The sequence below is a fragment of the Chromobacterium sp. FG89 genome (assembly GCF_057808735.1).
The window spans coordinates 1-55,153 of sequence record NZ_JBMDIQ010000026.1 but is presented as its reverse complement, the minus strand read 5'-3'; the positions used below and the strand labels follow the sequence as shown (position 1 = coordinate 55,153).

General features: G+C 64.7%; 58 protein-coding genes (1 of these 58 cut by a window edge). 22 read left to right on the top strand and 36 right to left on the bottom strand.

The annotated features are described in order from the left end of the window. The 20 genes from ACODRW_RS20660 to ACODRW_RS20565 all read right to left on the bottom strand — a co-directional run. Positions 1 to 125, bottom strand: the start of a protein-coding gene (locus ACODRW_RS20660; protein ID WP_488906583.1) for a molybdopterin molybdotransferase MoeA. It extends 1,069 nt beyond the left edge of the window; 125 of the gene's 1,194 nt are visible here — the first part of the coding sequence; its start codon is at positions 123 to 125; its stop codon lies off the left edge, out of view. Next, complete coding sequence (gene mobB / locus ACODRW_RS20655) at positions 112 to 618, bottom strand: molybdopterin-guanine dinucleotide biosynthesis protein B (RefSeq protein WP_488906582.1); 507 nt, start codon at positions 616 to 618, stop codon at positions 112 to 114. The genes ACODRW_RS20660 and mobB overlap by 14 nt, the downstream gene beginning before the upstream one ends. Before the next feature lie 226 nt (positions 619 to 844). Beyond that, positions 845 to 1,057, bottom strand: a complete 213-nt coding sequence (locus ACODRW_RS20650) for a hypothetical protein (protein ID WP_048411263.1) — start codon at positions 1,055 to 1,057, stop codon at positions 845 to 847. A gap of 55 nt (positions 1,058 to 1,112) precedes the next feature. Then, a complete protein-coding gene (locus tag ACODRW_RS20645) occupies positions 1,113 to 1,604 on the bottom strand; it encodes a DNA-deoxyinosine glycosylase (RefSeq protein WP_486636925.1) in 492 nt (163 codons plus the stop codon). Further along, positions 1,601 to 2,203, bottom strand: a complete 603-nt coding sequence (gene rnhB / locus ACODRW_RS20640; protein ID WP_107799107.1) for a ribonuclease HII — start codon at positions 2,201 to 2,203, stop codon at positions 1,601 to 1,603. The genes ACODRW_RS20645 and rnhB overlap by 4 nt, the downstream gene beginning before the upstream one ends. Next, entirely contained in the window at positions 2,200 to 3,372 is a 1,173-nt protein-coding gene (lpxB, locus tag ACODRW_RS20635; protein WP_488906581.1) for a lipid-A-disaccharide synthase, read from the bottom strand. The genes rnhB and lpxB overlap by 4 nt, the downstream gene beginning before the upstream one ends. Positions 3,373 to 3,377: 5 nt before the next feature. Further along, positions 3,378 to 4,154 carry an acyl-ACP--UDP-N-acetylglucosamine O-acyltransferase gene (lpxA, locus tag ACODRW_RS20630; RefSeq protein WP_253315391.1) on the bottom strand — a complete coding sequence of 259 codons (777 nt, stop codon included), beginning with the start codon at positions 4,152 to 4,154 and terminating at the stop codon, positions 3,378 to 3,380. A gap of 2 nt (positions 4,155 to 4,156) precedes the next feature. After that, a complete protein-coding gene (fabZ, locus tag ACODRW_RS20625; protein ID WP_019100286.1) occupies positions 4,157 to 4,609 on the bottom strand; it encodes a 3-hydroxyacyl-ACP dehydratase FabZ in 453 nt (150 codons plus the stop codon). Next, positions 4,602 to 5,666, bottom strand: coding sequence for a UDP-3-O-(3-hydroxymyristoyl)glucosamine N-acyltransferase (gene lpxD, locus ACODRW_RS20620; protein ID WP_488877733.1), 1,065 nt, complete (start codon positions 5,664 to 5,666; stop codon positions 4,602 to 4,604). The genes fabZ and lpxD overlap by 8 nt, the downstream gene beginning before the upstream one ends. A gap of 106 nt (positions 5,667 to 5,772) precedes the next feature. Then, entirely contained in the window at positions 5,773 to 6,258 is a 486-nt protein-coding gene (locus tag ACODRW_RS20615) for an OmpH/Skp family outer membrane protein (protein WP_107799110.1), read from the bottom strand. Between the two features lie 18 nt (positions 6,259 to 6,276). After that, positions 6,277 to 8,565, bottom strand: coding sequence for an outer membrane protein assembly factor BamA (gene bamA / locus ACODRW_RS20610; RefSeq protein ID WP_107799111.1), 2,289 nt, complete (start codon positions 8,563 to 8,565; stop codon positions 6,277 to 6,279). 9 nt (positions 8,566 to 8,574) lie between these two features. Beyond that, on the bottom strand, positions 8,575 to 9,918 hold the full coding sequence (gene rseP, locus ACODRW_RS20605) for an RIP metalloprotease RseP (RefSeq protein ID WP_107799112.1): 1,344 nt from the start codon (positions 9,916 to 9,918) through the stop codon (positions 8,575 to 8,577). Then, complete coding sequence (gene ispC / locus ACODRW_RS20600; protein ID WP_488906580.1) at positions 9,912 to 11,096, bottom strand: 1-deoxy-D-xylulose-5-phosphate reductoisomerase; 1,185 nt, start codon at positions 11,094 to 11,096, stop codon at positions 9,912 to 9,914. Before ispC ends, rseP begins: the two co-directional genes overlap by 7 nt. A 15-nt stretch (positions 11,097 to 11,111) precedes the next feature. Continuing rightward, positions 11,112 to 11,918, bottom strand: a complete 807-nt coding sequence (locus tag ACODRW_RS20595) for a phosphatidate cytidylyltransferase (RefSeq protein WP_107799114.1) — start codon at positions 11,916 to 11,918, stop codon at positions 11,112 to 11,114. Positions 11,919 to 11,921: 3 nt separating this feature from the next. Next, positions 11,922 to 12,611 (bottom strand): polyprenyl diphosphate synthase, encoded by a 690-nt coding sequence (gene uppS, locus ACODRW_RS20590; RefSeq protein ID WP_233246784.1) that lies wholly within the window; start codon positions 12,609 to 12,611, stop codon positions 11,922 to 11,924. 79 nt (positions 12,612 to 12,690) lie between these two features. Then, entirely contained in the window at positions 12,691 to 13,248 is a 558-nt protein-coding gene (gene frr / locus ACODRW_RS20585; RefSeq protein ID WP_107799116.1) for a ribosome recycling factor, read from the bottom strand. A gap of 76 nt (positions 13,249 to 13,324) precedes the next feature. Further along, positions 13,325 to 14,044: a UMP kinase gene (gene pyrH / locus ACODRW_RS20580; protein ID WP_048412252.1), complete on the bottom strand. Its 720-nt coding sequence runs from the start codon at positions 14,042 to 14,044 to the stop codon at positions 13,325 to 13,327. 92 nt (positions 14,045 to 14,136) lie between these two features. Next, the gene (gene tsf, locus ACODRW_RS20575) at positions 14,137 to 15,003 is read right to left on the bottom strand and encodes a translation elongation factor Ts (RefSeq protein WP_107799117.1); all 867 of its coding nucleotides are present in this window, start codon (positions 15,001 to 15,003) and stop codon (positions 14,137 to 14,139) included. 69 nt (positions 15,004 to 15,072) lie between these two features. Further along, positions 15,073 to 15,801, bottom strand: coding sequence for a 30S ribosomal protein S2 (rpsB, locus tag ACODRW_RS20570; RefSeq protein ID WP_107799118.1), 729 nt, complete (start codon positions 15,799 to 15,801; stop codon positions 15,073 to 15,075). A gap of 145 nt (positions 15,802 to 15,946) precedes the next feature. After that, positions 15,947 to 16,138: a hypothetical protein gene (locus ACODRW_RS20565; protein WP_107799119.1), complete on the bottom strand. Its 192-nt coding sequence runs from the start codon at positions 16,136 to 16,138 to the stop codon at positions 15,947 to 15,949. A gap of 115 nt (positions 16,139 to 16,253) precedes the next feature. Between ACODRW_RS20565 and ACODRW_RS20560 the strand changes: the two genes are divergently transcribed. Continuing rightward, complete coding sequence (locus tag ACODRW_RS20560; protein ID WP_488906579.1) at positions 16,254 to 17,291, top strand: NAD(P)H-dependent flavin oxidoreductase; 1,038 nt, start codon at positions 16,254 to 16,256, stop codon at positions 17,289 to 17,291. Positions 17,292 to 17,408: 117 nt separating this feature from the next. Here ACODRW_RS20560 and typA read toward each other — a convergent pair whose 3' ends face one another. Continuing rightward, on the bottom strand, positions 17,409 to 19,229 hold the full coding sequence (gene typA / locus ACODRW_RS20555) for a translational GTPase TypA (RefSeq protein ID WP_107799121.1): 1,821 nt from the start codon (positions 19,227 to 19,229) through the stop codon (positions 17,409 to 17,411). A 139-nt stretch (positions 19,230 to 19,368) separates the two neighbouring features. On the opposite strand from typA, the gene ACODRW_RS20550 reads away from it, so the two are divergent. After that, the gene (locus ACODRW_RS20550) at positions 19,369 to 20,244 is read left to right on the top strand and encodes a hypothetical protein (RefSeq protein ID WP_488906578.1); all 876 of its coding nucleotides are present in this window, start codon (positions 19,369 to 19,371) and stop codon (positions 20,242 to 20,244) included. Between the two features lie 119 nt (positions 20,245 to 20,363). Continuing rightward, positions 20,364 to 21,671: an enoyl ACP reductase FabMG family protein gene (locus tag ACODRW_RS20545; RefSeq protein ID WP_488906577.1), complete on the top strand. Its 1,308-nt coding sequence runs from the start codon at positions 20,364 to 20,366 to the stop codon at positions 21,669 to 21,671. Between the two features lie 64 nt (positions 21,672 to 21,735). Here the strand turns inward: ACODRW_RS20545 and ACODRW_RS20540 are convergent, their stop codons facing one another. After that, positions 21,736 to 22,722 (bottom strand): NAD(P)H-quinone oxidoreductase, encoded by a 987-nt coding sequence (locus tag ACODRW_RS20540; RefSeq protein WP_488906576.1) that lies wholly within the window; start codon positions 22,720 to 22,722, stop codon positions 21,736 to 21,738. Between the two features lie 169 nt (positions 22,723 to 22,891). On the opposite strand from ACODRW_RS20540, the gene ACODRW_RS20535 reads away from it, so the two are divergent. The 6 genes from ACODRW_RS20535 (at position 22,892) to efp (ending at position 29,959) form a co-directional block, all read left to right on the top strand. After that, positions 22,892 to 23,557: a 7-cyano-7-deazaguanine/7-aminomethyl-7-deazaguanine transporter gene (locus ACODRW_RS20535; protein WP_107799126.1), complete on the top strand. Its 666-nt coding sequence runs from the start codon at positions 22,892 to 22,894 to the stop codon at positions 23,555 to 23,557. 108 nt (positions 23,558 to 23,665) lie between these two features. Continuing rightward, positions 23,666 to 26,101, top strand: coding sequence for a heavy metal translocating P-type ATPase (locus tag ACODRW_RS20530; RefSeq protein WP_488906575.1), 2,436 nt, complete (start codon positions 23,666 to 23,668; stop codon positions 26,099 to 26,101). Next, a complete protein-coding gene (gene ccoS / locus ACODRW_RS20525; protein ID WP_019103031.1) occupies positions 26,101 to 26,280 on the top strand; it encodes a cbb3-type cytochrome oxidase assembly protein CcoS in 180 nt (59 codons plus the stop codon). The genes ACODRW_RS20530 and ccoS overlap by 1 nt, the downstream gene beginning before the upstream one ends. Positions 26,281 to 26,557: 277 nt before the next feature. Then, on the top strand, positions 26,558 to 27,859 hold the full coding sequence (locus ACODRW_RS20520; RefSeq protein WP_107801759.1) for a NupC/NupG family nucleoside CNT transporter: 1,302 nt from the start codon (positions 26,558 to 26,560) through the stop codon (positions 27,857 to 27,859). Between the two features lie 328 nt (positions 27,860 to 28,187). Further along, the gene (earP, locus tag ACODRW_RS20515) at positions 28,188 to 29,333 is read left to right on the top strand and encodes an elongation factor P maturation arginine rhamnosyltransferase EarP (RefSeq protein WP_488906574.1); all 1,146 of its coding nucleotides are present in this window, start codon (positions 28,188 to 28,190) and stop codon (positions 29,331 to 29,333) included. Positions 29,334 to 29,395: 62 nt separating this feature from the next. Next, positions 29,396 to 29,959: an elongation factor P gene (gene efp / locus ACODRW_RS20510; RefSeq protein WP_048411239.1), complete on the top strand. Its 564-nt coding sequence runs from the start codon at positions 29,396 to 29,398 to the stop codon at positions 29,957 to 29,959. An 89-nt stretch (positions 29,960 to 30,048) separates the two neighbouring features. Here efp and ACODRW_RS20505 read toward each other — a convergent pair whose 3' ends face one another. Further along, complete coding sequence (locus tag ACODRW_RS20505; RefSeq protein ID WP_107799129.1) at positions 30,049 to 30,597, bottom strand: cupin domain-containing protein; 549 nt, start codon at positions 30,595 to 30,597, stop codon at positions 30,049 to 30,051. A gap of 297 nt (positions 30,598 to 30,894) precedes the next feature. Here ACODRW_RS20505 and ACODRW_RS20500 point away from each other — a divergent pair, with 297 nt between their 5' ends. The 13 genes from ACODRW_RS20500 to ACODRW_RS20440 all read left to right on the top strand — a co-directional run bounded on the left by ACODRW_RS20500 (position 30,895) and on the right by ACODRW_RS20440 (position 43,899). Further along, a complete protein-coding gene (locus tag ACODRW_RS20500) occupies positions 30,895 to 31,779 on the top strand; it encodes a hypothetical protein (protein WP_199225854.1) in 885 nt (294 codons plus the stop codon). Between the two features lie 46 nt (positions 31,780 to 31,825). Continuing rightward, the gene (locus ACODRW_RS20495; RefSeq protein ID WP_107799130.1) at positions 31,826 to 32,581 is read left to right on the top strand and encodes an SDR family oxidoreductase; all 756 of its coding nucleotides are present in this window, start codon (positions 31,826 to 31,828) and stop codon (positions 32,579 to 32,581) included. A gap of 12 nt (positions 32,582 to 32,593) precedes the next feature. Continuing rightward, positions 32,594 to 33,496 carry an alpha/beta fold hydrolase gene (locus ACODRW_RS20490; protein WP_253315402.1) on the top strand — a complete coding sequence of 301 codons (903 nt, stop codon included), beginning with the start codon at positions 32,594 to 32,596 and terminating at the stop codon, positions 33,494 to 33,496. Next, entirely contained in the window at positions 33,489 to 34,307 is an 819-nt protein-coding gene (locus ACODRW_RS20485; protein WP_488906573.1) for an IclR family transcriptional regulator, read from the top strand. The genes ACODRW_RS20490 and ACODRW_RS20485 overlap by 8 nt, the downstream gene beginning before the upstream one ends. Before the next feature lie 12 nt (positions 34,308 to 34,319). After that, the gene (locus ACODRW_RS20480) at positions 34,320 to 35,120 is read left to right on the top strand and encodes an SDR family oxidoreductase (RefSeq protein WP_107799133.1); all 801 of its coding nucleotides are present in this window, start codon (positions 34,320 to 34,322) and stop codon (positions 35,118 to 35,120) included. Then, on the top strand, positions 35,110 to 36,774 hold the full coding sequence (locus tag ACODRW_RS20475; protein WP_235089248.1) for a thiamine pyrophosphate-binding protein: 1,665 nt from the start codon (positions 35,110 to 35,112) through the stop codon (positions 36,772 to 36,774). Before ACODRW_RS20480 ends, ACODRW_RS20475 begins: the two co-directional genes overlap by 11 nt. Positions 36,775 to 36,778: 4 nt before the next feature. Next, positions 36,779 to 37,609, top strand: coding sequence for an aspartate dehydrogenase (locus tag ACODRW_RS20470; protein ID WP_488906572.1), 831 nt, complete (start codon positions 36,779 to 36,781; stop codon positions 37,607 to 37,609). Between the two features lie 8 nt (positions 37,610 to 37,617). Beyond that, positions 37,618 to 39,096, top strand: a complete 1,479-nt coding sequence (locus ACODRW_RS20465; RefSeq protein ID WP_488906571.1) for an aldehyde dehydrogenase — start codon at positions 37,618 to 37,620, stop codon at positions 39,094 to 39,096. 104 nt (positions 39,097 to 39,200) lie between these two features. Next, positions 39,201 to 40,175, top strand: coding sequence for a VOC family protein (locus tag ACODRW_RS20460; protein ID WP_227103898.1), 975 nt, complete (start codon positions 39,201 to 39,203; stop codon positions 40,173 to 40,175). A gap of 27 nt (positions 40,176 to 40,202) precedes the next feature. Next, a complete protein-coding gene (locus tag ACODRW_RS20455) occupies positions 40,203 to 40,433 on the top strand; it encodes a recombinase-like helix-turn-helix domain-containing protein (RefSeq protein WP_107799138.1) in 231 nt (76 codons plus the stop codon). A gap of 19 nt (positions 40,434 to 40,452) precedes the next feature. After that, entirely contained in the window at positions 40,453 to 41,475 is a 1,023-nt protein-coding gene (locus tag ACODRW_RS20450; RefSeq protein WP_227103900.1) for an aromatic ring-hydroxylating oxygenase subunit alpha, read from the top strand. 51 nt (positions 41,476 to 41,526) lie between these two features. After that, positions 41,527 to 42,486, top strand: a complete 960-nt coding sequence (locus tag ACODRW_RS20445) for a PDR/VanB family oxidoreductase (RefSeq protein ID WP_488877747.1) — start codon at positions 41,527 to 41,529, stop codon at positions 42,484 to 42,486. Between the two features lie 138 nt (positions 42,487 to 42,624). Then, the gene (locus ACODRW_RS20440; protein WP_488906570.1) at positions 42,625 to 43,899 is read left to right on the top strand and encodes an MFS transporter; all 1,275 of its coding nucleotides are present in this window, start codon (positions 42,625 to 42,627) and stop codon (positions 43,897 to 43,899) included. A gap of 208 nt (positions 43,900 to 44,107) precedes the next feature. Here the strand turns inward: ACODRW_RS20440 and ACODRW_RS20435 are convergent, their stop codons facing one another. From ACODRW_RS20435 to ACODRW_RS20375, 13 genes are all read right to left on the bottom strand, one after another. Further along, on the bottom strand, positions 44,108 to 44,587 hold the full coding sequence (locus tag ACODRW_RS20435) for a hypothetical protein (RefSeq protein ID WP_488906569.1): 480 nt from the start codon (positions 44,585 to 44,587) through the stop codon (positions 44,108 to 44,110). Between the two features lie 151 nt (positions 44,588 to 44,738). Further along, a complete protein-coding gene (locus ACODRW_RS20430) occupies positions 44,739 to 45,632 on the bottom strand; it encodes an alpha/beta fold hydrolase (protein ID WP_488906568.1) in 894 nt (297 codons plus the stop codon). 192 nt (positions 45,633 to 45,824) lie between these two features. Further along, positions 45,825 to 46,406 (bottom strand): uracil-DNA glycosylase family protein, encoded by a 582-nt coding sequence (locus tag ACODRW_RS20425; protein ID WP_486636909.1) that lies wholly within the window; start codon positions 46,404 to 46,406, stop codon positions 45,825 to 45,827. Positions 46,407 to 46,418: 12 nt separating this feature from the next. Then, complete coding sequence (gene zapE, locus ACODRW_RS20420; protein ID WP_488906567.1) at positions 46,419 to 47,582, bottom strand: cell division protein ZapE; 1,164 nt, start codon at positions 47,580 to 47,582, stop codon at positions 46,419 to 46,421. Positions 47,583 to 47,752: 170 nt separating this feature from the next. Then, positions 47,753 to 48,376 (bottom strand): thiol:disulfide interchange protein DsbA/DsbL, encoded by a 624-nt coding sequence (locus ACODRW_RS20415; RefSeq protein WP_158274268.1) that lies wholly within the window; start codon positions 48,374 to 48,376, stop codon positions 47,753 to 47,755. 51 nt (positions 48,377 to 48,427) lie between these two features. Further along, complete coding sequence (locus ACODRW_RS20410; RefSeq protein ID WP_107799146.1) at positions 48,428 to 48,760, bottom strand: hypothetical protein; 333 nt, start codon at positions 48,758 to 48,760, stop codon at positions 48,428 to 48,430. 291 nt (positions 48,761 to 49,051) lie between these two features. After that, positions 49,052 to 49,363 carry a DUF1484 family protein gene (locus ACODRW_RS20405; protein WP_146176616.1) on the bottom strand — a complete coding sequence of 104 codons (312 nt, stop codon included), beginning with the start codon at positions 49,361 to 49,363 and terminating at the stop codon, positions 49,052 to 49,054. A 266-nt stretch (positions 49,364 to 49,629) separates the two neighbouring features. Continuing rightward, complete coding sequence (locus ACODRW_RS20400; RefSeq protein WP_488906566.1) at positions 49,630 to 50,958, bottom strand: amidase; 1,329 nt, start codon at positions 50,956 to 50,958, stop codon at positions 49,630 to 49,632. A 185-nt stretch (positions 50,959 to 51,143) separates the two neighbouring features. Continuing rightward, positions 51,144 to 51,488, bottom strand: coding sequence for a hypothetical protein (locus tag ACODRW_RS20395; RefSeq protein ID WP_488906565.1), 345 nt, complete (start codon positions 51,486 to 51,488; stop codon positions 51,144 to 51,146). A gap of 374 nt (positions 51,489 to 51,862) precedes the next feature. Next, the gene (locus ACODRW_RS20390; RefSeq protein WP_081575683.1) at positions 51,863 to 52,576 is read right to left on the bottom strand and encodes a 5'-methylthioadenosine/S-adenosylhomocysteine nucleosidase family protein; all 714 of its coding nucleotides are present in this window, start codon (positions 52,574 to 52,576) and stop codon (positions 51,863 to 51,865) included. A 275-nt stretch (positions 52,577 to 52,851) separates the two neighbouring features. Then, positions 52,852 to 53,202 carry a hypothetical protein gene (locus tag ACODRW_RS20385; protein WP_488906564.1) on the bottom strand — a complete coding sequence of 117 codons (351 nt, stop codon included), beginning with the start codon at positions 53,200 to 53,202 and terminating at the stop codon, positions 52,852 to 52,854. Between the two features lie 494 nt (positions 53,203 to 53,696). After that, the gene (locus tag ACODRW_RS20380; RefSeq protein WP_488906563.1) at positions 53,697 to 54,161 is read right to left on the bottom strand and encodes an FxLYD domain-containing protein; all 465 of its coding nucleotides are present in this window, start codon (positions 54,159 to 54,161) and stop codon (positions 53,697 to 53,699) included. 152 nt (positions 54,162 to 54,313) lie between these two features. Further along, a partial coding sequence (locus tag ACODRW_RS20375) for an adhesion domain-containing protein (RefSeq protein ID WP_488906562.1) occupies positions 54,314 to 55,153 on the bottom strand: 840 nt, incomplete at its 5' end.

The following is a 55,153-nucleotide window of genomic DNA, read 5'->3' as shown; positions in this document are numbered from 1 at the left end:
AGCGTGGCCAGCACAGGCTCGGCCAGCACGCGGCCGGCGGCGGCCAGCAATTCGACTTGTTCGGTGGCGCTCAGCGGCTGGGCGCGCTCCAGCAGCCAGTCACGGGCTTGTTCAAAGCTCAGCATGGGGCAGATCCAATCGTGAAATCAGGAAGGCGGCGACGGCGTCGACGTCGTCGCGGTGAAACCAGGGAAGGTCCAGCGTTTGCGGCAGATCGCTGACCACGGCCAGCACCTGTCCATCGTGCGGATGCAGCGCCGGCGCGGCCAGCGCGCTGTTGACCACTTCTATCTTGGGAATGGCTTCGTGCTTGAAGCCTTCGGCCAATACCAGATCGCAAGGACCCAGCATCGCCAGGTGGGCGGCCAGCGGCAGATCGTTGCTGTCCGCCAACTCCTCCACCAGCATGCGGCGGCGGGCCGAGGCCAACAGCACTTGCGCAGCGCCGGCCTGGCGATGCCGCCAGCTGTCCTTGCCCGGCGTGTCCCAGTCCACGTCGTGGTGGGTGTGTTTGACCACGGCGACGCGCAGGCCGCGGGCGGTCAGACGGGGAATCAGTTTTTCCAGCAAGGTGGTCTTGCCGCTGCCGGAATAGCCGGCGAAACCCAATACATGCATAGCGCCGACGCCCCCATAAAGATTCAGGCGGCCATGATAGCATGGCCGCCTGCGGGCTTGACTCCTACCAAAGAGCTAGCCGCCTAGAGCATGTTTACGATCCTGCGAGCTAGAGCGAGACAAGGCGAAAACAGCTGAGAAAGCGGAGCGTACATACAGTACGTGAGCATTTCGAAGTTGTTTTCAACGCCGTATCGCCGAAGCGCAGCAGATCGTAAACGGGCTCTTAGGCCGCGTGAGCGAGCTTACCGGCCTGCTCCGGCGTCTCAAAACGTTTCCAGTCCACGATCATCACCTGGGTCAGGCCGCAGTCCACCGCCAGCTGCGCCTCGATCTCCTCCAGCACCTGATGGCAATGGATCACGCCGTTGATCACCACTTCGGCCCGGCGCATCACGCTGTCGTCCGGCGTGACAAACCATATGCAGTAATGGCCCATATTCGCTCCCCCAGGTGGTTTCATCGCGACGGCCGACGCATTGTCCCGCCGTCAACTACAAATATCGTCCCAGTTGCCGCCAAACTTCAAGTTTTCTGTCAAAGGCCAGGGTATGCGCCGGGCTGGAAGAAGGCAAGGCCAGGATGTCCAGCCCCAGACCGTCCAGCTGTGCGGCCGCGCGCGCGGCGGTGGCGCCGTTGAAGGCGACCGCGCGCAGCCGCGGCAGGCTTTGCGCCAGTTCGCGCAGATCGTTGGCCTGCTGATCGCGGATGTCGGCGTCCAGGCTGCCGCGCCGCCGCGCGCTGGCGATCACGTCCCACAAGGCCACGCCGGCCTGTTGCAGCGCGTTCAGACGTTCGGCGTAGGCCAGCTCGACCAGCGGCCGGCCGGTGATCGCCTGCAGCAGCGGCCAGAATTGATTGCGGGGATGAGCGTAGTACTGGCCGGCCTGCAAGGAGGCGTCGCCGGGCAAGGAGCCCAGCACCAAGACGCGGGCGTCCGGCCGCGCCACCGGCGGGAAACAGGATTTGGCGGCCGCGCCGCTCAAAACAGCTGTCCCTGCTGACGCAGCAACCAGGCCTTGACCGGGCCGAAGCTTTTGCGATGCGCCGGCAAGGCGCCGTGCTGCTCCAGCGCGGCCAGGTGTTCGGCGGTGGGGTAGCCTTTGTGGCGGGCGAAGCCGTATTGCGGATGCAGAGCGTCCAGCGCCACCAGTTCGGCGTCGCGCGCGGTCTTGGCCAGGATGGAGGCGGCGGAGATGGCCGCCACCTTGGCGTCGCCCTTGACGATGGCTTCTCCCGGCACCGGCAGGCCCTTGGGCACGCGGTTGCCGTCGATCAGCGCGCGCGTCGCCTGCGGCTGCAGGCCTTGCACCGCCCGCGTCATCGCCAGCATGGTGGCGTGCAGGATGTTGAGCGTGTCGATTTCCTCGACGCTGGCGCTGGCGATGCACCAGGCCAGCGCGTCGCGCTTGATCAGCGGCGCCAGTTCATCGCGGCGGGCCTCGCTCAGCACTTTGGAATCGGCCAGGCCGGCGATGGGCTTGGCCGGGTCCAGAATCACCGCGGCGGCGAACACCGCGCCGGCCAGCGGACCGCGGCCGGCTTCGTCGACGCCGGCGATCCGCTCCAGATCCAGCCCGCTCATTGCCGCCCCGCCACTTGCAACACCGCGTCCGCGGCCAGCGCGGCGGTGTCCTGGCGCAGCGACTGATGCAGCTCGGTGAAGGTCTGCACCATCTCGCGGCGCGCGTCCTGATCTTCGTACAGCCTTTGCATCTCCGCCGCCAGCTTGGCCGGCGTGGCCTGTTTCTGCAGCAGTTCCGGCACCACGAAGCGGCCGCACAGGATATTGGGCAGGCCGACGTAGGGCAGACGGATCTTGCGTTTGACCAGGCGGTAAGTCAGCGGGGACAGCTTGTAGCTGATCACCATCGGCTTCTTGGTCAACGCCACTTCCAGCGTGGCGGTGCCGCTGGTGACCAGCACCGCGTCGCTGGCGATCATCGCCATCTGCGCGTGGCCGAACAGCTTGCGCAAGGGCAGATCCCAGCCCTTGCAGCGGCTCAACATGCGGTCGAACAGCTCCATGGTGGGGCGGGTGGCCAGCGGCACCAGGAACTGGGCGTCCGGATAGCTTTTCAGCAGCAGCTTGGCGGTTTCGATGTACAGCGGCGCCATGTGCTCCAGTTCGCCGATGCGGCTGCCCGGCATCAGGGTGAACACCGGCGCACGCTGCGGCAGCCCCAGCTGCTCGCGCATCGCGCTCTGGTCCGGCCGCAGCGGAATCTCGCTGGCCAGCGGGTGGCCGACATAGGTGACCGGCACCCCGGCCTGACGGTATAAAGGCGGCTCCATCGGGAACAGGCACAGCATGTGGCTGACGCTGCGGCCTATCTTCTGCACCCGCTCCGGCCGCCAGGCCCAGACCGAGGGGCTGACGTAGTGAACGGTGGGAATGCCGGCGCGCTTGAGCGCGGCCTCCAGGTCCAGATTGAAGTCCGGCGCGTCGATGCCGATGAAAACGTCCGGCTTTTCCGCGATCAGGCGGTCGCGCAGGGTGCGGCGGATGCGCAGCAGTTCCGGCAGGCGCTTGAGCACCTCGGCGTAACCCATCACCGCCAGCCGGCTTTGCGGCGCGTGGCTGACAAAGCCTCTGGCCTCCATCCGCGGGCCGCCGATGCCGGCGAACTCGATGTCGGGATAGCGCGCCAGCAGCGCGTCCATCAGGTGGGCGGCAAGAAGGTCGCCAGAGGCTTCCCCAGCCACCATGGCGACCTTCAGTGCCCGCTTGCTTTTAAACAAAGTGTCGGGCATGGATCTCAGCGAATGATGCCTCTGGCGGACTGGCCAAAGAAGCGGGTGAACGGAGCCAGTTCATCGTGGCCGGCGGCGGCTTCCTCCAGGATGGCGGCCTTGGCGTCCTCAAACGACAGGCCCTGACGGTACAGCGTCTTGTAGGCGCCCCGCACGCGGCGGATCTGCTCGGCGCTGAAGCCGCGGCGCTTCATGCCTTCGGCGTTGATGCCGGAGGGCACCGCGCGGTTGCCGTGCGCCATCACGAAAGGCGGCACGTCCTGGGCCACGGCGCTGGCGAAGGCGGTCATCGCGTGCTCGCCGATGATGGCGAACTGGTGCACGCTGGTGAAGCCGCCCAGAATCACCCAGTCGCCCAGCTGCACGTGGCCGGCCAGCGTGGCGTTGTTGGCCAGGATCACGTTATTGCCCACCTGGCAGTCATGCGCGACGTGCACATAGGCCATCACCCAGTTGTCGTTGCCGACGCGGGTCACGCCCGCGTCCTGGGCGGTGCCGGTGTTGAAGGTGCAGAATTCGCGAATGGTGTTGTTGTCGCCGATTTCCAGACGGGTCGGCTCGCCGGCGTACTTCTTGTCCTGCGGCTGGGCGCCCAGCGAACAGAACTGGAAGATGCGATTGTTCTTGCCGATGGCGGTGTGGCCCTCGATCACCACGTGAGGGCCCACCCAGCTGCCGCTGCCGATGCTGACGTTGGGGCCGATGATGGTGTAAGGGCCGATTTCCACGTCGTCGGCGATCTGAGCCTTGGGGTCGACGATGGCGGTTGGATGGATGGCCATGATCACACCTCGCGCTTGGCGCACATGATTTCGGCTTCGCAAGCCAGTTGGCCGTCCACCAGCGCACGGGCGGAATACTTGCCGATGCCGCGCTTGCTGGTGATCAGTTCCACTTCGAAGGTCAGCTGGTCGCCCGGCACCACTTGGCGCTTGAAGCGGGCGTTGTCGATGCCGACGAAGAAATACAGCTCGTTCTCGGCGCGCTCGCCCTGGCTGCGGATGGCCAGGATGCCGGCGGCCTGGGCCATCGCCTCGATGATCAGCACGCCCGGCATCACCGGGTATTGCTCGAAGTGGCCGACGAAGAACGGCTCGTTGATGGTGACGTTCTTCAGCGCCTTGATGCGCTTGTTTTCCTCGAACTCGGTGACACGGTCCACCAGCAGGAAAGGATAGCGATGCGGCAGATAGCGCATGATCTCGCGGACATCGATGGTGACGGCGTGTTCAGACATTGGGGGATTCCTCCTGATTCTTCATTTCTTTGAGCTCGCGCTCGAGCTGCTTGAGCCGCTTGGCCATATCGTCCAGATGACGGACGTGCACGGCGTTGGCCAGCCACTCTTTCATAGGTTGCAAGGGGTAAGACGAGGCGTAAGTGCCCGGCGTCTTGATCGACTTCGACACCAGGGTGCCGCCGCCGATATGGGTTTTGTCCGTAATCTCGATGTGGCCGACGAACATCGCCGCGCCGCCCACGGTGCAATAAGCGCCGATCTTGGCGCTGCCGGCGATGCCGACGCAGCCGGCGATGGCGGAATGCTCGCCGATCTGCACGTTATGGGCGATCTGCACCAGATTATCCACCTTGGCGCCCTTGCGGATCACGGTGTCCGCCATCGCGCCGCGGTCCACCGTGGTGTTGGCGCCGATTTCCACGTCGTCCTCAATGATGACGCGGCCGGTTTGCGGAATTTTGAACCAGTGATCCTTATCCCAGGCCAGGCCGAAGCCGTCGGCGCCGATCACGCTGCCGGAGTGCACGCCCACGCGGTGGCCCAGCACGCAGCCGTGATAAAGCGTGACGTTGGGATACAAGACCACGTCGTCGCCCAGCACGCAGTCGTCGCCCACCACCACGCCCGGCATCAGCCGGCAGCGCTCGCCGATGACCGCGTTGCGGCCGATGCTGACGTGCTCGCGCACCTCCGCGCTGGCCGCCACCCGCGCGCCCTCGCCCAGCACCGCGCTGGGATGCACGCCGGCGCGGGCCAGCGGCTGCGGGTGGAATAGCGCGGCCAGCCGCGCGAAGTAGAGATAAGGGTCCGCGGCGACGATCCAGGAGCGCTGCTTCCAGACCTCGGTCTGCGCCAGCTCTTCCGCCATCTTGGGCGCGACGATCACCGCGCTGGCGGCGCTGTCGTCCAGCTGCTTGCGATACTTGGGATTGGCCAGAAAGGCGATGTCGCCGGCCGCGGCCGCTTCCAGCGGCGCCAGGCGGCCCACCGTCAGGTCCGAGCCGGCCAGTTCGCCGCCCAGCTGCCCGGTAATGAATGAGAGGGTATAAGCCATCAAAAACGAAAGCCGACCTGGGGTCGGCTTGCTCCCGTAATGTGAGTTGGCGCGCGGCCATGGCCGCGCGCATTCGGAACGGCCCTTGCGCCGCCCCGCCCTGCCTTCAGCGGTCCAGTTCTTTCAGAACCTTGGGCGTCAGGTCGTACTTGGGGTTCACATACACCACGTCTTGCAGGATCAGGTCGTACTGCTCGCGCTCGGCAAGCTGCTTGAGCGCGCGATTGGCCCGCTCCTGCACCGAAGCGAACTCCTCGTTGCGGCGCTGATTGAAGTCTTCGGACAGCTCGCGGCCCTTGGCCCGGTAATCCCGGTCCAAGGCCGCGTATTCACGCTCGTAGCGCTTGCGGTCGTCGGAATTCAAGCTGCTCTTGGCCAGTTGGGACTCCAGCTCCTTGGCGCGCGCCTCCATCTTCTTCAGCTCGTTGCGCCGCTCGGAGAACTCCTTGTCCAGACGTTTCTGGATGGCGATCGCCGGCGCCGCTTCGCGATAGATGCGCTCGGTGTTGACATAGCCCATTTTGAGATCGGCCGCCTGGGCCGACATGGCGGCCATGGATAAGAGCACGGCCGCCCATTGCAATGCTTTCATATAACAACCCCGTCAATTTTAGAACACGGTACCCAGCTGGAATTGGAAGCGCTGGACTTTGTCGTTGTCCTTCTTCTTCAGCGGATTGGCGATACTGAATTTCATCGGTCCGATCGGAGACAGCCAGGTCAACGCCACGCCTGCGGAGTAGCGCATGCCGTCGCCGGCGGAACTGCCGGCCACCGACGGATCCCACAAGGTGCCGGCGTCGAAGAACAGGCTGGTGCGCACCGACTTATTGTCCTTCATTCCCGGGAAGGGGAACAGCACTTCAGCGTTGGCCACCGCCTTGCGGGTACCGCCCAGGTAGTCGCCGTTGGTGTCGCGCGGGCCGATACTGCTGGTGTCGTAACCGCGCACCGAGCCCAGACCGCCCATGTAGAAGTTCTGGAAGAACGGCAGACGCGAAGTCTTGCCGTAGCCGTCGGCATAGCCCAGCTCGCCGTTCAGCATCAGCGTGAAGGTCTTGGTCAGCGGGAAGAACCAGGTCTGCTGATGGGTCAGGCGGTAGTACTGCAGATCGCCGCCCGGCAGGCCGGCGTCCGCGCCCACCTTGATCACCGCGCCGCGCGTCGGCCACAGCGCGCTGTCGCGGGTGTCGCGGCCCCAGCTGATGGTGCCCAGCAGCGTGTTGTTGCTGGCGCCGTACTGGTTGACGAAGTCCTTGTAACGCTGCGGACTGTTGTCGTAGGTGCTGATCTTGGTGTTTTCCGCGCCGATGCTGAAGTTGATGCGGTCGTACTCGGTCACCGGCACCCCGAAGCGCACCGCGCCGCCGATGGTGCTGGTCTTGTACGCGGAAATATTGGTGGCGTCCGGGTTGTAGACGCGGTTGTACAGGTCGTAGCCCAGGCTGACGCCGTCCGGCGTGAAGTACGGATCGGTGAAGGACAGCGACAGGTTCTTGTTCACCTTGCCGGTGGACAGGCCCAGCGACATATACTTGCCGGAGCCGAAGATATTGCTCTGCGACAGGTTGGCGGACAATTGCACGCCCTCGCCCTGCACGAAGCCGATGCCGGCGGACACGCTGCCCGTGGAGCGTTCCTTCAGGCTGATGTTCATATCCACCTGGTCGGCGGCGTCCGGCACGGCCGGGGTTTCGATGTTGACGTCCTCGAAATAACCCAGCAGCTCCACGCGCTCCTTGCTGCGCTTGATCTTGTCGGCGCCGTAAGGCGCGCCTTCCAGCTGGCGCAGTTCGCGGCGGATCACTTCATCGCGGGTCTTGGTGTTGCCGGCGATGTTGACGCGGCGCACATAGGTCTTGCGGCCCGGATCCACGAAGAAGGTGAAGGCCACGGTCTGTTTGTCGTGGTCGATGTCGGGCAGCACGTTGACGTTGGCGAAGGCATAGCCGGCCTGGCCCAGGCGGTCGCTCAGCGACTTCACCGACTCGGTGATTCTTTCATTGTTGAAAGTGTCCCCGGCCTTGGCCTGGATCAGCTTGCGCAGATCGGCTTCCGGCACTTTGAGGTCGCCGGCCAGCTTGATGTCGGAGATGGTGAATTTCTTGCCTTCGTGAATATTCACCGTCAGGAACATATCCTGCTTGTCGGCGCTGATCGACACCTGGGTGGAGTCGATGTTGAATTCCAGATAGCCCTGGTTCTGATAGAAGGCCTTGAGCTTTTCCAGATCGCCGGTCAGTTTCTGCTTGGAGTACTGGTCGTCCTTGGTCACCCAGGACAGCCAGCCGCCGGTGGTCAGGCTGAACTGGTCCACCAGGTCGGACTGCTTGAAGGCGCTGGCGCCGACAATGCGGATTTCCTTGATGCGCGCGGTCACGCCCTCGTTGATGTCCAGCGTCACCGCCACGCGGTTGCGTTCCAGCTTGGTCACCGACGGGGTCACTTCCACCGAGTACTTGCCGCGGCTGTAATACTGGCGCTTGAGTTCCTGCACCGCGCCGTCCAGCAGCGCCTGATCGAAGATCAGCGACTCGGCGAAGCCGTTGTCCTTCAAGGCCTTTTTCAGCTGGTCCTTGCTGAACTCCTTGGCGCCGTTGATGTTGAGCTGGCTGACCACCGGGCGCTCGGCCACGGCCACGATCACCACGCTGTCGCGCGATTCGATGCGCACATCGTTGAAGAAGCCGGTGGCGAACAGGGCCTTGATCGCCTCGTTGGCCTTCTGGTCATTGAAGGTGTCGCCCACCTTGACCGGCAGATAGTTGAATACGGTGCCGGGCTCGGTGCGCTGCAAGCCTTCAACGCGAATGTCTTTGATGACAAAAGGATCAGCAGCCCAGGCCATGGAGGCCGAAGTCAGGCCCAGTACGGCTGCTGCAAGCAATTTCAATTTCATAGATCGGTTTTAACCCCCAAATAGGCGGCTGAAATCATTCAGCAAAGCGAACGCCATCAAAGACGCCAGCAAGATGAAGCCAATTTTTTGTCCGAACAATTGCGCCCGCTCACTGACGGGGCGGCCTCTGATCAACTCCGCGACATAATACATTAAGTGCCCGCCATCCAGAACTGGAATCGGCAGCAGATTCAGCACGCCTATGCTGATGCTGATCAGCGCCAGGAACTCCAGATAAGGCGTCAGGCCCTCTCGCGCGGTCTGGCCGGCGACGTTGGCGATGGTCAGCGGGCCGGACAGATTATCCAGCGAGGCCTGGCCCATCAGCATGCGTCCCATGAACTTGACGCTCATCCAGCTGGTGTCCCAGGTCTTGGCCAAGGCGGCCAAACCCGCCTGCGCCGCGGAATAGTGTTCGGTGTACAGCAACTGACGACCCCAGCCGGCGTCCGGCTGCGGCGCGGCGCCGATGCGCCCCACCACTTCGCCGTCCTGCTGGTGCGCCTGCGGCCGCACTTTGATGTTCAGCGTCTCCGCGCCGCGCTGGACTTTCACGTCCAGATCGCGCCCCGGGCTGTTGCGCACCTGCGCCACCCAGCCTTCCCAGCTGTTCAGCGCCTGGCCGTTGAGCGCCAGCAGCTTGTCGCCCGGCTTGAGGCCGGCGCTTTGCGCGGCGCCGCCCTCCTCCAGCGCGCCTATCACCGGCAGGAAACGCCCCGGCGTCAGGCCGGTGTTGCCCTGTTGCATCGCGGTCACCGCCTTGTCGCCGAAGCGGGCGGGGTCGATGCGGCGATCGGCCTTGGCGCCGGCCGCGGTTTCCACTTGCACCACGGTGGCGTCCGGCGACATCGCCGCCTCCACCAGGGCGAGACGGATCTGCTGCCAGTTGGCCACCGGCTGGCCGGCCACGCTCAGGATGCGGTCGCCGGGCGCGAAGCCGGCCGCCGCGGCCGGCGTCTGCGCCACCACGGTGCCGACCAGAGGCTTGACCTGGGTCACGCCCTGGCCCATCACCACCCAGTACAGCAGCACCGCCAGCAAGAGATTGGCCAGCGGACCGGCGGCGACGATGGCGATGCGCTTCAACACATGCTGATTATTGAAGGCCTGCGGGCGCAGTTCTTCCGTCACCGGGCCTTCGCGCTCGTCCAGCATGCGCACATAGCCGCCCAGCGGAATCGGACAGATCACCCACTCGGTGCCCTTGCGCCAGTAAGTCCACAGCGGCTTGCCGAAGCCGATGGAAAACCGCAGCACCTTGACGCCGCACCAGCGGGCCACCCAGTAGTGGCCCAGTTCGTGGAAGGTCACCAGCACGCCGATGGCCACCAGGAAGGCGAGCAGGGTCAGCATGCGGCCACCCGCTGCAGCGCGAAGGCGCGCGCTTCCTCATCCTTGGCCAGCAAGGCCTCGACCGAGCCGCTGCCGGCCAGGCTGACGCCGTCCAGCGCGGCGGACACCACGGCGGGGATGTCGACGAAACGCAGCCGCCCATGCAGGAAGGCGTCCACCGCCACCTCGTTGGCCGCGTTCAGCACCGCCGGCGCGTCGCCGCCCAGGCGCAGCACGTCGAAAGCCAGCTTCAGACAGGGGAAACGCTCCAGGTCCGGCGCTTCGAAAGTGAGGTTGGACAGCGAGAAAAAGTCCAGCGAACCCACGCCCGCCTCGATGCGCTCCGGCCAGGCCAGCGCGCAGGCGATGGGCGTGCGCATGTCCGGCGAACCCAGCTGGGCCATCACCGAACCATCGCGATACTGCACCATGGAATGAATCACGCTTTGGGGATGCACCACCACGTCGATGCGCTCCGGCGGCGCGGAGAACAGCCAGTGCGCCTCGATCACCTCCAGGCCCTTGTTCATCAGCGAGGCGGAATCGACGGAAATCTTGCGCCCCATCACCCAGTTGGGGTGGCGGCAGGCGTCGTCCGGGGTCACGCGCAGCAAGTCTTCGGCCGAAGACTGGCGGAAGGGGCCGCCGGAAGCGGTGAGAATGATTTTGCGGATGCCGGCGGCGTCCAGATTGCCGGCGTAGTCGTGGGGCAGCGATTGAAAGATGGCGCTGTGCTCGCTGTCCACCGGCAGCAGGGTCGCGCCGTGGCGGCGCGCCGCGTCCATGAACAGGCGGCCAGCCACCACCAGGGACTCCTTGTTGGCCAGCAAGATGCGCTTGCCGGCGCGCGCCGCCGCCATGGCGGACGGCAGACCCGCGGCGCCGACGATGGCGGCCATCACCACCTCAGCCTCCGGCAATGCCGCCACCTGGACCAGAGCGGCCGGGCCGTGCAGCACCTCGGCGTTCACCCCCGCCTCGGCCAGCCGGCCGCGCAGAGTGTCGGCGGACGCGGCGTCGCCGGTCACCACGTAGGCAGGCCGGAATTGCAAAGCCTGTTGGAACAGGCGATCCACCTGGCGGTTGCCGGTCAGCGCCACCACCCGGTAACGCTCGGGGTGGCGCGCCACCACGTCCAGCGTATTGACGCCCACGCTGCCGGTGGCGCCGAGAACGACAATCCCTTGCGGTTTCGTCATTTGAGTTTCCTGCGGTTACATGCCGCCCAGAACGCGCAGCGCGTTGCTGACGGCGAGGACGGCGATAAGACTGTCGATGCGGTCGTACACGCCGCCGTGGCCGGGCAGCAAGCGGCTGCTGTCCTTGATGCCCGACGCGCGCTTGAACCAGGATTCCAGCAGATCGCCCATCACGCTGACCGCGGTCAGCGGCAAGGCCAGCAACAGCAGCGCCCACACCGGCAAGCCGGTGTCTATCCAGCCCAGATGGTCCACCAGCGCCACGTACAGCGCCACGCAGATCACGCCGCCGTAGACGCCCTCCCAGCTCTTGCCCGGGCTGATGGACGGCGCCAGCTTGCGCCGGCCGAAAGCCTTGCCGGAAAAGTAGGCGGCGATGTCCGCCACCCACACCAGGCCCATCACCGCCAGCAGGGCGAAGGCGTCCGCCGCGCCAGGCTGCGGCCGCCACTCCAGGAAGGCGAACCAGGCCGGCAGCATCAGCAGCCAACCCAGCAGCCAGGCCAACGGGCCCGGGGGGATGCGCCAGCGCTTGGCCAGCCAGCACGGCACCAGCAGCAGCCAGAAACCCAGCGTCAGAACGTGCTCAAGCGGGCCCAGCCGGTAATGGCCGAACCAGGCGGCCGCGGCCAGGCCGCTGCTCGCCGCCAGATACAGCCATTTGCCGGCGCCGGTCATGCCGGCCATGCGGCTAAACTCCCACATGGCCAAAACGACGATCAGCCAGGAGAAGCCCGCCCAGGCCTCGGCCGGGAACAGAAACAGCGCCGCCAGCATCAGGGGCAGCAAGACCAGAGCCGTCAGAACGCGTGTCAGCAGCATGGCTTAACGCCCGTCCCGACGCAGATGCTCGGGCAGTTGCTCGCTGGTGCGTCCGAAGCGGCGCTCGCGGCATTGGTAAGAATCAATGGCGGTTTCCAGCGCCGCGCGGTCGAAGTCCGGCCACAGCGTCTCGGTGAAGTAGAGCTCGGAATAAGCCAGCTGCCACAGCAGGAAGTTGCTGATGCGCTGTTCGCCGCCGGTGCGGATGAACAAATCCGGCTCCGGCGCCCACGGCATCGACAGGCGCTGGCTCAGCGCCTCCTCCTCGATATGGGTGGCGCCCTCGGCGATCAGGCCGTTGACCGCGTTGAGGATGTCCCAGCGGCCGCCGTAGTCGGCGGCGATGTTCAAGGCCAGACCGTCGTTGCCGGCGGTCTTTTCCTCGGCGCGCAGGATGCGCTCCTGCAAGTCCGCGCTGAAACGCTCGCGCGAACCCAATACCCGCAAGCGGATATTATTGCTGTGCAGCTTGCTGACCTCGTGCTCGAGCGCGCGGATGAACAGGTCCATCAGAAAGGACACTTCCTCCTGCGGACGCCGCCAATTCTCGGTGGAGAAGGCGAACAGGGTCAGGCATTCGACGCCCAGTTCCTTGCAGGCTCCGACGATCTCGCGCACGGTGTCCAGGCCCCGCTTGTGGCCGGCCACCCGCGGCAGAAAACGCTTTTTGGCCCAGCGGCCGTTGCCATCCATGATGATGGCGATATGCCGAGGCACGGAACGCACCTCCGGCACATCCTTGGTAGAGCTTGCAAACAAGGTACGGCGCTCCTTAGACGGCCATCAGGTCGGCTTCCTTGGCGGCCAGGGCCTTGTCGATTTCGACGGTGTACTTGTCGGTCAGCTTCTGGATCTCATCCTGGCCGCGACGCTCGTCGTCCTCGGTAATGGCCTTGTCTTTAAGCAGGTTCTTGAATTCGTTGTTGGCGTCGCGGCGGATATTGCGCACGGCCACGCGCGCGCCCTCGGCCTCACCGCGCACGACTTTGATCAGATCCTTGCGGCGCTCTTCGGTCAGCATCGGCATCGGCACGCGGATGATCTCGCCCATGGAAGCCGGGTTCAGGCCCAGGTCGGAGTCGCGGATCGCTTTTTCGATCTTGGCCAGCATCGGCTTTTCCCAGGGTTGCACGCCGATAGTGCGCGCGTCCACCAGGGTCACGTTGGCCACCTGGCTGATGGGCACGTCGCTGCCATAGTAGTCCACCATGACATGATCAAGAATGCCGGTATGGGCGCGACCGGTGCGCACCTTGCTCAGGTCGGTCTTGAACGCGTCCAGCGACTTCTGCATTTTCTGCTCGGCCGATTTCTTGATGTCGTTAATCATGTCCACTCCAAATCGAAACTTAAAAAGACAAGGCGAAAACGGCCATTGCCGCTTTCGCCTTCAGCAATTTTCAAACTCAGCAGTGTACCAGCGTGCCTTCGTCTTCGCCAAGCACGACCCGGGTCAGCGCGCCGCTCTTGAAGATGCTGAACACCTTGATGTTCAGGTTCTGGTCGCGGCACAGCGCGAAGGCGGTGGCGTCCATCACTTTCAGGTTGCGCGAGATCGCCTCGTCGAAGGTCAGGGTCTGGTAACGTATCGCGTCCGGGTTCTTTTTCGGATCGTCGGTGTACACGCCGTCCACCTTGGTGGCTTTCAGCATGATGTCCACGTTCATTTCCATGCCGCGCAGCGCCGCGGCGGTGTCCGTGGTGAAGAAGGGGTTGCCGGTGCCGGCGGCGAAGATCACCACCTTGCCCTCTTCCAGGTATTGCATCGCCTTGCCGCGCACATAGGGCTCGGCGATCTGCTGCATGGTCAGCGCCGACTGCACGCGCGCGATCAACCCAGCCTTGGTCATCGCGTCCTTCAACGCCAGCGCGTTCATCACCGTGGCCATCATGCCCATGTAGTCCGCGGTGGCGCGATCCATGCCCGCAGCCGCCGGCGCGACGCCGCGGAAGATGTTGCCGCCGCCGATCACCACGCCCACTTCCACGCCAAGCTCCACGACTTCCTTGATCTGACCGACGATCTGCTCGATCGTGGCACGGTTGATGCCATAGCTGTCATCGCCCATCAGGGCCTCGCCTGAAAGTTTCAGCAGGATGCGTTTATAGGCAGGAACTTGGCTCATGGTAACCTCGGTTTGGCTGGATATTCGGTTTTCAGTTTGCAAAACGGCACCCTGCAGGCAGGGTGCCGTCAATACGTCTCGCGACTGGGCGCTTACAGCTTGGCGGCTGCAGCCACTTCAGCGGCGTAGTCTACTACTTTCTTCTCAATGCCTTCGCCCACTACGAACATGGCGAACGCCTTGACCGAGGCTTTCTTCTCGGCCAACAGTTTTTCCACGGTCTGGTCCGGGTTCTTGACGAAGGGTTGGCCCATCAGGGTCACTTCGGCCAGGAACTTGTTGACGCGGCCTTCAACCATCTTCGCGACGATGTCGGCCGGCTTGCCGGATTCGGCGGCCTGAGCGGTGTAGATCTTGCGCTCTTGTTCCAGGATGTCGGCGGAAACCTGATCCTTGGACACGCAGATCGGCTTGGAAGCGGCGATGTGCATGGCCACGTCCTTGCCCACTTGCTCTTCGCCGGCGAAGTCGACAATCACGCCGATCTTGGCGCCGTGCAGGTAGGTGGCGATCGCGCCTTCGGTCTGGTAGCGAACGAAACGACGGATGGTCATGTTCTCGCCCAGCTTGGCGATAGCGGCCTTGCGGATGTCTTCAACGGACTGGCCGTCGATTTCCACGGCGGACAGCGCTTCCACGTCGGCCGGGTTGGCTACGACCACAGCCTTGGCGGCGGCGGCGGCCAGGGCCAGGAAGGTCGGGTCCTTGGCAACGAAGTCGGTTTCACAGTTGACTTCCACCAGGGCGCCAACGCCGCCTTCAACGAAGGAACCGATGATGCCTTCGGCAGCCACGCGGCCGGCCATTTTGGAAGCCTTGTTGCCGGACTTGATGCGCAGAATTTCTTCAGCCTTGGCGGCGTCGCCTTCGGCTTCCACCAGGGCTTTTTTGCATTCCATCATGCCGAGGCCGGTGGCCGCGCGCAGATCCGAAACCATTTTTGCGGTAATGTCCGCCATACTTCGTACTCCTGAATGATTTTGATTACGTGGGTCTAAAAAAAGGGGCTTACGCCCCTTTTCGTCTGCTTACTCGGCTTGAGCCGATTCAGCAGCCACGATCTCGTGCAGAGACTGGGCGCGGCCTTCCAGCACCGCGTCGGCCATGCCGCGAGCGTACAGGCGGATGGCGCGGCTGGAGTCGTCGTTGCCCGGGATCACGTAATCGATGCCGTCCGGGGTGTTGTTGGTGTCAACAACGCCGATAACCGGGATACCCAGCTTCTTGGCTTCGACGATGGTGCCCTTCTGGTAACCAGTGTCGATAACGAAGATGGCGTCCGGCAGGCCCTTCATATCCTTGATGCCGCCCAGCGAACGCTCCAGCTTGTCGACTTCGCGTTGCAGGTCCAGCAGTTCTTTCTTGTTGTAACCGGTATCGCCAGCGGATTCCAGGATGGCGCGCTTCTCTTCAAGACGCTTGATCGACTGCTTCACGGTCTTGTAGTTGGTCAGCATGCCGCCCAGCCAGCGGTGGTCAACAAACGGCATGCCGCAACGGGCAGCTTCTTCACGTACGATCTCACGAGCCTGACGCTTGGTGCCCACGAACATGATGGAACCTTTGTTGGCGGCCAGACGACGCACATAGTCCTGGGCTTCTACGAACAGCGGCAGAGTCTTTTCCAGGTTGATGATGTGAATCTTGTTGCGGCTGCCGAAGATGTACTTGGCCATCTTCGGGTTCCAAAAGCGGGTTTGGTGGCCGAAGTGAACGCCGGCCTCAAGCATTTGACGCATGGTAACGTTGGTGGACATGCAAAAACTCCTTAAAGGGTTAAGCCTCCATCCGCGCAGACAACCTCGAAACGAGGCACCCTTTGGCGCGGATGTGCGTAATAGATGATTTCCCCCCGCCAGGATGGCAAGGGACGCGGGATTCTAACACCGGACGGCGGAGCGCTCAAGCCTCCTCGCGCGCCTCGCGGGCTTTTTCCCGCTGACGGCGCAGCTTGCGCCGCGTCATCCGCGCCACAAAGAAGGTGGGCAGCACGCCCAGAAAGAACACGGTGGACAGCGAAGCCAGCACGCTGTGCTGCGCCACCGCCAGCATCAGCACCACATAGAGCCAGCCCAGCAACACGATCAGCAACATATTTAAACAATCGTTTGAATTTTCCGGCAAAGCCGACAACAATGACAGCGCCGGGTCAAACCCGCTGCGCCCACCAACCCCAGACCGACAGACATTGTAAAGCGAGCCCCGCCCCATGCAAACCGCCATCACCCGCCTGCTCGGCATCCAGCGCCCGCTGATCTGCCCCGGCATGAGCTATATCGCCACCCCGGAACTGGTGGCCGCCGTCGGCAAGGCCGGCGGCCTGGGCATACTCGCCACCGGCCCGCTGACGCCAGAGCTGACGCGACAAGCGATACGCCGCGTGCGCGAGCTGAGCGACGCCCCCTTCGGCGTCGGCTGCACGCTGATGATGCCCGGCGCCAAGGAAAACGCCATGGTCGCGCTGGAAGAACGCGTGCCGGTAATCAATTTTTCCCTGGGCAAGGGGGATTGGCTGATTGAACGCGCCCACGCCTACGGCGGCAAGGTCATCGCCACCGTGGTGACGGAGAAGCACGCGCGCTCGGCGCAGACGTCCGGCGCCGACGCCCTGCTGGTCACCGGCCACGAGGCCGCCGCCCACGGCGGCGCCGTCACCTCGCTGACGCTGATTCCGGCCATCCGCAAGGCCAGCGAGCTGCCCATCATCGCCGCAGGCGGCTTTGCCGACGGCCGGGGCCTGATCGCCGCGCTGGCGCTGGGCGCCGACGCCGTGGCCATGGGCACGCGACTGGCGATGAGCCGGGAGAGCCCGGTGCACCAGCGCACCAAGGAGATGATCCGTCAACGCGGCGTGGCCGACACCTTGTATTCCAAGAATTTCGACGGCCTGTGGTGCCGGGTGATGGACACCCCGGCCGCCCGCCAGGCCACGCGCAAACCGCTAAGCTTGCTCGCCGCCGCCTGGCGCGCCAGCGCCGCCGCGCGCAAGCTGGGCATGCCCATCGCCAAAGTGGTGCTGGGCGGCCTGCTGAGCCAGCCGCAAGCGCTGCGTCAGCTGGCTCAATTCGGCGCCGCCACCGAGTCCATCCGCCTGGCGATAGAGGACGGCGACCTCGACAAGGGCGTGCAGCTGATCGGCCAGGCTCAGGGCCTGATCGACGACGCGCCCAGCGTGGCCGAGCTGTTCGAACGCATCCTGGCCGAGGCGGACGCCTGCCGGCGACGGCTGAACGCCTTAAGCGACTAAGAGCCTGCTCAATGCCCGCCGCGCCTCATGAAGCGCCGCACGGCGAGCACACACTCAAGACATAAAAAAACCGCCGCCCCATCAAGGGTACGGCGGTTTTTGCCAAACCGGCGTCGATCAGGACGCGGCGTTGGCCTTGGCCATCTTGCGACGATCCGATTCGTTCAGGTAACGCTTGCGGATGCGGATGGACTTCGGCGTGATCTCCACCAACTCGTCGTCGTCGATGAATTCAACGGCGGATTCCAGCGTCAGCTTGATCGGCGTGGTCAGACGCACGGCTTCGTCGGTGCCGGAGGCGCGCACGTTGGTCAGCTGCTTGCCCTTGACCGGGTTCACCACCAGGTCGTTGTCGCGGCTGTGAATGCCGATGATCATGCCTTCGTACAGCTTCTCGCCCGGAGCCACAAACATGCGGCCGCGGTCTTCCAGCTTCCACAGCGCGTAAGCCACGGCCTCGCCGTTCTCTTGCGAGATCAGCACGCCGTTGTGACGGCCCGGCATGTCCGGCTTGACCGGAGCGTAGTCGTCGAACACGTGGCTCATCAGGCCGGTGCCGCGAGTCATGGTCATGAAGTCGGACTGGAAGCCGATCAGACCGCGCGCCGGAATATGGTATTCCAGGCGGGTGCGGCCGTTGCCGTCGGATTCCATATTGGTCAGTTCGCCGCGGCGACGACCGATCTCTTCCATCACGCCGCCCTGGTGATCGTCTTCCAGGTCGATGGTCAGGTTCTCGTACGGCTCGCTCTTCTGGCCGTCGATTTCCTTGAACACCACGCGCGGCTTGGCCACGGCCATTTCAAAGCCTTCGCGACGCATGTTTTCCAGCAGAATGGTCAGGTGCAATTCACCACGACCGGATACGCGGAACACGTCGGAGTCGCCGGTGTCTTCCACGCGCAGCGCCACATTGGTCAGCAGTTCCTTGGTCAGACGGTCGCGGATTTGACGCGAGGTCACGAACTTGCCTTCGGTGCCGGCCAGCGGCGAGGAGTTCACCATGAAGTCCATGGTCAGCGTCGGCTCGTCCACGGACAGCATGGGCAGGCCTACCGGCTGCTCCTTGTCGCAGATGGTCACGCCGATGCCGATGTCTTCCAGGCCGGAGATGATGATGATGTCGCCCGCCTCGGCTTCTTCAACCGGCACGCGGTCCAGACCCTGGTAACCCAGCACCTGGTTGATGCGGCCGGTGGCCACTTGATCGTCATGGTTCATCACCACCACTTGCTGACCCGGCTTGATGCGGCCGTTCAGCACGCGGCCCACGCCCAGGCGGCCGGTGTAGGTGGAGTAGTCCAGAGCGGAAATCTGCAGCTGCAGCGGCGCGTCGGCGCTGCCCGGAGGGGTCGGCACGTGCTTGAGCACGGTGTCGAACAGCGGGCGCATATTGTCGGACTCTTCCTCCAGCTCCAGCTTGGCGAAGCCGTTCAGGCCGGAAGCATAGATGATCGGGAAGTCCAGCTGTTCGTCAGTCGCGCCCAGCTTGTCGAACAGGTCGAAAGTCTGATCCACCACCCAGTCCGGACGCGCGCCCGGACGGTCCACCTTGTTGATCACCACGATCGGGCGCAGACCCAGCGCCAGCGCTTTCTTGGTAACGAAACGGGTTTGCGGCATCGGGCCTTCTACGGCGTCCACCAGCAGCAGCACGCCGTCCACCATGCCCAACACGCGCTCAACTTCGCCGCCGAAGTCGGCGTGTCCCGGAGTGTCGACGATATTGATGTGCACGCCTTCGTATTCGATGGCGGTGTTCTTGGCCAGAATGGTAATGCCGCGTTCTTTTTCAAGATCGTTGCTGTCCATTACACGCTCGTCCACTTGCTGGTTCTCGCGGAAGGTGCCGGATTGGCGCAGCAATTGGTCTACAAGCGTGGTCTTGCCATGGTCGACGTGGGCGATGATGGCGATATTGCGAATTTGTCGGGTCATTTTAGGAAGGAGGATGGATACAGAAAAATCGCTGGATAATAGCACAAAAAACTGTCCATACCAAAAATTCCAGCGGGCGACAAGCGCTGGGCTTTTGCGTACACTGCGCGGCAAACCGACTTCGACGAGGAAACGCTCCATGTACGACTGGAACGCCTTATGGCATGAACACGAAGCCTACCGCACCGGCTACGCCGTTCAGCACAACGATGCCAACCAACTGGCCGACGCCCTGTCCGCCCAACTGATCAAGCCGGCCGCCGGCATAGACGACGTGGCCGTTTACGACGAGGGCGACCGCTACCTGCTGGCTGGCCACAAGGACGGCCTGCAACTGCTGGACATCGCCAAACACAGCCTGTTCGACATCACGCTGCGCTTTGTCACCGAGGAAGAAGATCAGGACATCGCCCCGCCCTATATCGAAATCCACGTCGACAACCTGGCCACCGAAGAGCAAGCGGTCTGGCGCGCCGCGGTCAGCCGCGACGAGGAAGGCCGGATCTGGGTGGGCAAGCGCGCGCTGGACGAAGGCGTGGTGCCGGCCATGCCCTTCGACGAACTGTCCTTCACCGACAACGCCCGCTTCCGCGAAGAACTGACCCGGGTCTGGCATGAAGACCTGCCGCAACTGAAGCCGGCGCTGGAAGCCTGGTTCCAGCACGGCGCGCTGAGCGCCCCGGCCGACGAGCCGGCCCATTACGGCGACGCCCCGCGGGTACAGCAGATCTGCGACCGCTACGCCGAGATCGTGCGCCGCGAACAGGCGCTGCTGTCGCGCCAGTTCAGCGATCCGGAACTGCACCTGATCGCCCAGGTACTAAAAGGCGTGCGCTTCGACGACGCGGCCTCCTGCCGCGGCGTGTGGCTGGCGGTGGAGGCGCGCATCATAGAGGAAGAGCTGGACCAGCAATGGAAAGTGGACGGCGAAAAACTCCTGACCAAGATGAAGGCGCTCAGCTACGCGCAGGAAGTGGCCTTGATAGAAGCGCTGTCGCCGCTGGCGTCCGACTGAACACCTCAAACCGGATCGCGGGTAGAATGCCCCCGATCCGAGCAATCACTCCAAACACATCCAAGTGACCGGCCCCGCCATCACGCGCCGCGCCGGTCCGCATCGAGAAAGATAAAGACATGGCTCAAACCAGCGCCCTGAGACAGCTTCCGCAAAGCACCCTGTTCCGCCCCGGCGACGTCTTCGTCCTGTTCGGCGAACTCTTCGGCCGCGGCTACGCCAACGGCCTGATCAATGAAGCGCGCAAGGCCGGCATGGACATCATCGGCATGACCGTGGGCCGCCGCGACGAGAACAACCAGCTGCGCCCGCTGAACGAGGAAGAACTGGCCGCGGCCGAAGCCAACCTCGGCGGCCGCGTGATCAATGTGCCGCTGATGGCCGGCTTCGACCAGGACGGCTCGCCGACGCCGACCGAGCTACTGGCCTCCCTGACGCTGAAAAGCTGGCAGGACGACAAGCTGGACTGGGAACACATCGAGCAATGCCGCCAAATCGGCGTGCAGCGCTTCAAGGACGGCGTCGCCCAGGCGATGGCGCAGCTGGACGGCATGATAGCCGACGGCCGCAATGTGTTCTTCGCCCACACCATGGCCGGCGGCATTCCCAAGGCCAAGGTGTTCCTGGCCATCGCCAACCGCGTCTACAAGGGCCGCGGCGAGCGCTTCCTGTCCACCCAGGCGCTGTTGGACAGCGATCTGGGCAAGCTGATCCTGCAGAACTTCGACGAAGTCACCGCCAACACCTTCCAGCACCTGATCGACGGCAGCGCCGCGCTGCGCGGCCGGCTGGAAGCCGCCGGCGGCCAGGTGCGCTACACCGCCTACGGCTACCACGGCACCGAGATCCTGATCGACGGCGATTACCAGTGGCAGACCTACACCAACTACACCCAGGGCTACGCCAAGATGCGGCTGGAAAACGTCGCCCGCGCCGCCTGGGAGCAAGGCGTCAAGGCCACGGTGTTCAACTGCCCGGAAATCCGCACCAACTCCTCGGACATCTTCGTCGGCGTGGAACTGCCGCTGCTGGCGCTGCTGCGCGCGCTGAAGCGCGAGGACGGCGGCGCCTGGGCCGACGCGCAATGGCAGGCCTGCGCCGCCCTGCTGCAGGACGGCCATACGCTGGAAGAGGTGCTGGGGAAGATAGACGCGCTCAATAGCGGCGAGGTGATGCGCGGCTTCCGCAATTTCGAAGCCTGGCCGATGCCGAACAGCCCGGAACTGGCCGAGGTGATGATAGGCACCTCCGACGCCATCGTGGACCTGCATCAGGACAAGAAGGCCTTGATCACCGACCATCTGAGCAGCCTGGTGATCGACGCCACCGGCCCGCTGATGTTCCACGAAGCCGCCGCGCCCGCCGGCCCGGTGCTGTGGCTGAACCATGACGTCATCGCGCGCCAGTTGAACCGGATGCATGCTTAAAACCACCTCGGCCGATGGCTGACACAAAACGGCGCGCCCATTTGGGCGCGCTTTTTTAAAGGTGTCACCCAGCCAGCACCGGAAACAGCGTCAACACCACTTTGCCCAGATTGCGATTGGCCTCGACATAGGCATGCGCGTCGCCCACCTGGGCCAAGGGGTAGCTGGAATCCAGCGTCAGGCGCAGCCTGCCCTGCTCCAGCGCCGGCAAGATCCGGGTTTCCAAAGCCCGCGCCAAGCGCGCCTTCACCTCCAGCGGCTGCGGCCGCAGCGTGGAGCCGATCAAGGCGATGCGCTTCATCAGCAGCGCGCCCAGATTCAACTCCGCCTTGGCGCCGCCAAGCAGGCTGATATTGACCAATCGCCCATCCGGCTTCAAGGCCGACAGATTGTCGTTCAGATAGGCCCCGCCCACCGGGTCCAGCACCACGTCGACGCCGCCCCAGTCCTTGACCATGGGACCGAAGGCCGGCGTTTGCCGGTAGTTGAACACCCGCGCCGCGCCCAGCTCGCGGCAGAACCCGGTCTTCTCCTCGCTGCCCGCGCTGGCGAAAGCCTCCGCGCCCAACAGGCCGGCCAGCTGGATCGCCGCCGCGCCGACGCCGCTGGCGCCGGCGTGCACCAGCACGGTCTCGCCGGCCTGCAAGCCGGCCTTTTCCACCAGATTGAACCAGGCCGTCATCCAGGCCTCGGGCAGGCTGGCCGCCTCCACCCAGGACAGCCAGTCCGGCTTGGCGATGGCCAAGGCCTCGTCCAGCAGCGCGTATTCGGCGTAAGCTCCGCCGCCGATCAGGCCGAACACCGCATCGCCGGGCTGGAAACGCGAATCCGCGTCCGCCTCCTCCACCACGCCCGCCACTTCCAGGCCCAGAATCGGGCTGGCGCCCGGCGGCGGCGGATACTGCCCGGCGCGTTGCGCCAGGTCCGCGCGGTTGACGCCTGCCGCCATCACTCGCAACAGCAATTGGCCGGCGCCGCGAACCGGCGGCGCGATCTCGTCCAAACGCAAGGTGTCGACTCCGCCCGGAGCCGACTGCACAACTGCCAACATACCCCCTCCTTTCGCTCTCAAGCGACTGATTAGCAATGTCAAATACCTTTGCCAAGGCGGACGCAGGCGCGTATCATCTCCGCCCTTGCCCTGTTCCAGCCTCGCCGGACCGGGTCAACCGAATCTGCATTGGGTTCCCTCACCCCAATCCAATAAAAAGGCCGACATCATGTTTAGCTTTACCCGCCAACAGCGGCTGTCCGCGCTGCTGTGGCTGTCCTTGTTCCACATCGCCATCATCGCGTCCAGCAACTACCTGGTGCAATTGCCCATCACCGTGTTCGGCTTCCACACCACCTGGGGCGCGTTCACCTTTCCCTTTATTTTCCTGGCCACCGATCTGACCGTGCGCGTATTCGGCGCGCCGCTGGCCCGCCGCATCATTTTCGCGGCGATGCTGCCGGCCCTGGCGATCTCCTACCTGATCTCCACCCTGTTCTACCAGGGCGCCTGGCAAGGCGCGTCGGCCCTGGCCAGCTTCAATGTATTCGTCGCCCGCATCGCCGTCGCCAGCTTCGCCGCCTACGCGCTGGGCCAGGTGCTGGACGTGCAGGTGTTCAACCGCCTGCGCCAGCTGAAAACCTGGTGGATCGCCCCCGCCTCGGCCATGTTGTTCGGCAATATCAGCGACACGCTGGCCTTCTTCTTCATCGCCTTCTACAAGAGCAGCGATCCCTTCATGGCCGCCAACTGGGTGGAGATCGCGCTGGTGGACTACAGCTTCAAGCTGCTGATCTGCCTGCTGTTCTTCCTGCCCATGTACGGCGTGATCCTGAACCGCATCCTCAAGCAGCTCAGTTTGCGCGGCGTGGAAGCTCAATTGCACGCGGCTTAAACGACTCCAAGCCCGGACCGGACGCCCCCAGGAAATGGGGGCTGACGCGGCTGATTCCAACACGCTAGCGCAAGCCAAACGCGGCCGGATTGATTACAATCGGCCATCATGAGTGAAAACTGCTTCCACTGCGGCCTGCCGGTGCCGCCCGACGTCCGGTTCCCGGTCAAATACCGCGAAGTCGATCAGCCCACCTGTTGCGCCGGCTGCCAGGCGGTAGCCGTCACCATCATCCAGTCCGGCCTGTCCGATTACTATCAGCACCGCACCGAGGGCGCGCGCCAGGCGGAGCCGGTGCCGCTCGAACTGCTGGAGCAGATCAAACTCTACGATTCCGACGAGCTTCAGCGCAGCTTCGTGCGCTTCGAGGCCGAAAACCTGCGCGAGGCCTCGCTGATGCTGGAAGGCATCACCTGCGCCGCCTGCGTCTGGCTCAACGAGCAGCACATCCGCCAGCTGCCCGGCATCGTCAGCGTCGACATCAATTACAGCAATCACCGCGCCCGCGTGCGCTGGGACAATAGCCGGGTCCAGTTGTCCGCCATCCTGGAGGCGGTCAGCGCCATCGGCTACCGCGCCCACCCCTACGACGCCGAACGCCAGGAAGCGCTGAACCAGAAAGAGCGCAAGCAGGCGATCAACCGCCTGTGGGCGGCCGGCCTGTCCATGATGCAGGTGATGATGTACGCGGTGCCCATCTATCTGGCACCGGACGGCGAGATTTCGCCGGACTTCCTGTGGCTGCTGCACTGGTCCAGCTTCATCCTGACGCTGCCGGTGGTGCTCTACTCCGCCGTGCCCTTCTACCGCGCCACCTGGCGCGACCTCAAGACCCGGCGCGTGGGCATGGACACCCCGGTGACCATAGGCATTCTCACCGCCTTCCTGTCCAGCTTCTGGGCCTTGATCAACAAGGTGGAACACGGCGTCTATTTCGACTCGGTGTCCATGTTCGTGTTCCTGCTGCTGGGCGGCCGTTATCTGGAAGGCATCGCCCGGCGCAAGGCCGGCGAAGCCACCGAAAGCCTGGTCAAGCTGATCCCCGCCTTCGCCCACCGCCTCAGTGGCTGGCCCGCCAGCCGTCAAAGCGAGGAAACCACGGTGACGCAGCTGCGTCCCGGCGACGTGATTCTGATCAAGCCCGGCGAGACCATTCCCGCCGACGGCGTGGTGCTGGACGGCCACAGCGCCAGCAACGAGGCGCTGCTGACCGGCGAGAGCCGGCCGGTGAGCAAGGAGGCCGGCTCCGCGGTGATCGCCGGCAGCGTCAACGCCGCCAGCCCGCTGGTGGTGCGAGTGGACCAGACCGGTCAGGACACCCGGCTGGCCGGCATCGTGCGGCTGCTGGACCAGGCGCTGGCGGAGAAGCCGCGGCTGGCGGTGATCGCCGACCGCTTCGCCAGCTGGTTCGTCGCCCTGCTGCTGCTGGCCGCCGCCGGCACTTATATCGGCTGGCACTATATCGAGCCGGACCGCGCGCTGTGGATCATGGTGGCGGTGCTGGTGATTTCCTGTCCCTGCGCGCTGTCGCTGGCCACCCCGGCGGCCCTGACCGCCGCCTCCGGCCACCTGGCGGCGCTGGGCGTGCTGACCACCCGCGGCCACGCGCTGGAGACCCTGCCCAAGATCAGCGACGTGGTGTTCGACAAGACCGGCACCCTGACCCATGGCGATATGCGGCTGCTGGACAGCTGGACCGCGCCCGGCCGCGACGCGGCCGCGGCGCTGGCCACGGCGGCGGCGCTGGAACAGGGTTCGGAACACCCGGTGGCGCGCGCCTTGCTGGCCGCCGCCGGCGACGGCCCGTACCAGGCGGCGGACGCGCTGCGCAACCATCCCGGCCAGGGCGTGACCGGCCAGCTGGATGGCCGCGCCTGGCGCATAGGCTCGCCGGAATTCATCGCCGCCCAATTGGGCGACTGCCCGCTGCCGGCCGCCGACTGGCACGGCGACAAGACCTTGATCGCGCTGGCGGACGAAACCGAACTGGTGGCGCTGTTCGCCATCGGCGACGCGGTGCGCGCCGACGCGGCGCCGCTATTGCGCCAGCTGAAACAGTGCGGCCTGCGCGTACACCTGCTCAGCGGCGACGGCGCCGGCGCGGTGGCCAGCCTGGCGCGCCAGCTGGACATGGACGCCCACATCGCCCGCGCCGCGCCGGAGGATAAGCTGGCCTATGTCGGCCGGCTGCAAGCCGCCGGCAAGCGCGTGCTGATGGTGGGCGACGGCATCAACGACGCGCCGGTGCTGGCCAAGGCCGACGTGTCCATCGCCATGGGCGGCGGCACCGACGTGGCGCGCGCCAGCGGCGACATGGTGCTGATAGGCGACCGGCTGGGGCTGATCGCCAGCGCTTTCGAGCTGTCGCGCAAGACCTTGTCTGTGATTCGTCAAAACCTGTGGTGGGCCGCCGCTTACAATATCGTGGCGCTGCCCTTGGCCATCGCCGGCCATGTCACGCCGTGGATCGCCAGCCTGGGCATGGCGTCCAGCTCCCTCATCGTAGTCGGCAACGCCCTCCGACTGGTCAAACGGAGACCCTGATGGAAAGCCTGTATCTGCTCATCCCGCTCAGCCTGGTGCTGGCCTTCGTCATCGGCGGCATTTTCTGGTGGGCCACCCGCAACGGCCAGTTCGACGACATGGAAGGCCCGGCCCACCGCATCCTGATGGACGACGACAAGCCCAAGGACGCCAAGGACGAGACGCCGCGGCGCGACTGAAGCCCCGCGCTCGCCCCCCCTCCCGGCGCGCCCCCGCGCCGGGATTTTTTTGCTCCGACTCGGCACGCCCGCATGTCCCGCCGCCGGACCAATCTTCACCCAAATCGAATAAAATCAAGGACAAAGCGTCGCAATCGCTTTCGTTATCCGATTTTTGCTGTAAAATCGCGCCCCTTGAGCAATATTAGCTAATCATCATCTAATAATCGTTGGATCCGCCTTGTCCGGCGCCGCGCGCCGGCTTGTCAACTTCCGCACCATCATCTCAGGGTTGTTCGTGAATACCTTACAAGCTCTCGTCGGCATGTTGTTCCTGCTGGGCACCGCCTATGCGCTGTCCACCAATCGCAAAGCCATCAATTGGCGCATCGTGCTGATCGGTCTGATCATGCAAAGCTCGCTGTTCCTGGTCATCAACTACGTGCCCGCCGCGCGCGCGGTGTTCGAAGCCTTCGGCTCCGGCTTCGCCAAAGTGCTGACCTTCTCCGGCGAAGGCGCCAGCTTCGTGTTCGGCGACCTGGCCAAACCCAGCGGCAGCATGGGCTTTTTGTTTGCCTTCATGGTGTTGCCGGTCATCATCTTTTTCTCCGCCTTCAGCGCCCTGCTCTACCATCTGGGCATCCTGCAACGCGTGGTGGCCGGCATGGCCTGGGTGATGAAGCGCAGCATGAAGCTGTCCGGCCCGGAAAGCCTGACCGTAGCGGGCAACATCTTCCTCGGCCAGACCGAGGCCCCGCTGCTGATCCGCCCCTACATCCAGCACATGAGCCGCTCCGAGCTGGCTTGCGTGATGATCGCCGGCATGTCCACGCTGGCCGGCGGCGTGCTGGCCGCCTACGTCGCCTTCCTCGGCGGCAGCAATCCGGCGGAGCAAGCCAAGTTCGCCACCTATCTGCTGATGGCCTCCTTCATGAACGCGCCGGCCGCCGCGGTGTTCGCCAAGATCATCTACCCGGAAACCGACCGCGACCACGCCTCCAGCGACAAGCTGGACTACAGCCAGGACGACGATCAGGGCAGCTTCATCAACGCCATCGTCAACGGCGCGATGTCCGGCATGAAGATGGCCGCCGCGGTGGCCACCATCATCCTGGCCATCGTCTCCATGATCGCGCTGGCCAACTTCGTGGTGAAGGACGGCATCGGCGCGGCGCTGGGCGTCAACGAGATGATCAAGGCCTCCACCAACGGCGTGTTCGACGGCCTGACGCTGCAATACCTGTTTGGCCAGGCCTTCCGCGTGTTCGCCTTCATGATGGGCGTGAGTTGGCACGAAACCCTGGAAGTGGGCAGCCTGCTGGGCCAGAAAATCGTGGTCAACGAGTTCATTTCTTACCTGGACCTGGCCAAGATGAAGGCCGCCGGCACCCTGTCGCCTCAAGCCATCCTGATCTCCACCTTCGCGCTGTCCAGCTTCTCCAACTTCAGCTCGGTGGGTATCTGCGTCGCCGGCATCGGCGCGCTGGCGCCGTCGCGGCAGAAGGAATTGGCCCAGATCGGCATGCGCGCGCTGGCCGCCGCGGTGATGGCGGGTTTCATGACCGCGACCACCGCCGGCCTGTGGATGTCCATTTTCTAAGCACCTGTTTACGATCTGCTGCGCGTCGGCGATACGGCGTTGAAAACAGCTTCGAAATGCTCATGTACCACGCGTACATTCCGCTTTCTCAGCCGTTTTCGCCTTGTCTCGCCTTAGCTCGCGAGATCGTAAACCAGTTCTAAAAGCAATCACCGCGTTTTGATCTAGTTGTAGCGTGGACAAGCCCAAAGGACTTGCCCACGCTACGAACTCAGGCCTTTGTCCGCGGCGTCTTAATCTTTATGCCACCCCGCGCTCCGGCGCGGGGTTTTTCATGAACCCGCGGCGGCGTGCTAAGCTGCCGCCATTTTCACGCGCGGCACCGCCAATGGAACGCAAACACTGGGATATTTTCTGCTCCGTGGTCGACAACTACGGCGACATCGGCGTCGCCTGGCGGCTGGCGCGCCGGCTGGCCCACGACTTCGGCCTGGAGGTGAGGCTATGGGTGGACGACCTGGCCAGCTTCGCCCGCATTGCGCCCGATCTGGACCCGGCCCTGCCAGCCCAGCGTCTGGCCGACATCGACGTCCGCCACTGGCCGGCGGAGGGCCCGCCCGCGGACACCGTGCCCGCCGAGGTGGTGATCGAGGCCTTCGGCTGCCGGCTGCCGGAGCACTTTGAACAGGCGATGGCCGCCAAGGCGGTCAAGCCGGTGTGGATCAATCTGGAATACCTGTCGGCGGAAGACTGGACCCGCGGCTGCCACCGCCAGCCCTCGCCGCATCCGCGGCTGCCGCTGACCAAGCATTTCTTCTTCCCCGGCTTCGAGGCCGACACCGGCGGCCTGATCTGCGAGCAAGGCCTGCTCGACGTCCGCCGCCAATGGCAGGACGACGCGCTGGCCCGCCGCGCCTACTGGCAGTTGCTGGAACTGCCCGAGCCGGCCGCGGACGAGTGGCGGGTCAGCCTGTTCGCCTATGAAAACCCGGCGGTCACCAGCCTGCTGGCCGCCTGGGCGCTGGGCGAGCGTCCGGTCACCTGCCTGCTGCCGGAAGGCAAGGCGCTGCCGGACGCCGCCCGCGTCTTCGGCTACCCCTTGCGCGCCGGCATGCTGGCGCGCCAGGGCCAGCTGACGGTCAAGGTGCTGCCGATGACCGACCAGGACAGCTACGACCTGCTGCTGTGGTCCTGCGACCTCAATCTGGTGCGCGGCGAAGACAGCTTCGTGCGCGCGCAATGGGCCGGCCGGCCGTTTCTGTGGCACATCTACCCGCAGGACGACGCCGCCCATCTGGCCAAGCTTGATGCCTTTTTGTCACAGTACGGCGCGGCGCTGCCCGCCGGCGCGGCGCAGGCGCTGAGCGCCGCCAGCCATGCCTGGAACCACGGCGCCGACATGGCCGCCGCGTGGACGGAACTGGCCGCCTGGCTGCCCGCCTGGCGCGAGCATGCCGCCGCCTGGCCGGAAAAATTGCTGGCGGACGGCGATCTGGGCGACAGACTGCTGCACTTTGTCCAGGAAATCGGCTAGAATACGCCGTTTTTCGGAAACCTTTTTTTCCGACTTCAATCAAGAGTTTGGGACTTTTAGTAATGAAAACCGCACAAGAACTCCGCGCCGGCAACGTATTCATGGTAGGCAGCGACCCGATGGTCGTGCAGAAGGCTGAATTCAGCAAATCCGGCCGCAACGCCTCCGTTGTGAAAATGAAGATGAAGAACCTGTTGACCGGCGCCGGCAGCGAAGCCGTATACCGCGCCGACGACAAGTTCGACGTCATCGTGCTGGACCGCAAGGACTGCACCTACTCCTACTTCGCCGATCCGATGTACGTGTTCATGGACACCGAATTCAACCAGTACGAAGTGGAAGCCGACAACCTGGGCGACACGCTGAACTTCATCGTCGACGGCATGGAAGAAGTGTGCCAAGTGACCTTCTACGACGGCAAAGCCATCTCGGTTGAACTGCCGACCACCGTGATCCGCGAAGTGGAATACACCGAACCGGCCGTGCGCGGCGACACCTCCGGCAAAGTGCTGAAGCCGGCTCGCCTGGTGGGCACCACCTTCGAAGTTCAGGTTCCGGCCTTCGTCAACACCGGCGAAAAGATCGAAATCGACACCCGCACCAACGAATTCAAGAAGCGCGCCTAAGCGCCCTCTTGCTTCGCAGTGCCAAAAGCCGCCCGGCGCCATGCGCCGGGCGGCTTTTGTTTTGAGCGCAACGTGTCAGCGACAAGCCATCAGCGCTTGATCCTGGATAAGGGGTCGTCCGGCCGGTAAGTCGGCGTCATCGGCCGCGGCGATCCCACCATCACACAGAGCAAAGCGTCGTCGTCGCCCACATTCTCTTCGCCGCGGTAGATCCCCGGCGGAATCGAGATCAGATCCCGCGGGCCGACGACCGCCTCCCAACGCTCCCCTTCCAAAGATTCGCAAAACAGCTTCACCGTGCCTTGCAACACAAAGAAGATCTCCTCCGCGTCGGTGTGCAGATGCAGGGGGCCGATATGGCCGGGCGGAATCTTCATCGTGGAAAAAGTGAAGTGCACCGCCGGCACGGTATTGCCGTCGGCGGCCACCCCGGTGGCGCCGGTGCCGACATAGCGCATCTGCGCGCGGCCGTACTCCGGCTTGAAATCCGCCTGAAACTTCAAGGCGTCCCAGTCGTAACGGCGGGTGGAGCGCAACACGCAACGCGACGCCATCCACTCGGCAAAGCTCTTGCCGGCCGGCCTGGCCAAGGAAGGCAGAGCCTCCCGCACCAATTCATTCAAACGATCATTGTTCATGGAGGTCTTTCAACGGCGGGCAGCCTGCTCGCAGGCTGGAATGTCGAAACCGGAACGCAGGGCGCGGCGCTGGGCGTCCCATTTGTTCCGTCTATGAAACATGATTTCATTAATGAAATCTTCTATAGCCTAGGCAAGCCGAACCCAGGCCAAACATTAGGGAAAACCCTAATATTTTGCTCGGTTTTCACCTCATAAAGTCGATCATGTTCCACAAATAAATCCTTGTTTTATAGGTGGAACAAAAATAAAAACCGGCGCATTCAATGACGACCAGGTTTATGAGGAGAAACAGCAATGCCCCCTATCCGCTTGCCCTGTACTCGACCGTCCCGCATCCGACGCCCCCGGACGCTGGCCGCGCTCTGCCTGGCCCTGTCCGCGCCCGCCTACGCCGCGGACTGGTCCGACACCTTCATCGGCTACCGCTTCGGCAACGCCTATCAGGAGCCCGGCAACAACCGGGACATCCGCAAACAAATCCTCACCCTCAACCACAGTTCCGCCTATCGCTTAGGCAGCAATTTCTTCGTGCTGGATTACCTGCGCTCCAACGGCGCCGACCCGTCCAGCTCCGGCGCGGACAACGGCGCCACCGAGTTCTATCTCGCCTACCGCCATCAGCTGCAATGGAAAAAGCTCAGCGGCAGCACCGCCGACTTCGGCCCGATCCGCGACTTCTCGCTGCAAGCCGGCTTCGACGTGGAAACCAAGAACTCCGCCTTTTCCCCGGCCAAACGCATGCTGGTCATCGGCCCCACCGCGCAGTTCGACGTGCCCGGCTACCTCAATCTGGCCCTGCTCTACGCGCGGGAATGGGGCGAATGCGGCCTGAACCCCTGCCGCCAGGCGGGCAACAGCAATAGCGTCGCCTTCGATCCCTTTCCGCGCCTGGAACTGGCCTGGGGTCTGCCTTTCCAGTGGGCCGGGCTGCCGCTGAAATTCCAGGGTTACGCCTTTTACAACGCCAAAAAGGGCAAGGATTACCAGAACCGGGACACCGCCGCCGAATACCTGATCCGCCCCTCGCTGATGGCCGATATCGGCCTGCTGGCCTTCAAGGCCAAGAACGCGCTCTGGCTTGGCCTGGGTTACGAGCTGCGCCGCAACACCTACGGCAACAGCGGCGGTCCCGGCATCGACACCAATACGCCCAGTCTGAATCTGGAATGGCATTTCTAATCCGCAAACGGCCTCGCGCCCACGCCAACCCTATCAAGGAGATTTCATGCCGGACAACCTCAAGGACAGACGCATTCTGATTACCGGCGGCGCGCGCGGCCTGGGGCTCGCCTTCGCCGAGAGCGCGGCGCGCGAAGGCGCCGCGGTGGCGATAGCGGACCTGCGCCATGAACAGGCGCAGGCCCAGGCCGAACGACTGCGCGCGGCCGGGCATCAAGCCTGGGCGCTGCCGCTGGATCTGGCCGACCCGGACGCCATCCGCCGCTGCGCCGAGGACGCCGTCCAGCGCCTGGGCGGCTTGGACGGCCTGGTCAACAACGGCGCGGTCACCGATTCCGGCGGCGTCTCCGCCGCCGAGCTGGATATTGAGTGCTGGGACCGGGTGATGGCGGTGAACGTGCGCGGCGTCTGGCTGATGACCATGGCCTGCTCCCAGGCGCTGGGCGCGTCCGGGCGCGGCGCGGTGGTCAACCTCGCTTCCGACACCGCCTTGTGGGGCGCGCCGCGGCTGCTGGCCTACGCCGCCAGCAAGGGCGCGGTCATCGCCATGAGCCGCAGCCTGGCCCGCGAACTGGGGCCGGCCGGCATCACTGTCAACGCCGTCGCGCCCGGGCTGACCCTGGGCGAGGCCACCGAGCAGGTGGCGGCCGAGCGCCACCGCCACTATGTGGCGCAACGCGCGCTGGAACGGCCGCAAACCCCGGACGACGTCTGCGGCGCCGTACTGTTCTGTCTATCCGACCTGTCCCGCTTCGTCACCGGCCAATTGCTGGCGGTCAACGGCGGTTTCGTCATGCACTGAAGGAAAACCGCCATGAGCGCACTGGACCTGCCCGCTAACGCCGATGAAACCCTGCTCCTCAAACTGCGCCGACGCTTGCGCCAATGTTTTCCGGAACGCCGGCTCCAGGTGAACGACCGCGTCGTCGCTTACCGCGAATGCGGCGCCGGCGACGCCACCATCGTGCTGCTGCACGGCATAGGCTCCACTTCGGCCAGCTGGATGGAGGTGGCCGCCGCGCTAGCCCCCCGCGCCCGCGTGCTGGCCTGGGACGCCCCCGGCTACGGCGACACCAGCCCCTTGCCGCAGGCCCGCCCCAAGGCCGACGACTACGCGCAGGCGCTGGAAGGCTTTCTCAAAGCCGCCGGCGTCACCCGCTGCGCGCTGGTCGGCCATTCCCTGGGCGGACTGATGGCCGCCGCCCATGCGCGCCGGCATCCGCAGCGGCTGGAACGGCTGCTGCTGGTCTCGCCGGCCCAAGGCTACGGCGCGGCCGATCGGCGCGCCGACGGCGCGCGCATCCGCGGCGAACGGCTGCGCGCGCTGCACGCCCAGGGCCTGGCCCAAGTGGCGGACCAGGCGCCGGCCAGGCTGCTCTCCGCCTCCGCCGACGCCGCCGCGCGCGCCTGGGTGCGCTGGAATATGGCCCAACTCAAGGAGGACGGCTACGGCCAAGCCGTCGAACTGCTGACTGGCGACGACATCGCCCGCTACGCGCCGTCGCCGCTGCCGGTAACGGTGTTCTGCGGCGAGCGCGATCTGGCCACGCCGCCGGCGGATTGCCAGGCCGTCGCCGCCGCCTTCAACGCGCCCTTCCATCTGATTCCCGGCTGCGGCCACGCCTGTCACGTGGAGGCGCCGGCGGCGCTCGCCGACTTGCTCAGCGCCGCTCTCGCCCCGTCCCACCCCCACACCAAGGAAGCCCATCATGGATGAGCAGAACCTCAACGACGCGGCCGCCCGCTATACCGTGCCGGCCCTGGAGCGCGGCCTGCGCCTGCTGGGCGAATTCAGCCGCGGCGAGCCCACGCTGAGCGCGCCGGAGCTGGCGCGCCGGCTGGCGCTGCCGCGCTCCACCGTGTTCCGCATGCTGGCCACGCTGGAACAGCTGGGCTTCATCGAACGCGCGGAAGGCGGCCGCGACTATCGGCTGGGCATCGCCGTGCTGCGCCTGGGCTTCGAATACCTGTCCTCGCTGGAGCTGACCGAACTGGGCCTGCCGGTGCTGGGCCGGCTGCGCGACCGGATCGGCCACGCCTGCAGCCTGGTGGTGCGCGACGGACGCTCCATCGTCTACGTCGCCAAGGTCAACCCGCCGTCCTGGATCGCCTCCAACATCAATATCGGCGCCCGGCTGCCCGCTCACGCCACCGTGTTCGGCCGCATCCTGCTGTCGGAGCTGCCGCTGGAGAAACTGCGCGAGCTGTATCCGGAAGAGCATCTGGACATCCACTCCAGCCAGACCCCGCGCAACACGCTGGAGCTGTTCCACCTGCTGCAGCAAGACCGGGAGCGCTCCTGCCTGGTGGGCGAAGGCTTCTTCGAAACCAATATCTCCACCGTGGCGGCCCCGGTGCGCAACCACGGCGGCGCCATCATCGCCGCCATCGGCGCCACCCTCCCCATGCCCAGGCTGGAGCCCGGCCAAGCCGATGCGCTGGCCGGCCACGTCCGCGCCGCCGCCGCCGAGCTGTCCCGCGCGCTGGGCCACGCCGGCGGCGGCATGGGCAAAGTCATTCACCTGTGAACGGAGCCTCCGATGAGCTTTTGCGATCTTGATCAGTCCGTCGCCGTCGTCACCGGCGGCTCCTCCGGCATCGGCCTCGCCTGCGTCGAACAATTTCTCGCCGCCGGCGCCGCGGTGGCTTTTTGCGGCCGCGATCCCGCCCGGCTGGCTCAGGCCGAAGCCCTGCTGCGGCAACGCTTCCCCGCCGCCCGGCTGCTGGCCCGCGCCTGCGACGTGCTCGACCGCGAAGCGGTCAACGCCTTCGCCGCGGAAACGGAGGCCGAGCTGGGCCCGGCGTCCATCCTGGTCAACAACGCCGGCCAGGGCCGCGTGTCCACCTTCGCCGACACCAGCGATGAAGACTGGCTGGACGAGCTGCGGCTGAAATTCCTGTCGGTGATCCATCCCACCCGCGGCTTCCTGCCGCAGCTGGAGCGCCGCGCGCCGGCCGCCATCGTCTGCGTCAACTCCCTGCTGGCCCTGCAGCCGGAACCGCATATGGTCGCCACCTCCGCCGCCCGCGCCGGCGTGCTCAATCTGGTTCGCTCGCTGGCCACCGAGTTCGCCCCGCGCGGCGTGCGCGTCAACGGCATCCTGATCGGCCTGGTCGACTCCGGACAATGGCGGCGGCGCTTCGCCGAGCGCGAGGACCCAACACAAGACTGGGACCAATGGAGCGCCGCGCTCGCCGCGCGCAAACAGATTCCGCTCGGCCGGCTGGGCCTGCCGCAAGAGGCCGCCCAAGCCGTGTTCTTCCTCGCATCCCCGCTCTCTTCCTACACCACGGGAAGCCATCTCGACATCTCTGGAGGCCTGTCGCGTCATGCCCGATAAACACACTGTCACCGTCGGCGAAGCGCTGGCGATCTTCCTCGAAAACTGCGGCGTCAAAGCCGCCTTCGGGGTGATCTCCATCCACAATATGCCCATACTCGACGCGCTGAACCAACGCGGCCGCATCCGTTTCGTGCCGGCGCGCGGAGAGGCCGGCGCCGCCAATATGGCCGACGCCTGCGCCCGCACCACCGGGCGGCTGGGCGTCTGCCTGACCAGCACCGGCACCGCCGCCGGCAACGCCGCCGGCGGCATGGTGGAGGCGCTGACCGCCGGCACGCCGCTGCTGCACATCACCGGCCAGATCGAAACGCCCTATCTGGACCAGGAGCTGGCCTACATCCATGAAGCGCCCGAGCAGCTCGGCATGCTGCGCGCCGTGTCCAAGGCCGCCTTCCGCGTGCGCAACGCGCAAACCGCGGTCGGCGTGTTCAAACAGGCGGCGCGCGCCGCGCTGAGCGCGCCCTGCGGACCGGTCAGCATAGAAATCCCCATCGACATCCAGGCCGAGCGCATCCCGCTGCCGGCCGATCTCGCACCGCTGCCGCCCTTGATCGCCGTCCCGTCCGAGGCCGCACTCGACGCGCTGGCGGACCGGCTGGCCGCGGCGCGCCGGCCGCTGCTGTGGCTGGGCGGCGGCGCGCGCGGCGCGGCCGACGCGGCTCAGCGCTTGCTGCGCCTGGGTTTTGGCGTGGTCAGCAGCACCCAGGGGCGCGGCATCGTGCCGGAAGACGATGAACGCAGCCTGGGCGCTTACAACCTGCACCCGCCGGTGGAGGCCCTCTATCAAAGCTGCGACGCCATGCTGGTGGTCGGCTCCCGCCTGCGCGGCAATGAAACCCTGAAATACCAGCTCAAACTGCCGCGCCCCTTGTACCGCATCGACGCGGACCCCGCGGCGGAAGGCCGCGGCTACGTCGACGACGTCTTCGTCTGCGGCGACGCCGCGTTGGCGCTGGACGGGCTGGCTAACCGGCTGGAAGGCCGGATGCGCGTGGACCCGGCCCTGCCCGCCGATCTGTGGCGCGCGCGCCAGGCCGCCGTGGACGCGCTGCTGGACGGGCTGGGCCCCTATCGCCGCCTGGTGGAAACCTTGCAAGCCCGCATCGGCCGCGACTTCAACTGGGTGCGCGACGTCACCGTCTCCAACAGCACCTGGGGCAACCGCCAGCTGCGGCTGTTCTCCGCCACCGCCGGCGTCCACGCGCTGGGCGGCGGCATCGGCCAGGGGCTGGCGATGAGCATAGGCGCCGCCATCGGCGCGGCCGCCTACGGCAGCGGCCGCAAAACCCTGGGCCTGGCCGGCGACGGCGGCTTCATCCTCAATCTGGGCGAGCTGGCCACCGCGGTTCAGGAGCAGGCGGATCTGGTGATGATTCTGATGAACGACCAGGGCTACGGCGTGATCAAGAACATCCAGGACGCCCACTACGGCGGCCGCCGCTGCTATGTGGACCTGCACACCCCGGACTACGCCCAGCTGTGCGCCTCGCTGCGGCTGCCGCACCGCAAGGTCAGCCGGCTGGAGGAGCTGGATCAGGCGCTGACCGCGGCGCTGGAGCACAGCGGCCCCTTCCTGCTGGAAATCGACATGCTGGCGATAGGCCGCTTCAAAAGCGTCTTCGCCGGCCCGCCCACCAAGCAACAGGACTGAGCCCATGGACCGCTCTCCTCCCAAACCCGTGCTGGACATCGCCCTGGTGGGCTGCGGCGCCGTCGGCGCCGGCGTGCTGGAAGGGATCGCGGCGGAGCCGGCCCTGCGCGTCGGCCAGGTGCTAGTGCCCGCGCCGGACGACGCCCGCGTCCGCGACACCCTGGCCCGCCTCGCCCCGCAGGCAAGGCCGCGGCGCGCGCTGGACCCGGACGCGCCCGCGCCGGATCTGCTGGTGGAATGCGCCGGCCACGCCGCCGTCGCCCAACACGTGCTGCCGGCGCTGGAGCGCGGCATCGACTGCCTGATCGTCTCCGCCGGCGCGCTGACCGAAGACGGCTTGGCGGAACGGCTGGAACAGGCGGCCCGGCGCGGCGGCGCGCAAGCGCGCCTGCTCTCCGGCGCCGTCGGCGCCATCGACGCGCTGGCCGCCGCTCGTCTGGGGGAGCTGGAACAGGTGAGCTACACCGGCCGCAAGCCGCCGCTGGCCTGGCGCGGCACGCCGGCGGAACGGGATTGGGATCTGGCGGCCCTGAGCCAGGCACAATTGATCTTCTCCGGCAGCGCGCGGGAAGCGGCGCGGCGTTTTCCCAAGAACGCCAACGTCGCCGCCACCGTGGCGCTGGCCAGCCTGGGCCTGGACCGGGTGCAGGTCCGGCTCTACGCCGACCCGGCCGCCCACGGCAACCAGCATTGCATAGACGCCCGCGGCGGCTTCGGCGAGCTCAGTCTCAGCCTGCAAGGCCAAGCGCTGCCCGGCAATCCGAAAACCTCTGCCCTCACGGTTTACAGCGTGGTCCGAGCCTTGCTCAACCATGTCCGGGCCATCGCCATCTAGGAGCCATCATGAGCACACTCTCCTCCCCCCTGCCCATTTGCATTGCCGGCGCGTGGCGGCCAGGCCGCGGCGATCTCTATCACAGCCGCTACCCCGCCACCGACGAAGCCGTGGCCTGTCTGCACGCCGCCAGCCTGGACGATGTGGAAGACGCCGTCCAGGGCGCGCAACGCGCCTTCGACGCCAGCGGCTGGCCGCAGTGGAAGCCGCACCAACGCGCGCGGGTGCTCTACCGCGTGGCCGAAGGCATCCGCGCGCGCGCCGAAGAACTGGCCCAGTTGCAAAGGCTGGACAACGGCAAACCGATCCGGGAAACCCGCGCCTTGGTGGCCAGCGCCGCCGACACCTTTCAATTCTTCGCCGCCGCCTGCGAAACGCTGGAAGACAGCGTCACCCCCTCGCGCGGCGATTATCTGAGCCTGAGCCTGCACGAGCCCATGGGCGTGGTGGCCGCCATCACCCCCTGGAACTCCCCCATCGCCAGCGAGGCGCAAAAACTGGCTCCGGCCCTGGCCGCCGGCAACGCCGTGGTGCTGAAACCGGCCGAGGCCACGCCGCTGCTGGCGCTGGAGCTGGCCAGGATCTGCGAACAGGCCGGCCTGCCCAAGGGCCTGCTCAGCGTGCTGCCCGGCAAGGGCTCGCTGATCGGCGACGCCATCGTGCGTCACCCGCTGGTGCGGCGCGTGGCCTTTACCGGCGGCACCGCCACCGGCCGCCACATCGCCGCGCTGGCGGCGCAAAAACTGATGCCGGTCTCGCTGGAACTGGGCGGCAAGTCTCCGACCATCGTGTTTGCCGACGCCGACCTCGACCACGCCGTGGCCGGCGTGCTCTACGGCATCTTCAGCTCCTCCGGCGAATCCTGCGTCGCCGGCTCCCGGCTCTTCATCGCCCGCCCGCTGTACGCCGACTTCATCGCCCGGCTGTCGGCCGGCGCCCGGCGCTTGCGCCTGGGCGACCCGGCCGACCCCCTCACCCAGATGGGACCGCTGATCAGCGCCGCCCACCGCGAACAGGTGGAAGCCCATGTGGCGCGCGCGCTGGAAGACGGCGGCCGCCTGCTCTGCGGCGGCGAGCGTCCGCGCGGCGCCCTGTTTGATCGCGGCCATTACTACCCGCCCACCATTGTCGACGGCCTGGACAACCAGGCGCGGCTATGCCGGGACGAAGTCTTCGGCCCGGTGCTGGCGGCGCTGCCCTTCGACGACGAGGCCGATCTGATCGCCCAGGCCAACGACAGCGTCTACGCGCTGGCGGCCGGCGTCTGGACCCGCGACGCGCAGCGCGCCTGGCGCCTGGCGCGCGCGCTGCAGGCCGGCACCGTATGGATCAACACCTACAAGCAGTTCTCGGCGGCCACCCCTTTCGGCGGCTGGCGCGACAGCGGGCTGGGCCGCGAAAAAGGCCGGCACGGCATCTTGCAATACATGGAGCAGAAAGGCGTGTACTGGGGGCTGAATCCGGAACCGCTGCCCTGGACCAACTAAGAGTCCGCTCACAAAACCCCTAGCTGGGCTCAGGCTCTCTACGCGGTTTTGCCAGCGGCTCCAAACCGCATTCCACCGGCTTCACAACAAGAGGAGGATCCGCCATGGCGGTGCTTGGCATAGACGAAGTGAATTATCGCGCGGCCGATCTGGCCGCCTGCAAACGCTTTTTCCTGGATTGGGGGCTGCGCCTGGAGCGGGAAAGCGATCAGCAACTGGAGTTCCGCAGCCTCAACGACTGCGTGGTGCGCGTCTCCCACCCGGACCTGCCCGGACTGCCCGCCGGCCTGGAGGAAGGGCCCACCTTGGTGGAAGTGGTCTGGGGCGTGGAAAGCGCCGGCGATCTGGATCAATACGCCGCGCAGTTGCGCAATCTGCCCGGCTTCCGGCGCGAAGCGGAACGGCTGCGCTGCCAGGACCCTTGCGGCCTGAGCATCGCGCTGCAAGTCAGCCGCAAGCGCCCGCTGCAACTGGACTGCGCCCGCTTCAACAGCTGGAGCGAACGGCCGCGCGTGGATCAGCGCGCCCCGGTTTACGAACGCGCCCAACCGATAGAAGTGGGTCATGTGGTGCTCTTCGTCGACCAGCGCGAAGCCATGGTGCGCTTTTACTGCGACCGGCTGGGCTTCGCCCTGTCCGACCAATACCCGCAACGCGGCAGCTTCCTGCGCTGCGCGCCGCGCGGCGGCCACCATGACCTATTCCTGCTGCAATTGCCCAGCGGCAAGAAAGGCCTCAACCACGTGGCCTTCGCCGTGCGCGACATACACGAAGTGATAGGCGGCGGCCTGGCCATGGACCGGCTCGGCTGGAAAACCGAACTGGGCCCGGGCCGCCACCCCATCTCCTCGGCCTACTTCTGGTACTTCGAGAACCCGGCCGGTGGCCTGGTCGAGTACTACAGCGACGAAGACGAACTGACCGAAGCCTGGCAGCCGCGCGACTTCGAGCCCGGGCCGGAACGCTTCGCGGAATGGGCGGTGACCGGCGGCCTGGACGGCCACACCCGCCGCCCCAAACACGCAGAGACGCCGCGCCGGGGCTTTCTCACCGACAAAACCGGCGAAACCGACCGCTAAACCGCCCCCCGTCCCAAGGAGAACCCCATGAGCCGAGTCATCCCGTCCCGCTACCTGGAGCCCCGCCAGGCGCAGCAAACCGCCCCCACGCCTTACGAAGATCTGCTGGGCGACGCCCTGGAGCGCGCTTACGCGCAGGAAATCCACGATCTGAACGCCTTGCTTGCCCACCTGAACCAGCACGGCCCATCCGCGCCCAACGGCGGCAGCTGGAACGAAGCGCTGTTCCGCGCCGAAATGGCGCGCCTGGCTCAATAAACCCATCGAGGAGAACATCATGAGCGATTTCAGCATGGAACAAATCGACGCCTATCTGGCCAAGGGCCTCAAAGACCGCTGGCACATGGTCTGTCCGTCCCGCTTCGTCGGCGACCGCGCCGTCAGCCTGCGCCGCCTCGGATACAAGCTGGCGCTGTGGCGCGAGCCGGCCAACGGCAAGGTCCACTGCCTGGAAGACCACTGCCCGCACCGCGGCGCGCCGCTGTCCATGGGCTTTGTGCTGGGAGACCGCCTGGGCTGCGCCTATCACGGCGTGGAGGTGGACTGCCGCGGCACCGTCACCCGGGTGCCGGGCAGCCCCGGCTGCAAGCTGGAAGGCGCCAAGGCCGCTCGCGCTTTTCACGTGGAGGAGCAGGCCGGCATGATCTTCATCTACAACGCCAGCCAAGAGGTGGCCGCGCCGCCTCCGCTGCGGCTGCCGGAGTATCTGAACTCCGACGAATGGAGCCACTTTCCCTGCTATGTGGAATGGGGCAACGACTACCGCTACGTGGCCGACAATGTGATGGACCCGATGCACGGCGCCTTCCTGCACAAGCAATCCCACACCATGTCCGAGGGCGCCAGCCAGGCCGAATTCGCCATCCGGGACCTGGAGCAAGGCTTCGTCTTTGAAAAAACCGGCCAAAAGAACGTCAACTTCGACTGGACCGAACTCATAGACGACGGCACGGCGATGTGGCACCGGCTGGAAATCCCCTATCCCAAGACCGGCGGCCCCGGCGGCAACTTCACCATCATCGGCATGTACACCCCGATCAGCCGCGAACTGTGCGCCGTGGTGTTCTGGCGCTGCCGCAAGGTCAGCGGCTGGCAGCGCGACACCTGGCGCTTTCTGTATAAAAACCGGCTGGAGGCGCGCCACTGGCAGGTGCTGGAACAAGACCGTGTAGCCTTGGAAAACATGGAGCTGGACGCCTGGGACCGGGAGTTCCTGTACCAGCACGATATGGGCATCGTGCGTCAGCGCCGCTATCTGCGCCGCCTCGCCGCCGAACAAATGGCCGCCGCTCAAGGCTGAACCCCGCGTCGGAGCGGCCATGCCGCTCCGCGCCCGCAACGAGATCCCGCCATGACTCAAACCCTGCTCACCCTGCGCCTGGAGGCGATGCGTCGCGAAGCCGACGGCGTGCTCAGCCTGGAGCTGGCCCGGCCGGACGGCGGCCCGCTGCCGCAAGCCGAGGCCGGCGCCCACATCGATCTGCACCTGCCCAACGGCATGGCGCGCAGCTACTCGCTGGTCACGCCGCGCTGCGCGCCGCGCGCCTACGTGGTGGCCGTCCAGCTGGACCGCGCCAGCCGCGGCGGCTCTCTCTACATCCATCAGCAGCTGCGCGTCGGCGCGGAACTGCCGGCTTCCGCGCCCCGCAATCATTTCCGGCTGGAAGAAAGCGCCGGCCAAACCGTGCTGATCGCCGGCGGCATCGGCATCACCCCCATCTACAGCATGTACGCGCGGATGCGCGAACTGGGCCGGCCGGTCAGCCTGCTCTACTGCGCCCGCACCCGCGAACAGGCGGCCCTGGCCGACGACATCGCCCGCGGCGGCCAGCCGATAGACTGGCATATCGACGCCGAAGCCGGCTGCCCGCCCAAGCTCGCCGGCTTTCTGGAGCGCTTCCCCGCCGACAGCCATTTCTATTGCTGCGGCCCCGGCCCCATGCTGGACAGCTTTGAGCAAATATGCGCGGACCTGGCCCTGCCCCATGTCCACATCGAACGCTTCGCCGCCAAGCCCGCCGCGCAGGCCGACGCCGCCGAGCGCGCGCCCTACGAAGTGGTGCTGGCCCAAAGCGGGCGCAAGCTCAATGTGGCCGCCGGCCAATCCCTGCTCGACGCCTTGCTGGCCCACGGCGTCAAGGTGGACTGCAGCTGCCGGGAAGGCATTTGCGGCGCTTGCGAAACCCGGGTGCTGGACGGCGAGCCGGAGCACCGCGACTCGGTGCTGAGCCCGGCCGAACGCCAGGCCGGCAACACCATGATGATCTGCGTCTCCGGCTGCAAGAGCCGGCAGCTGGTCCTGGATCTCTAAACGCGCGCCCGCGATGGGCGCGACGGTCTCCCCCTTCACCACAACCGGCCCCAAGCGGGCCGGCGGGGAGCCTTTGCGCCCGCTGCCGGCGCGCCTCGAGCGGCGACAAGACCGCCCCACGCAATAGGAGAAAGAGCAATGAACACACGCAATCAACGCTGGCTGGGCGTGGCCACGCTGTTCCTGGTGGTCGCCATTTCCTACGTCGACCGGATCAATATCGCGGTGCTGATCACCCAGAACGACTTTCTGCGCCACCTGGGCATCACCGTGCACGATCGCGGCGCGCAAGGGCTGCTGGCCACCGCCTTCATGGCCGGTTACGGCCTGTCCGCCATCCTGTTCACCCCATTTTGCGCCGCTTTGTTCGGCGTGCGCCGCAGCCTGATCTACGGGCTGTGCCTTTGGGGGCTGATCACCTTTGTTTCACCCTGGTTCAACAGCTACGGCATGTTGCTGACGTCGCGCGCGCTGCTCGGCTTCGCCGAAGGGCCGCTGTTCGCGCTGGGCTCCTCCTATATCAAGGCCCACTTCGACAGCGGGGAAAGCGGCAAGCCCAACGCCCTGTTCAATATGGGCACCGGCCTCGGGCTGGCCGTCGGCTATCCGCTGATCGGCTACACCGTGGCGCTGCTGGATTGGGAATCGTCCTTCCACCTGCTGGGTCTGCTCAATGTGCTGCTGGGCGTGCCGCTGGTGCTGGCTTTCGTGCGCATGCCCCTCTCTTACGCCGCCTTGCCGCGGCCGGAGTCCCCGCGCGCCGCGCTCGCCACCGTGGCCGATCTGTTCCGGGGGGCCTTCCACACCCGCCACATCCTGACCATGACCCTGCTCACCGCCGCTTTTCTCGCCTATCTATGGGGCAGCAGCAACTGGCTGCCGGCCTATTTGCAGCAGGCCCGGGGCTTCTCCCTGCGTGAAATGGGCTGGCTGGCCTCGCTGCCGCAATACGCGGTGGTGCTGGGCGTGCTGCTGGGCGGCCTGCTGCTGGACCTGACCCCGCGCCGCCGCGTGCCTTTGATCTTCGTCTTCGCCAGTATGGGCGTGGCGCTGGCGGTACTGCTGGCCATCAACAGCGCGGACCGCTACACCGCCGCCTATTGCCTGACCGCCGCCGGGCTGTGCTGGGGACTGCAAAGCCCGGCCATTCCCAGCACCGTCCAGTACTACTCGCGGGCCGAGCACGTGGCCTGCGCCTTCGGCATCACCAATGGCGTAGGCGGACTGACGGCCGGCCTCATGCCGGTGTTGATGGGCTGGCTGATCAGCCTGAGCGGAGACAGCGGCGGCGGCTTCGCCATGGGCTTCGCCAGCCTGATCGGCACCCAGGTGGTGGTGATCGCCTGCGGCCTGGCCTTGCTGCGCGGAGATCAGACCGTGGTAGTGCAGGCGCAAACCAGCCCTACTCTTTGAGCATCAAGCGCACTCGGAACCGCCCTGGCAAGCTAATACGAAACCACGCGAAACCCGCTAAATGCACTTAAGCATCCTCTTGTTTCGCAGAGCCCAAAGCCGCCCGACACCACGTGCCGAGTGGCTTTTGTTTTATGGCCGCAATGCAAAAAAGCCTTGCTTGCGCAAGGCTCAACGCGACAGGCAAGCCGCGCCATTGGCAAAGACATCAGCGTGCCGGCGCCGCCACCTCGATTTTCACATGGCGGGTATTGCCATTCTTCTGATTAAAGCTGCGATTGATCACACCAATAGCGCTACTGCTGCCCTGCTTGACTTCTTTGTCAAACAGAAAAGTCATCACCCCAAGATTACCCTTGATCAGCAATGGCCTGCTGGTCCCCTCCCAGTTGGAACTCAGCAATTGAGCCGCACCTTCGCCAACCATGTCCAATTCCAGAGTTTGATCGGTGTGACACCTGCCGGTGGAGAGGTTGAAACCCGGATAAATCGCCACACTGTCATTGCTTATCGTTTTGAGGATTTTATTGCCTGGCTCCACCGGCGTTTGCGGCCCCTCTCCGCTTAGCGTGTATTGAATTGGACAGGAGCCGTTATTGACCAACTCAAACGTATAGGCATCCGCAGCCATGGCATGGGCGCTGCCCAAAATCAGCGCGGCACTGATCGCCAAGTGTTGAAACTTCATAATCTCTCAAAAATTAAAATGAATTATTTAGCCAAAATAGAATGCAAATCGATTGGCAAATCCAGATTAATGGAGTGATTCTGAAGAGGAAAACATTCTCAAATCAATCTAAAAGCCGCCTCGGGGGACGGCTCCGAGGTCCGCCCCGCCATTACCCAGCCCGCCGCCGCGCAAAATCCAGCCAGAGCTCCGCCACCCGGCGCGGCTGTTCCATCATCGGCAGATGGCCCACCTGCTCCAGCACCTGCTTTTCGCTGCCGGCGATGGCGGCGGCGAAGCAGTCCGCGTCCTCCACGTGCAGGATGCGGTCCTCACGGCCCCAGACGATCAAGGTCGGCGCCTGGATGCTCGCCAGCACCGGCCGCTGATCCACGCTGTCGAACAGATCGTCGAAAATCCTGCGCTCCACCTCGGCGCGTTCCGCCTTGCGCGCCGCCGTCACCTCGATGGCGAAGCCGGGCACCGGCGGCGGCCGGTACATCGCCCAGTCCAGCATCGCCCTCACCCCGTCCGCGCTCGTCATGTCCAGCATCGGGTTGTCCCCGCTGCGCTGCCACGACTCGGCCATTTCACTGGCGCTGACGCCGGCGCCGGCGGCGTTGAGCAGGGTCAGGCTGACCACCGACTGCGGATAGCGCGCGGCGAAGTTGGCGGCGATGGCGCCGCCCATGGAATTGCCGATCAGATGGACGCTCTCCACGCCCCAGGCCTCCAGGAAAACGCGCAGCCGGTCCGCCTGCGCCTCCACCCGGTAGCTGATGTCCAGGCCGGACATGCTGTCGCCGTGGCCGGGCAAGTCCGGCAGGATCAAACGGAAGGTCTTGGGCAGGCAGCGCGCCAGCATCGTCCAATGGTCTTTCTCCGCGCCGAAGCCGTGCAGCATCAGCACCGTAGGCGCGCCGGCCGGCGCCGGACGCTCCAGCCAGCTCAACTCGCCCTGCTCCAGACGCAGCCGCCGCGGCCTCAAGCCGGCCCAGCGCCGCTGCTGGCGCACGCCCCAGTCAAACAACCATTGCTTGCCGTTCCAGATCCAGCGTCGCCACATTGCGGCCTCCTTGGAGAAACATCGATGGTGAATAGTGCTTAGAACGTGTTTACGATCTCGCGAGCAAGAGCGAGACAAGGCGAAAACGAGCGAAAAAGCGGAATGTACAGGTGGTACATGCGCATTTTGAGCTTGGTTTCAACGCCCCTTTCTATTCATCCCGCCGACGCGCGGCAGATCGTAAACAGCTTCTCAGCCGCGCTCCAGCACCTCGGCCACCCGCTGCCGCAAAGCCGGCAGCAGCTCGGCCTCGAACCAGGGATGACGGCGGAACCACAGCTGATTGCGCGGGCTGGGGTGCGGCAGCGGCAGCAAGGCCGGCCAATGTTCGCGCCAACGCTCCACCGCCTCGGTCAGCCGCGGATAGCGGCCCGGCAGGTGATAGCGCTGCGCGTACTGCCCCAGCAAAATAGTCAATCGCAGATGCGGCAGGCCGGCCAGCAAGGGCCGGCGCCAGGCGGCCGCGCATTGCGGCGGCGGCGGCAGATCGCCGGATGGGCCGGTGCCGGGATAACAGAAGGCCATCGGCAGGATGGCGATGCGGGTTTCATCGTAAAACACCGTCTTGTCCACGCCCAGCCAATCGCGCAGCCGCTCGCCGCTGGGGTCGTCGAACGGCAGGCCGGACGCGTGCACGCGCCGCCCCGGCGCCTGGCCGGCGATCAGGATGCGCGCGTCCGGATGCCATTGCAGCACCGGGCGCGGGCCGTGCGGCAGGCTGTCCGCGCACAGCCGGCAGGCGCGCACTGCTTGCAGCAGGCCGGCGGCGTCCATGTCCGCGGCCGTTTACAGCACCACGCCGACCGGCGGCTGGTCGTGGGTCTGGCCGACGGACTGGTGCGGCAGCTCCAGATAGCTGCGCGATTGCATCTCGGTCAGCCGGCTGGCGGTGCGGAAGAATTCGCCGGCCTGCAGCCCCTCGGTGTACAGCTGTTCCGGCTCGGCGGCGGCGGAGGCCACCAGCTTGACGCGGTTGTCGTAGAACACGTCCACCAGCCAGGTGAAGCGGCGGGCGATGGACGCCTCGCGCGCGGTGATCTTGGGGATGCCGCTGACGAAGACGGTATGGTATTCGGTGGCGATTTCCAGGTAATCGGTCTGCGCGCGCGGGCCGTCGCACAAGGCCAGGAAATCGAACCAGATCGCCCCGGCGGCCAGGCGCTTGACCGGAATCTCGCGGCCCAGCACCTCGATGGCGCGTTTTTTCTGCTCCACGCCGTGGCTCAGGCGCTGGAACAGCTGCTCCATCTTCTCCTCGCTGGCCGCGTCCGCCGGCACCATGAACAGCGGTTCGCGCGTCAGCTCGCGCAGCCGGTAATCGTTGCCGCCATCCACGTTCAGCACTTTCAGCTCGCGCTTGATCAGTTCAATGGTGGGCAGGAAGTTCTGCCTTTGCAGGCCGTTGGGATAGAGGCTGTCCGGCGCGTAGTTGGAGGTGGTGACCAGCACCACGCCGCGCTCGAACAAGGCCGACAGCAACCGGCCCAACATCATCGCGTCGGCGATGTCGCTGACGTGGAATTCATCGAAGCACAGCAGACGGGTGTCGCGGGCGATCTTGTCGGCATAGGCCAGCAAGGGGTCCTTGCTGCCGGCCAGCGCGCGCAACTCGCGGTGCACCTCGGCCATGAAATTGTGGAAATGAATGCGGCGCTTGCGGCGGTAAGGCACGCAGGCGTAGAAGGCGTCCATCAGAAAGCTCTTGCCTCGCCCCACCCCGCCCCAGAAATACAGGCCTTTGGGCACGTCCGGGCTGCGCAGGCTGCGCCCGAGGAAGCGGTTGCGCTTGTTCTTGAACTCCACCAGCTGATGCCACAGCAGGTCCAGCTCCTCGATCGCCGCCGCCTGGGCCGCGTCGTGGATGAAGCCGGGTTTTTCGCTGGCGGCCTGATACCAGGCCTTGGGGCTGAGATGGGCGTTCCCATCCGGGGAGAAAGTATGCTGGGACATGGGCGGCGGAGTGTGCAAACGCTATAAACGATACGGTCCGCCATCATACCCCGTTTGGACCTGCGGGCAAAAACGATGCGGCCGCCCGATAAGGCGGCTGCGTGCTCTCAAGAAGCGGCTCAATGCCCGCCGCGCATGGCGATGCGGCATTGAACCGCTTGTCGAAACATTCAGACCTGGCCGTTTCTTTGCGCCCTCACCTTGGCCAGCAGCGCGTCCAGCACTTTCCGCGTCTGCACCGGCTGGGCCGCGGCGAGCACGTATTTGCCGTCCACCACCAGCATGGGCGTGCTGCTAATCCGGTAATCCTTGGTGAACTTGGCGGCGGCTTCCACCTGGGCTTTGACCGCGAAGGAATGGTATACCGCCATGGTCTTGGCGGCGTCCACGCCCGGCTGGCGGCGCAGCCATTTCTCAAACTCAGCCTCCTTGCCCAGATTGATCTTGTCGTGCTGCACCGCGCGGAAGGCGGCCACATGCAAACGATCGGCCAAACCCGCGGCGTTCAGGGTGGCGAACACCCGGGCGAAGCCTTCCATCGGCCGGCCCCACACCACATGCTTGCGCACCACGTTCACATCCTTGGGCTGAGCCTTCAACCAGGCCGTGATCGCGGCGTCCTGAGCGTAACAATAGTGACAGGGATAGGAGAAAAACTCCGCCACCTCGATCTTGTCGCCGCTGGACACCGGATGCGGCTTGGGCAGCACCAGGTAATCCTTGCCCACCGTCGGCTGCGCTTGCGCCGCGCCCAAGGCCAATAAAAACCAGCACAACAGCAAAAATGCTCTCATGAAAACTCCGCTCATATGGAATCCGCCGCCGGCCGGCCGCCCCAGTCAGATTCAGGCCGTGGCCAGCAAAGTCGGCACCTCGGCCGTCTTTTCCACCTTGTTCAGCTTGGGCTCGGTCTTGCCCAGCGAGCGCAGGCGCTGCAACTCCTCCCTCAACAGCTTGATTTCTTCCTGCATTTTCTGGCGCATGTCCGCCTCCGCCTTGCGTACGTCCAGGCTCAGTTTTTTGTCCATTTCCGACGTCAACTTCTCATCGAGAAACGATTCGTACTTTTTGAACAACTCATCGCGGTAAACATCCAGCTGCAAACGCAACATGAGGTTTTCCTCCTCCATTTCGGCCAATTTGTGCTGGAACTGGGCGACATTCATATTGAAGTTCATGCTTTCTCCTAGCAGATGGCTCGCAAACGGCGCGATCAGCTCGTGCCGACAGGCCGGAGCGGGATTCCGGTTAAAAAAATATCCCTCTCCACGCAGGGAGAGGGAGGCAAACATAATGGGTTTGCAATAGACACTAGGCAGCTCAACACCGGGGGATCGGCGTGAGACCCTATGCGGCAGGGCGCCGCACAAGATGAGGCAAGTATGCGCAAGCGCGCCGTCAAAAAATATCTGACCAGTACGAAAAGCCGGCCCCGACGCGCTGTTGCGCGCGCATCGCCGCGGCGGGGCTCAAACCAGGCGGTTAAGAACGTTCAAGCCCTGGCTCAGCCGCTGCTGCACCGGCTCCAGCAAGGCCGCCGCCTCCTCGCTGCTGAACAGCAAGGGTTCGTCGCGACGTTGCAGCACGGTCAGGATGGCTTGCAAACCGACATGGGCTGAACGGATCTCCATCAAGCCCTGCAACAGGCAGGCGTCCATCTCCGCGCACTGCAAAGCCATCTGCCGGCCAAGATGAAACAGCGCGTGCTGATCCGGCTGGGCGTCGAGCAAATCCTGGTTCAACAGCTTCAGTTGCTCCATCATGGGTAATTGGCCTTTCATCACCGTTCTCCTTAGACCCGCTAACAAAACCCCTGATCCTGCGTTGCGCCTCCTTGCCGTACGACTTGTACTGCCTGCGTCGGCGCGCCTTGGCTCAGGTTCTCTGCGAGGTTTTATTCGCGGCTCTTAATGAACCTGTTCAACGTCTGCCACATCGCATGATGAGTGCCGGCTTCAGAACGCTCATGCCCCACTTGCGCACTCCGCTTCTTCAGCCGTTTTCGCCTTGTCTCCCTCTCGCGCGCCAGACCTTGAACCGGCCCGGTTCAACACTCCAACACGCGCTCAATGCCGGCGGCGATTTTCAGGGTATGGGTATCGCGGCCATGCAGCCCGCACACGCTCAAACCGATCTGAGCCGTCAGCGGCAGGCTGAGCGCGCAGCCGTCCAGCAGATTGGCCACAGCGCTGTTGCGCTGAGCCAGCCGGTTCAAACGGCCGTAGTCCTCGTCGTCGTCCAGCTCCGCCAGCCTGGGCGGCAGAATCGCCACCGTGGGCATCAGCCAGGCGTCGGCCATGGACAGGCGATGCGCGGCGACGGCTTGCAGCGTGCGGCGACGCTCCAGCAGCTCCAGATACCTGACCGCGCTCTGACCGGCCCCCTGCCGCAGATGTCGGACCACGCGCGGGTCGTAGTAAGCGCCGTCCTCGCTCTCCAGCCGCTCGCCATGCTCGTGCCAGGCCTCGGCCGCCGCCAGCCCGCCCTGGGCGTCCATGTCCGCAATCCAGCCAAGCTCGGGGAAATCGAAACGTATGATGCGGGCGCCGGCCTGGGACAAACGCGCCAGGGCCTCGTCAAAAGCCTGGGCCACGGCGGGGTCCAGATGGTCTGCAAGATAGTCTTCGGTCACGTAAAGCCGGCGTTTTTTCACGTCGGGGGGCTGACCGCGCGCATGAGAGGGCGTCCAGCCGCTGCTGAGCACCGCGTCCAGGATGGCGCAGCAAGAAACCGAGTGCCCCAGCGTTCCGATGGAATCCAGCGACGGCGACAAGGGCAGGCAGCCCTGCATCGGCACCCGCTTCGCCGTGGGCTTGAAACCGACCAGGCCGCAAAAGGCGGCGGGAATGCGCGCCGAGCCGCCGGTGTCCGAGCCCAGCGCGGCAACGCTCATGTCCAGGGCCACGCTGACGGCCGCGCCGGAACTGGACCCGCCCGCCACGCGTTCCGGATCGCCGGGATTGCGCGGGGTGCCGTAATGCGGATTCAAGCCCAGGCTGGAGCAAGCGAACTCGCTCATATTGGTGCGCCCCAGCAGCACCGCGCCGGCCGCGCGCAGCTTCGCCACCACGGTTGCATCCTGCTGCACCGGCGGATTTTGCTTCCGCACCACGGAGCCGGCGGTGGTGATCTGGCCCTGGACGTCGAACAGGTCTTTGACCGACAGGGGAAGACCCGCCAGCGGCGTGGGATAGAGACCGACGGCGTCGATGTGCCGGGCGGCGGCCAGCGCAGCTTGGGCGTCCACATGGGTAAACGCCGCGCCTCCTGCCGCCCTATGGCCGGCGATGACGGTCAGCGCCTGCTCCGTCAGCGCCACGCTGCTGGTTCTGCCCAATTGCAAATCCCGATGCAACTGCATCACGGTCGCTTTCATGCCGTGCCCTCCCCGGCGTTGACGCGGCGGGCATCTCTCCCCTGCGGTTTCTCCACCGACGCCCGGCTGCGGCGCGCCCCAAACTCATGATGTTGCGACATGACGATCTCCCGACTACATACGATGGCTAAAGTGAACTCCTCGTGAAAATGTGAAATCCGCGCGCAGGCGCGGGCCGCCCTTGTTTAACGGGCGGCGTCCGGCTTCAAGCACGGCGCGGCGGCGGCCTCCGAATGGGCCGGCGCGGGCGGCGCGGTCTTGAGCGCCTCATCAGTTTCGATGTAAAGGGTTTGCAGGCGGGCGGCGCAATCGTCCAGCACCTCAAGCGAGAGGCGCGCCAACAATTGCAGATGGGACGGTTCGCTGCCGCTGCGCTTGGCTTGGATCGCCATGAGCGCGGAACGCAATACAGTGAAGCAATTCAAGGCCTGCGCGCAAGCAAACGCGGTTTGGGACAGCAAGTACTGGCGTTCTTGGCAAGTGGCCGGGGGTGGTTTGGCAAAAGCGGGGGAAAAATCAGAAGGAGTCATTGCAGTCTCCAAGTCAGCTTTGGAAGCCTGCTCGGATACGAGCAGGAGCGTGACAAGGTGGCAAGACCGGTTCCCTTATTAAGGCCGGCAGCCCCGAGAGGCTCCCTGCCACGCCCTGCCCAGATGCAGATGCGTGGCAACAGACGTGCGGGGTCCTGGCGGACTCTGCGGGTCTGCGAATAAGGGAAAAATAGGCTTGCCTGCCCGGCGCGGCGTTATTTGGCGCAGCGCGAGGCAAAGAGTACTGAGACGGGGGCGGAGCGTCAAGCCGGAGACGGCCGCCCGGCCAGGCAGGAGATCAAACGGGGGAAGCGGAGAAGCCGTTCAAAGCCCGGCAAGCCAAAGCGGGACTTTGAACAGCCTCTTGGCAAGCTTCAAATGGCGGACAGCAGCTTCAACACGGCGGCGGACAGCCGCTCCGCGCGCAACTCAATGCCATGCTCGGGCGTACCCGTATCGTGCCATCGGCTGTCAATGATATTGCTGACCGCTCGCAGCACCAGCACCGGCGTGGAGCCCAGCCGGCTGGCGGCGCGCATCACGCCGGAGGCTTCCATCTCAATCACGCCGCCTCCCAACTCCAACATCAAGGGAAATAGGGAGGAAGGGACTGGGAACTGGTTGCTGCTGAAGATCAGCCCCGGCTTCACCCCAGGCAGCGCTGTCAGCTTCTCCAGCCAATAGCGGTCCACGTCCCATTCCGTCTCCAGCGGAGCATGGGTATTGCTGTTAAACAGACAGGATTCAAACAGCGTGCCTTTCAGGATCTTGTCGATGCCGTAAAGATCCATCTGCACGACTTTGCTGCCGGCGACGACATCGCCTATCTCCCAATGATCTCCCACTGCGCCTGAAGTCCCCAGCAACAAGACCAGATCGATATCCCGTTGCAGCAGCACGGCTTGAGTGGTCAAGGCGGCGTCTTCCGTGCCCACGCCGGTTTCGGCCAGATAGAGCTGGTGGAGCTTGTATTGAAGGCTGCGACAGGACAAAGCGCCGAGCATGGGCTCAGGCTCCCACGCGGCGGACAGCTGTTGTGACAGCAGGGCGGATTCGGCGGGAAAGGCCGACAATAGCAAGATATTCATGTTGTGCCCTAAAAGAGCCTGTTCAAAGTCTCGCGAGCAAGAGCGAGACAAGGCGAAAATGAACGAAAAAGCGGAATGTACTCGTGGTACATGAGCACTTCGAAGCGGTACTCATCGTGTCACGTCTCACGACGCGCGGCAGAGCGTAAACAGGTTCTGAGAGAGCCCATTGCGGATACGCCTGCGCCCCTGGAGCCAGGCCGTGAACAGCCTGCCCGGCGCCGGCTTGCTCAAGACCGATTTCATCGGCTGATCTTGAGCCCGCAGACGCCAACCTACCAATGATCTCCGGAGGCTCCGGATAGCACGGTGTGCTGAGGGGACTTACGCGCCTCTGTCGGCAAGGCGTAAGCGCGCCATGGGGCATGCATGGATCTCAGAACATCCTGCTCGCACAAACCAGAAGAAAGCCGCAAGACAATGGTGGTCATTCCATTGTCCGCCTTGATCCCCTCCACCGAAAAAGCCGCGCTATGGGTAACAATGCCTTCAATATCGCCCTGGCTTAAGGTGATGTCGCTGACTTTATGATGGCCAATGCCGATGCTTAGCTGAATGTGCTGGTTTTCATGGGAAAACGCGTTGAGTAAAGAGTCGTCGACTGTGACCTGGAATGACTTCAGCATGATTTCTATACCTTTGCCTAAGAGCGTATTCATGACCTGGCCAGCAAGAGCGAGACAAGCCGAAATCACAACTGACATGCCTCACGGCCAGGAATAATGCTAGGCGCAACGCTACGCTTAATTTTTCCGGATTTTAATAGGACGGGTACTAAATTAAGGCAGCAAAGGATATTTCACATTAATACAGCTTTTTAATTGCACTCACCTGACACTTTCGACTCGCAATTAAAGCCGCTAACAAAACCGCGCAGCGCACCTGAGCCAAGGCGCGCCGACGCAGGCAGTACAAGTCGTACGACAAGGAGGAGGGGCAACGCAGGATCAAATCGGAACTTCTACATCTTAGAGCCTGTTCACGATCTCGCGAGCTAAGGCGAAACAAGGCGAGACAAGGCGTTGCGGCTGAGAAAGCGGAGTGTACATACGGTACATGAGCATTTCGAATCCGGTTTCAACACCGTATCGCCGACGCGCCGCAGATCGTGAACCGGTTCTTAACGCTTCCGCCGCGCCGCGCGGCACGCCTGTCTTTCCTCTTTCTCTCTGGCTTGGATAATGCGCAAGGTATCGTCGCTGGTGGGAATCTCAAACCCCATATCGTCAAACGCCTTGAACGCGGTTAAACGATAGCCGGCCAGCTTGCCGTCCACCGGCACGTCAAACCCCAGTTTCTCACCCGGCTCTATTCGGCCAAACGCCTGCAAGGTATTGCCCAAGGGGTGACAAGCATCGTCCCGCGCGGACACCACGACATAGCCATGGTCCACCGGCTGGTCTCCCTGGTTGTGTATGGTGCCCCGCACCGCAAACTGGCCATTGGCGCCAACACCCATGTGAAATATCAGGTGTGGTTTGGCTGTAGCACCCGCCATCGGGGCAAACAAACCAACCACACCAACCCAACCCACTATCATTAAAAATCTTGCCACAATATATTTCGTCTTTTCAATATTATTCAAAACAATAGCACTTCACCACGAACCAAGACCATGAATCAATATACCAACCCTTTCTAAATTCAACAATAAGCACAACACACCATTTTATTATGACACCCCTCCCACAAAAACCAGGAGGGGCAGTTCAATACAGTCCAATCAAGATTGGTCTATTATTTATAACATGTCAAAGCTGCACTCCCTCCAGACCAGTCTTCCTTTCCAGTAATCAAGTTGACTGTCTCGTAATATTGAGAAGCCTGGCCTTCTCGATGCTGTGAGGTCCAGTAATCCCTCCTAGGCCAACCATATTTTTCCCCCACGTCACCATTTGGATACATGCCATATAGTTTTAGCAACTGTTGCTTACTCGGCAGCTTCATTCCCTGTTGCCTGCAAACAGATTCCTTTTCATGAGTGCCCACCGAATCACCAATAAAGTAAAAATTCCCCACCCCAGTCACAGGTATAAATGGGTAGGGAACCTTAGCTGTAGCCAGTTCTGTCTGAATCACCCCCACCCCACCACGGCCATTTTCTGGCCGAACCGAGACTTCCAATATTTTGCCGGCAGCGCTCCCCACAATGGTGTATTTCGGCAATTGGCCAGATATTTCCACCACTTGGCCCTTAGTTCCAACTTGGCTAGCTGTACTATCCTTCACACCCCAAAGTACTTTCGATTTATCAGTCGTACTACCTTTGTTGGCCTCGAAAGTATAACTACCACTCAGGACTTCACCCAATTCCAACCTACCTGTAAACTTTAGACCCCTCACCGACGGCTTGGCCTGCGGATCAATCGGCCTGTCGTTCTCGCCGCCTTCGGTGTGATTGCCATCACCCTCCTTGGCATCAGTCGCCAGCGTCTGCGTCACGCCACTCTGGCCCAGGCCGTTCTTCGGCTGCACCGACACTTCCAGCACGGTGCCGGCATCCGCTGCCTGAATTGTGTACAGCTGCAGTTGGCCGGACTGTTTCACCACCTGGCCCTGTGCATCCACCTGGCCCGC

Excerpts from the sequence above, each read along its gene's own strand:
- mobB (WP_488906582.1), bottom strand. The coding sequence starts at position 618 with ATGCATGTATTGGGTTTCGCCGGCTATTCCGGCAGCGGCAAGACCACC.
- ACODRW_RS20650 (WP_048411263.1), bottom strand. The coding sequence starts at position 1,057 with ATGGGCCATTACTGCATATGGTTTGTCACGCCGGACGACAGCGTGATG.
- rnhB (WP_107799107.1), bottom strand. The coding sequence starts at position 2,203 with ATGAGCGGGCTGGATCTGGAGCGGATCGCCGGCGTCGACGAAGCCGGC.
- lpxB (WP_488906581.1), bottom strand. The coding sequence starts at position 3,372 with ATGCCCGACACTTTGTTTAAAAGCAAGCGGGCACTGAAGGTCGCCATG.
- lpxA (WP_253315391.1), bottom strand. The coding sequence starts at position 4,154 with ATGGCCATCCATCCAACCGCCATCGTCGACCCCAAGGCTCAGATCGCC.
- fabZ (WP_019100286.1), bottom strand. The coding sequence starts at position 4,609 with ATGTCTGAACACGCCGTCACCATCGATGTCCGCGAGATCATGCGCTAT.
- lpxD (WP_488877733.1), bottom strand. The coding sequence starts at position 5,666 with ATGGCTTATACCCTCTCATTCATTACCGGGCAGCTGGGCGGCGAACTG.
- ACODRW_RS20615 (WP_107799110.1), bottom strand. The coding sequence starts at position 6,258 with ATGAAAGCATTGCAATGGGCGGCCGTGCTCTTATCCATGGCCGCCATG.
- bamA (WP_107799111.1), bottom strand. The coding sequence starts at position 8,565 with ATGAAATTGAAATTGCTTGCAGCAGCCGTACTGGGCCTGACTTCGGCC.
- rseP (WP_107799112.1), bottom strand. The coding sequence starts at position 9,918 with ATGCTGACCCTGCTCGCCTTCCTGGTGGCCATCGGCGTGCTGGTGACC.
- ispC (WP_488906580.1), bottom strand. The coding sequence starts at position 11,096 with ATGACGAAACCGCAAGGGATTGTCGTTCTCGGCGCCACCGGCAGCGTG.
- ACODRW_RS20595 (WP_107799114.1), bottom strand. The coding sequence starts at position 11,918 with ATGCTGCTGACACGCGTTCTGACGGCTCTGGTCTTGCTGCCCCTGATG.
- uppS (WP_233246784.1), bottom strand. The coding sequence starts at position 12,611 with ATGGATGGCAACGGCCGCTGGGCCAAAAAGCGTTTTCTGCCGCGGGTG.
- frr (WP_107799116.1), bottom strand. The coding sequence starts at position 13,248 with ATGATTAACGACATCAAGAAATCGGCCGAGCAGAAAATGCAGAAGTCG.
- pyrH (WP_048412252.1), bottom strand. The coding sequence starts at position 14,044 with ATGAGCCAAGTTCCTGCCTATAAACGCATCCTGCTGAAACTTTCAGGC.
- tsf (WP_107799117.1), bottom strand. The coding sequence starts at position 15,003 with ATGGCGGACATTACCGCAAAAATGGTTTCGGATCTGCGCGCGGCCACC.
- rpsB (WP_107799118.1), bottom strand. The coding sequence starts at position 15,801 with ATGTCCACCAACGTTACCATGCGTCAAATGCTTGAGGCCGGCGTTCAC.
- ACODRW_RS20565 (WP_107799119.1), bottom strand. The coding sequence starts at position 16,138 with ATGTTGCTGATCGTGTTGCTGGGCTGGCTCTATGTGGTGCTGATGCTG.
- ACODRW_RS20560 (WP_488906579.1), top strand. The coding sequence starts at position 16,254 with ATGCAAACCGCCATCACCCGCCTGCTCGGCATCCAGCGCCCGCTGATC.
- typA (WP_107799121.1), bottom strand. The coding sequence starts at position 19,229 with ATGACCCGACAAATTCGCAATATCGCCATCATCGCCCACGTCGACCAT.
- ACODRW_RS20550 (WP_488906578.1), top strand. The coding sequence starts at position 19,369 with ATGTACGACTGGAACGCCTTATGGCATGAACACGAAGCCTACCGCACC.
- ACODRW_RS20545 (WP_488906577.1), top strand. The coding sequence starts at position 20,364 with ATGGCTCAAACCAGCGCCCTGAGACAGCTTCCGCAAAGCACCCTGTTC.
- ACODRW_RS20540 (WP_488906576.1), bottom strand. The coding sequence starts at position 22,722 with ATGTTGGCAGTTGTGCAGTCGGCTCCGGGCGGAGTCGACACCTTGCGT.
- ACODRW_RS20535 (WP_107799126.1), top strand. The coding sequence starts at position 22,892 with ATGTTTAGCTTTACCCGCCAACAGCGGCTGTCCGCGCTGCTGTGGCTG.
- ACODRW_RS20530 (WP_488906575.1), top strand. The coding sequence starts at position 23,666 with ATGAGTGAAAACTGCTTCCACTGCGGCCTGCCGGTGCCGCCCGACGTC.
- ccoS (WP_019103031.1), top strand. The coding sequence starts at position 26,101 with ATGGAAAGCCTGTATCTGCTCATCCCGCTCAGCCTGGTGCTGGCCTTC.
- earP (WP_488906574.1), top strand. The coding sequence starts at position 28,188 with ATGGAACGCAAACACTGGGATATTTTCTGCTCCGTGGTCGACAACTAC.
- efp (WP_048411239.1), top strand. The coding sequence starts at position 29,396 with ATGAAAACCGCACAAGAACTCCGCGCCGGCAACGTATTCATGGTAGGC.
- ACODRW_RS20505 (WP_107799129.1), bottom strand. The coding sequence starts at position 30,597 with ATGAACAATGATCGTTTGAATGAATTGGTGCGGGAGGCTCTGCCTTCC.
- ACODRW_RS20500 (WP_199225854.1), top strand. The coding sequence starts at position 30,895 with ATGCCCCCTATCCGCTTGCCCTGTACTCGACCGTCCCGCATCCGACGC.
- ACODRW_RS20495 (WP_107799130.1), top strand. The coding sequence starts at position 31,826 with ATGCCGGACAACCTCAAGGACAGACGCATTCTGATTACCGGCGGCGCG.
- ACODRW_RS20490 (WP_253315402.1), top strand. The coding sequence starts at position 32,594 with ATGAGCGCACTGGACCTGCCCGCTAACGCCGATGAAACCCTGCTCCTC.
- ACODRW_RS20485 (WP_488906573.1), top strand. The coding sequence starts at position 33,489 with ATGGATGAGCAGAACCTCAACGACGCGGCCGCCCGCTATACCGTGCCG.
- ACODRW_RS20480 (WP_107799133.1), top strand. The coding sequence starts at position 34,320 with ATGAGCTTTTGCGATCTTGATCAGTCCGTCGCCGTCGTCACCGGCGGC.
- ACODRW_RS20475 (WP_235089248.1), top strand. The coding sequence starts at position 35,110 with ATGCCCGATAAACACACTGTCACCGTCGGCGAAGCGCTGGCGATCTTC.
- ACODRW_RS20470 (WP_488906572.1), top strand. The coding sequence starts at position 36,779 with ATGGACCGCTCTCCTCCCAAACCCGTGCTGGACATCGCCCTGGTGGGC.
- ACODRW_RS20465 (WP_488906571.1), top strand. The coding sequence starts at position 37,618 with ATGAGCACACTCTCCTCCCCCCTGCCCATTTGCATTGCCGGCGCGTGG.
- ACODRW_RS20460 (WP_227103898.1), top strand. The coding sequence starts at position 39,201 with ATGGCGGTGCTTGGCATAGACGAAGTGAATTATCGCGCGGCCGATCTG.
- ACODRW_RS20455 (WP_107799138.1), top strand. The coding sequence starts at position 40,203 with ATGAGCCGAGTCATCCCGTCCCGCTACCTGGAGCCCCGCCAGGCGCAG.
- ACODRW_RS20450 (WP_227103900.1), top strand. The coding sequence starts at position 40,453 with ATGAGCGATTTCAGCATGGAACAAATCGACGCCTATCTGGCCAAGGGC.
- ACODRW_RS20445 (WP_488877747.1), top strand. The coding sequence starts at position 41,527 with ATGACTCAAACCCTGCTCACCCTGCGCCTGGAGGCGATGCGTCGCGAA.
- ACODRW_RS20440 (WP_488906570.1), top strand. The coding sequence starts at position 42,625 with ATGAACACACGCAATCAACGCTGGCTGGGCGTGGCCACGCTGTTCCTG.
- ACODRW_RS20435 (WP_488906569.1), bottom strand. The coding sequence starts at position 44,587 with ATGAAGTTTCAACACTTGGCGATCAGTGCCGCGCTGATTTTGGGCAGC.
- ACODRW_RS20430 (WP_488906568.1), bottom strand. The coding sequence starts at position 45,632 with ATGTGGCGACGCTGGATCTGGAACGGCAAGCAATGGTTGTTTGACTGG.
- ACODRW_RS20425 (WP_486636909.1), bottom strand. The coding sequence starts at position 46,406 with ATGGACGCCGCCGGCCTGCTGCAAGCAGTGCGCGCCTGCCGGCTGTGC.
- zapE (WP_488906567.1), bottom strand. The coding sequence starts at position 47,582 with ATGTCCCAGCATACTTTCTCCCCGGATGGGAACGCCCATCTCAGCCCC.
- ACODRW_RS20415 (WP_158274268.1), bottom strand. The coding sequence starts at position 48,376 with ATGAGAGCATTTTTGCTGTTGTGCTGGTTTTTATTGGCCTTGGGCGCG.
- ACODRW_RS20410 (WP_107799146.1), bottom strand. The coding sequence starts at position 48,760 with ATGAACTTCAATATGAATGTCGCCCAGTTCCAGCACAAATTGGCCGAA.
- ACODRW_RS20405 (WP_146176616.1), bottom strand. The coding sequence starts at position 49,363 with ATGAAAGGCCAATTACCCATGATGGAGCAACTGAAGCTGTTGAACCAG.
- ACODRW_RS20400 (WP_488906566.1), bottom strand. The coding sequence starts at position 50,958 with ATGAAAGCGACCGTGATGCAGTTGCATCGGGATTTGCAATTGGGCAGA.
- ACODRW_RS20395 (WP_488906565.1), bottom strand. The coding sequence starts at position 51,488 with ATGACTCCTTCTGATTTTTCCCCCGCTTTTGCCAAACCACCCCCGGCC.
- ACODRW_RS20390 (WP_081575683.1), bottom strand. The coding sequence starts at position 52,576 with ATGAATATCTTGCTATTGTCGGCCTTTCCCGCCGAATCCGCCCTGCTG.
- ACODRW_RS20385 (WP_488906564.1), bottom strand. The coding sequence starts at position 53,202 with ATGCTGAAGTCATTCCAGGTCACAGTCGACGACTCTTTACTCAACGCG.